The sequence below is a fragment of the Bacillus cereus group sp. MYBK216-1 genome, from assembly GCF_051916495.1.
In the GTDB taxonomy this organism is placed as follows: domain Bacteria; phylum Bacillota; class Bacilli; order Bacillales; family Bacillaceae_G; genus Bacillus_A; species Bacillus_A thuringiensis_K.
Genome location: NZ_JBQAGT010000001.1, coordinates 632956 through 690626, shown reverse-complemented (window position 1 = coordinate 690626; position 57671 = coordinate 632956). Strand labels below are relative to the sequence as shown.

Sequence of the window (57671 nt, the reverse complement as noted above, 5' to 3'; positions counted from 1 at the left end):
CGCCGTCATGCGATTAAGAACTTATTCTCTCGTGAAAAAGATCCGATTAAGATTATTCAATTTAAAGAGATTTACGAAGAGCTTGAAGAAGTAGCTGATAGCTGTCAAAGCGTTGCAAACGTATTAGAAACAATTATTATGAAGAACGCGTAAGGAGTTTGATCATGGATACACTCTTGATACTGACCGTTTTAGTAGTCATTTGCGCTTTAGCTTTTGACTTTATCAATGGATTTCACGATACAGCAAACGCTATTGCAACGGCTGTTTCAACGAAAGCTCTAAAGCCTAGACATGCCATTATTATGGCGGCTATTATGAACTTTTTAGGCGCAATGACATTTACAGGTGTAGCAAAAACGATTACAAAAGATATCGTTGATCCATTCGCCTTACAAAATGGTTCTCTTGTAATTTTAGCTGCTTTGCTTGCGGCAATAGCTTGGAACTTAATTACTTGGTACTACGGTATTCCAAGTAGTTCTTCGCATGCAATTATCGGCTCAATCGCAGGTGCAGCAATTGCGGCCGCTGGGATTAGCTCGCTAAATCTTAAAGGATTTATTAAAATTATTGAAGCTTTAATCATTTCACCGATTATCGCTTTCGTTATTGGTTATATCGTATACAGTATTTTTAAAGTAGTATTTAAAAACTTTAACTTAACGAAAACGAATAAGAACTTCCGTATATTCCAGATTTTCACTGCGGCATTACAAGCCTACACACACGGTACGAATGATGCACAAAAAGCAATGGGAATTATTACGATGGCTCTTATGGCTAATAACTATCATACTTCTAGCGATATCCCGTTCTGGGTACAATTATCTTGTGCTATCGCAATGGGGCTTGGTACTTCTGTCGGTGGATGGAAAATTATTAAAACTGTCGGTGGACAAATTATGAAAATCCGTCCTGTAAATGGTGTAGCTGCCGATTTATCATCATCACTTGTTATTTTCGGTGCAACATTCATTCACTTACCGGTTAGTACGACGCACGTTATCTCTTCTTCTATTTTAGGGGTTGGTGCTTCTCACCGTGTGAAAGGGGTAAAATGGGGAACTGCAAAACGTATGTTAATTACATGGGTTATTACACTTCCTATTTCAGCTTCTTTAGCTGCTCTGTTTTACTACCTATTACATTTTGTTTTCTAATCAAAAGTCGTCTTCCTTATTTTTCTAGGAAGACGACTTTTTTGTGAACAAGCCTATTTCTCATTAAAAAGCGTGTATAATAATTGGTGGATAAGTTATTTAGAGGAGTTGGCAATTTTGGAATACATCATGTTACTTTTCATCGGACTAATCGCCGGAACAGTCGGCAGCCTAGTTGGGCTTGGAGGCGGAATTATTATTGTTCCGTTATTAATTGGATTACACAGTTTATCACCACAACTTGCAGTAGGGACTTCTATGGTAACAGTCGTTTTCACAGGACTATCTTCCACCCTTACTTACATGAAGCATAAGCGAGTAGATTATAAAAGTGGACTTATTTTATTTATCGGAAGCGGCCCTGGTGGTATTATTGGATCATGGGCAAATAAATTTTTAAACCAAGACACATTTTCTTTATACTTTGGGATTTTCCTTATATTCGTCTCAATTCTACTTATGCTTCGAGACAAATTAAAACCTCTTTCCCTCTCAAATACGTCTGTAATTAAGCGTTCTTTTACAGATAATGATGGAAATACTGTACACTACCAATTCCCACCGTTTCTTGCTATCTTTATCGCCTTTATAGTTGGGTTTATATCTGGATTATTTGGAATTGGTGGCGGTGCCTTACTTGTTCCAGCAATGATGCTTCTTTTTGCATTCCCAGCACATATTGCAGTAGCAACTTCAATGTTCATCGTATTTCTATCAGCAATTGTAAGTTCTGCAACTCACATCTCACTTGGAAATGTCAGCTGGATTTATGCATTAATCCTGATTCCGGGTGCATGGATCGGCGGAAAAATCGGGGCTTACATTAATACAAAACTAAGTGGAAATGCCGTAATTAATTTATTACGTATTACGTTAATTATTCTTGGAACTAGATTAATCATTATTTCCCTTTTATAACGTATTCTTTTTAGAATGCGTTTTTCTTATACACATGAATATAAAAATCCTCCGAGGAGAACAAATAAAATTAAACAAACACATAATAACATATAATTTGAAATATGTACTTTCTTCAAGTTGACCACTCCTATAACTGCGACTGTTATCTTTATGATAGCGAAAAAATAGTTCACTTGCAGTTACAGAGCGCTAACAATGCAAAATCAATTATTACAAATTTTATCCTTATATTTCATTTCTTTGTATATTCTATCGATTTAATAAAAAAAGATGTCATATTGACATCTTTTTTAATGAAGAAGTGACCATCCCATGAAGTCTTCATGTACTTGGCACGCCCTCTTATCGTTTCGATCATATAATTCAGCATAACTATCTGTTTCTTCATCATAAGCCATCGTATAAATAATTTGGCCGTCTACTTCAACGGATAAAACGACTCCACCTTTCATCTCTTCTACATGAATGATAGCATTCGCCGGAATTCTCATATCCGTCATTCTCATCGCATCTAACAATATACTAAACCCCCTACAGCGTATTCATTGCTAGTACTATTACACACTAAATAGTATACTACTGTAATAGCATACATTTCGTCAATGAAATTGCTGTTGAAATAGCATATTGTCTATATACATATACGCTAAAATAGAAGAAATAGAAACATATTAATGGGGGGCTAACATTGATTCTACACAAAGGAGATGTACTATTCCGTCAAGGCGAGGACGGTCCTTTATACTTTATAAAAACAGGCTTATTAAAAGTAGTTCGGCTAGAAGAAGACGGAACACCATTTTTATTCAACATTATCGTTCCAGGTGAAACGATACCTCATCATTCTTTAATTTCGCCGAAAGAATATCACGGTACAGCTATCGCTTTAATAAAAACAGAAGTGGAACCGATCACTAGTAATGAATGGTACGAGAGACTTCAAGCAAATCCCGAATCGTATGCTAACATCGCTATGCAATTGCAATCTAAATTAAGAATGATGCAACAACGAATTGATCAATTGACAACCGTCTCTCCGAAAGAACGTCTTCATCGTTTACAAGAATGGTTCACCCTATATTTAGGTGACATTCCTATATATGAAATATTAACACAAACCGAAATTGGCCAACTGATAGGTATACGCCGTGAAACAGTAAACCGTTTATTACGAGAACAAATAAAAAACGAGGTAAAATAAATACCTCGTTTTTTTGCTTATTGTAAGCTTGTTGCTGGGCCGAAAAATTCATAATGAATATGCTCTTGTTTCACACCTAAATCAGTTAGTGCAGCATTTATATGCTTCATAAATGCTACTGGACCACAGAAATAAAATTCTGCTTCAGTTGTCGGAATAATAGTTTTTAACCACTCACTTTCAATGTAACCTTCTTTATCAAAGTTCTTCATTTCTAAATCTTTTTCAGTCGGTGCAGAATAACAAGTATATGCTTTAACTTGTTCATATTCATTTTCTACTGCCTTAACGTGTTCTTTCATTGCATGTGTATTACTATTTATTGCTGCATGAACAAAATATACATTACGTTTTGAATCTTGTTCAATTAACGTATTTAACATACTCATCATCGGTGTAACCCCTACTCCACCACTAATTAGTACAACTGGTAATGTTGAATCCATATTTAACACGAAATCTCCTGCTGGTGCACTTACTGGTAAAACATCTCCTTCTTTTACATGTTCATGTAAGTAATTAGACACTTTACCGTCTGGTGTATCTACACTTTTTTCTTTTTTTACACTAATACGATAATATTCTTTCCCAGGAGCGTCGGATAAACTGTATTGACGATTATGTGTATATGTCTCACCTTCAATATTGATTTGAACCGTTACATATTGACCTGGGATGAATGAAGAAACTTTCCCTCCATCTTCAGGTTTCAAATAAAATGACGTAATAACATCGCTTTCCTTCACTTTTTTAACAATCACAAATTTGCGGAAGTCTTTCCATCCACCTTCTTTATGTGCAGCTTCTTCATACATCTCTGCTTCAATGCTAATGAATGCATCAGCAATGACACCATATGCTTCTCCCCATGCATTTAAAACTTCATCAGGTGCACCTGCGACCTCTTTAATGGCACGTAGTAAACATGTACCTACAATCGGATAATGCTCAGCTTTAATCCCTAAACTTCTATGCTTATGACCAATTTGTTTTACAACTGGAATAATTGCTTCTAAATTATCAATGTACGTTGCAGCTGCATAAACAGCATTCGCTAACGCTTGTTGTTGTCTTCCCTTTTTCTGATTCGTATGGTTGAAAATATTCAACAACTCCGGATGTTCCGAAAATAAAATTTGATAGAATCTCGTTGTAATTTCAACACCTTTTTCTTGTAATAATGGTACTGTTGACTTTACGATTTCAATTGTTTTTGCACTTAACATTGTATCCCACTCCTCTATTTCCTTAACTGTTTTTAGTTTAACTGAATCTTATAATGCAGATTGTGATTTTAATCACTATTAACACGGTGTTTTTGTGAATAATATATGAACATTGCATTTACAAAACAAAATAAGCTAACTAGAATTCTAGCTAGCTTATTATTTTGTTTGTATAGCTTGTTCAATTACTTTTATATCTTTCCCATCGCCAAACTCCGTATACCCCCAGATATTCGTTTCACCTCTATATTTATTTACGATAATATCCAAGTCATGATATACACGGTGGGCATACACTACATACTCAATATTTTGAAATTCCACACCTTTTTTTACAATTTCATAGCTTCTATTTACATCGCGTTTTATTTTTTCATTCTTTATTTCCGTATGTATATTTTTTAAAGATTGTTCTTGTTGTTGAAACCATTGCTTAAATTGATTCCAATCCCCGTCTGTATAATTCTCTGCTTTACCGTAATTTAAGAAATTATTATAGCTTTCATGTGTCATTCGAATAAAATCTAGCACTTTTGTCTCTTCTTGCACATCTTCTATTTGAGCTATTGTATTTACCTCAGCAGGCTTATTCGCATAATGTAACAGCACTTTCATAAGACTATAACTAGCCATGATCATCACGATAATAATTCCAAATACATTTAACAATTTCTTCATATACAGAACTCCTTCTCTACTAAAAATATTACAACGTATGACTATACATGTAACATTCTCTCGTAGAAATATAATTCCTGTATTAATTCTTCCTATCATTTCGACAATGTTTTTCTATACATTTCTCGTTGGCAAATAATCTTGTAAAACAATATATCCTTCATAAGCTGTGTAACCGAGTATAGCCATTAATCCGATATAACAAGCAAATACTGTCCATTTCGTTTTCGCATCCACTTTATAATAGTTTTCTTGTTGTTCCTTTTCTGTTTTCCATTCATTTAATTTTCTTTCTGACGCTTCAAATGCTTCCCTTATGTGAATTGTATACTCATCTTTTTCATCTTCATATGGAACATAATCTAACGGTTCGAACTTCGGTAAAAGATACTCTAACACTTCCATTTTTTGAAGTTCACCTATTTGTAACTCTTTTTCCCGTTCTCTTTGTCTTAATGCATGCATCTCATGATGCATCACATATATAGTCCGATGTACAGCACCCGTTTCTTTTAATTCCTCTTCAAGCCTAGTAACATATTCTTTCATCCCATCAATTTTATGCCCTAATTCCTTAATCGGCTCATCTCTCTTTATTACTCTATATAACTCCATACAACCGATAATAACAATAAATCCTCCCAAAATACTTTTAAAGTAAATTGAATAGCCAAGTAATAAAATAAGGCCTGCTCCCCAAATTTTAGTACTGACAACTGAAATAATTCTCCCACCATCTAGCGGCGAAACGGGAATTAAATTAAAGAAATTAATCATACTTCCAAGCAAAATAACAAGCGCCCAAAATGGCTCTTTCGTCATTATATAAAGCGGTATCGCTGGTAAAAATGACAGAAGTCCGAAAAGCGGACCCATATAGGCAATGTAAGCTTCATCTTTCGCATTTTTCGGCATCTCTTTCATTCCAATAAGGGCCCCCATAAATGGAATAAAGATTGCTGGCGATGTTGGAATCCCCTTTCTTTTGGCAGCCCATAAATGGCCCATTTCATGAACAAACAACAAATAAATGAGCGCTACTCCAAATTTCCAACCATATAGAACTGCGTATGCGCCAAGCGATAGAAACATACTAAATACCGTTGAAAACTTTGCTAATTTAAAAAATACAAATACCCACTTTAACTTAGACAGTAAAAATAGACCTATCGCAACAATAATTCCCCATAATCCTTTTTTATTATTTTTCATATTCCTCTCCTTTATCTCTCATTAATGAATCATATTCATTCATCAAAGCTTGTTCTTTTCTCTATTATGACATATTTTTTTCTATTATTAGAAATAATGTTTATATAATCCATTTTAAGCCAAAAATATAAATAAAAGGAGGTGTACACAAATGAATTTACAATCTCTTATAATAGGTGCTCTATCGTTTTTAGCTTCAACTCTTATTTTTTATACCGTTAGTTACGTATTATTATTAGATTTGTTGCCCAATCACGTATTTATTGCCCTTGTCATCCTTTCCGCTCTTATGATTTCTTTTCTTATTACACGAAAATCAATGAATGAGCCATCTACAAAAGCAAAGTAATAGAGAGGGGTGTTTTCCCCTCTCTATTATCATTTCCTAGGAAAGGCCATATAGATTTGACGAGTTTACATTCATTCCAATCAGTAAGAGCTAATTAAAGTCTCACTTTATCTTTGAAAATTCATTTTTTCACCATAATCTTTAACAATCTGAATTATATTTTGAAACAAACCTATTTTTTCTTTTTCACTGTTTAATATTTTCAAATCATAATTTTCGTAATATGTTTCTAATGATTTTAATTGTGATTCTGAAGCGCTTTTTACCTGCACAGTAGCATGCAATTCATATTGCTTATACCCTTCCTTTACTTTTTCACCTAAAATCATTTCACTCTCTTTTGCGCCAATTAATTTTTGAACTTTTTCTGGAAAATTGAGTTGCAAATAATATTCTTTCTCCTTCACTAACTTATTGTATAGTGATTGTGAAATCGTATACCGTACCATATAATTCACGTTTTGATCGCCTGTTTTAATATGAAACGCGGTAATCTGCAAATCTTTTTTTGTTACTTCCGTTAAAGGGCTTACCTGCATCTCATCTTCTTTTTGTTCTGAGACATTTGGAAATATATCCAAAAGCTTTTCCGTATCTTTTTCATTCAACATATACATAGCTTTCTTATATTGCACCCATCCTCGTCTATCTTCTCCCCTTAACCATGCATAATAAGTTTCTTTTTTCCCATCTCTACTAATGTGTATTTCATATTCAGGTTCACCGAAGCTTCCTGTTATTTCTTGTTTTTCAGCTTTATCCAAAATGTCTATTACTAACTTCGCTTCTGATTCTTGCAACTTTTTCTCTTTATGTTTTCTTTGTATAACGGTTACCCCTATTGTTTCTTTCACTTCATTCACCGTCTCTTCTATTTTTTTTGTTTCTTTTTTTGGCTCAACTTGACCACAAGCTGCTAGTAACATAACAAACAACAACACCAATACATATTTCCCTTTCAAATTAATCCTCCTTTTACGATAAGAAATCCTTATAATCTTCATACATAAAACAAAAACGTGACATCCTATTAAATACGCTATACTAATCATTGAAAGGAGGTCTTTATCATGTCCATTAATTTTCATGATGAAAATAATAAGTACACATATGCAACAAGAAACGCTCATATTTCTTGGGCTGAAATGGTAAAAAACATTACAGAAATACAAAACAAGCAAATAATTGATATCGGCTGTGGTGGCGGAATTTATACGAAAGAACTCGCTCTTATGGGAGCAAAAAATGTTGTGGGACTTGATTTTTCAAAAGAAATATTACAAGCTGCAAAAGAAAATTGTAACAACTTTCCAAACATTTCATTCGTCCACAGTGATGCACATAATCTCCCATACCTTAATGAAACATTCGACATAGTTATTTCTCGCGCAGTTATTCATCATTTACAAGACATTCCTACATTTTTACGTGAAGCTTCTCGTATATTAAATAAAAACGGTGTACTTATTTTACAAGATCGAACAATTGAAGATTGTACAATTCCAGGAAGTCCCGAACACATTCGCGGATATTTTTTCTCTCTATTTCCAAAACTTATTGAAATAGAGTCAAAAAGACGTCCAAAAACCAACACTATACAGACAGAATTACAAAAACATTCTCTTCATGTACTTCCCACACAAACACAATGGGAAATACGCAAAATACATGATTCTGTAGAAGCATTATTGCAAGATTTATCTCCTCGAACAGGTCGATCCATTCTATATGAGTTAACAGATGATGAACTTTCTCAACTTCTACATCATATACAGACCGCATTACAAAACGTCTCTCCTATTATTGAAAGAGATCGATGGACAATTTGGAGCGCGATGAAGTTGTAAGGAAGGAAGCCTCACAAAATAATGTGAGGCTTCCTTTCTTTCATAATCTAATTTTGCAACACTCTTGATATCCTCCACTTCTAGCCTGTGCACTTCCACACTTCGGACATACTAAATATCTAGACTGATTTGTCAACAAACTACCTTTTTGAAAGAGTAAAACTTCTGCTTGTTTAAACGAACGCGAATAATATAACCACATAAAACCAATTATAGCAATAATGCCAAATAATACTCCCATCGCAAGCATTTCAGTCACCTCTTTTGGTTTGTTCTTTCCAGCAAGTGGATTGTTGTATTATTCTCTATAAATTCAAACAATCCCTTCTTCACTCCTATAAATATCAATTTTCTCTATAAATTTTACAATTCATCATTCCCTTTACAACAACGAATATCACTTTCGATATTTTCGTATATAAATATATCTTCCAAAAAACATATTGACTTTCTAAAAAAAACATGCAACAATACTGTCAGAATACTTGAATAAAAATTCATTGACGAGAACGAGTACGTTATAGAACTGTTCCCCAGAGAGTTGGCGATTTGCTGAAAGCCAACGTTCAGTGCGTAACCGAAAATCATCTCCGAGAAGTAGAACCGAATGTTACAGTAAGTTCTTACCGGCCGTCCCCCGTTACAAGGAACACGTATCATGTTGTACGTCGCAAAGCCGTATACATATAGATTTATTTCTACATGTGTAAATTAGGGTGGTATCGCGGGTAAATATAACTCGTCCCTTTCTTTAGGGACGAGTTTTTTTGTGTTCTTACAAATGAATGAATGAAAAAGGAGGAAAAACAATGAACACTGTATCAAAAAAACATATTTTTTTCACGGGTCTTATGCTATTTTCTTTATTTTTTGGGGCAGGTAATTTAATTTTCCCTCCCATGCTTGGACAAAACGCAGGTGAAAACTTTTGGCCAGCAATGATTGGATTTTTACTAACAGGAGTTGGCTTACCACTACTTACTGTTATCGCAATTTCTCTATCAGGAAATGGAATGCAGCAACTTGCAAGTCATGTTCATCCATTATTCGGAATTTTCTTTACGGTAGTTGTATATATTGCCATCGGTCCATCCATGGGCATCCCACGTGTTGCAAATGTCGCTTATGAAATGGGTGTTAGTTCTTTCTTACCAGAAACAATCCGCTCTAGCAGCCTAGTGCTATTTGTATATACAATCATCTTCTTTACTATCGTATTTTGGCTGAGTTTGAATCCATCTAAACTTGTTGATCGTATTGGAAATATATTAACACCTATTTTATTACTCTCAATTTTCTTATTGTTTGTTAAAAGTGTATTCACACCACTTGGGCAATCAGGACCAGCAATGCAAGAGTATCAAACTTCTCCAATCTTCAAAGGATTTATGGAAGGCTACTTAACAATGGACACCATTTCAGCACTTGCATTCGGAATTATCGTTGTAAATGCAATTCGCTCTAAAGGTGTGAATAATCGTAAGTCCATTGCCATCGCCACAGCAAAAGCAGGGCTTATTGCCGCTACAGGGCTCGTACTTGTATATGGTGCACTCGGCTGGCTCGGGGCAACTAGCGTCTCTCTCGGATATGCAAAAAATGGTGGACAGTTACTTACTGTTATCGTACAACAATTATTCGGTCCGTACGGTTTGCTTCTATTATCTCTTATCGTTACACTCGCTTGCCTAACGACATGTGTTGGACTCGTATCTGCATGCAGCCAATATTTTTCAACGTTATTAACTACATTTTCATACAAAATGTTCGCAAGTATCATTTGTGCTTTAGGGTTACTAGTTGCCAACTTAGGTTTAACAAAAATCATTGCCATCTCTGTTCCAATTCTACTTGTTGTGTATCCAATTGCGATTGTACTCGTACTACTATCATTACTTCATAAATACTTCGGTGGATATCGCTCCGTTTATGTAGGCGCTTTGATTGGAGCAGCAATCGTAAGCGTATTTGATGGATTAAAACAAGGTGGTATTTCCGTTTCATTTATCACATCATATTTTGAATTTATCCCTTTATATAATGAAGGAATAGGCTGGCTAGTACCTGCATTAGCTGGATCTCTTATCGGCCTTACAATCGCTAAGCTAAGTGGTGCGAAAAAAGTCCCCTTGCTAACCGAATCTCATGAAGTAAAAGCATCCTAAAAAAACTCCCAAAAGGGAGTTTTTTACATTTGAGAAGCAGTATGATTAAAACTACTTATTTTATACGCTCTCGTATAATAATCGATATTTGTATCCACTGTTTCTACTTTGACAACATCGTAGCAATCTTCTTGCTTTATTAAAAATAAATAGTACTCTTCTGTCGCCTCAATAATTGCAATTTTATCTGTTTCAACATTATATTGTTCACAAAGCGCTTGTAATACGTTCACATAATCCCCTAATTTTTTAGACTTATCCATGCCAAATATAGTTTGAACTAACATATACATTCTCCCCTTTGTATGTACTGTTAACAACCTAATGATAACGCTTACATATATTGACGTCAATAATAAGATTCGGTGCAAATTAATAATCAGTGAGGATAGCTCCCCACTGATTAAAGTTTCACTGTATCATTTCGTCAATTGATGTCTAAACGCATAAATAACCGCCTGTGTCCGATCACTTACATTTAGCTTATTCAATATATTACTCACATGTGTCTTTACTGTTTTGAGCGCAATAAACAACTCATCTGCAATCTCTTGATTACTTTTCCCCTCTGCAATTAATAACAAAATTTCTGACTCTCTTTCTGTTAACTCCTCATGCAAAGGTTGCTCTTTCTTTTGACGCATACGGGACATCATTTTCCCGGTAACTTTCGGCTCTAATACTGTTTCTCCATCATAAGTAGCTCGTACAGCATCTGCAATATCACTTGCTCTTGATGTTTTTAACAAGTAACTGGTCGCCCCAGCCTCAATAACAGGATACAATTTTTCGTCATCTAAAAAACTTGTTACAACTACAATTTTTGCTTCTGGCCATTCTTGAATAATAGCACGTGTTGCTTCGACACCATCCATCTCGTCCATGACAAGGTCCATCAAAATAATATCCGGTCTTAATTGCAAAGCTAACTCTGAACCTTTTCTTCCATTTTCAGCTTCTCCAACTACTTCAATATCTGGCTGCGTTGATAAATATGCAGATACACCCATTCGAACCATTTCATGATCATCCACTAGTAATACTTTTATCATGATTCTCCCCCTCTCTCAATCATAATGGGTACTTTCACTTCTATCTGTGTACCTTTATTTGGAAAACTAAGCACTTTTAATGTACCACCAATTTCATGAACACGCTCTTGCATCGATCTTAGACCATATGAACCAGCCTTATTAACCCCTACTTTAAACCCAACGCCGTCATCAATGATTTTTAAAATCGCATATTGATCAATTTTTCGAAGGCGCACTTCCGTTTTCTTTGCCTTCGCATGCCGTAAAGTATTAGACAGCGCCTCTTGCACAATACGGAATAAGTGATCTTCTACACCTTTTTTTAATTGAATCGGTTCAATTAACCATTCAATTTTCATATGTTGCTTTCTAGACAGTTCTGTTAATAATTCTTCTATACCCTCTGTTAGTTTTTTACCTTCTAACTGTACTGGGCGTAAATGAAGAAGCAATGCTCTCATTTCTGATTGTGCATTTACGACCATATTTTCAACGAGTTGCAACTGCTTTTTCGTCGTTTCTGGAAATTCAGCTACTTGTTCATTAATAGCCGACATCATCATCGACATTGCAAAAAGCTGCTGACTGACAGAATCATGCAGCTCCCTCGCCAATCGATGCCTTTCTTGAGAAATTGCTTCTTGTCTCATCTCTTCATTCCAATGAGCTCGTTCATTCGTTACTTTTTGAAAGAGTCCAGCTTGCTCCTCTAATCGGCGAGCCAGAACGATTACTTTTCGTTCCACTTCATGAAATTCATCATCTGCAGTAAACGAAACATCACTCGGAAAATTCCCTCGCTCTACTTCAAATAGAAACGTATTTAATCCTTGTATACGCTGCTCTATATAGTAACCGATTGCATATCCTACAATTCCTCCGATAAGTAAACTTGTAGTCATAATAAACAAGCCAATTGGAACAGAAGCGATGGATTCCTTCCATAATAAATCATATACTTGTTGCTCGCTTTTCCATACATATACAATTGTACAAATGAGTGCGATACTAACTGAGGACAACATAGAATAACGAATATACATCCACGAAATATTTTTTTGTTTCTTCATTATACTTTCCTCACTTCCGTATCGCCTACGACAAGCGAAGAAATAATTTTTATACGACGAGGAGCCTCTTTATACTGCTCTGTTCTAAATGTAACATTGCGGTTAAACCCTGTCTCCTCATGACCTGGCAAGAGCACACGTCCGACAATAACAGAATGATTTAGAGACAATTCAATATCATACGGCACATATAAACGAATATTACCAACGACACCCCGAATAACAATTACCGTTTCCCCTTCTGGAATCATAGCAGTTGTTAAATCTATTTCCACATCACAAGCACCATATTGAACATTAATATCCTCAAGTTCATAAATATGATCCATCATTCTTACATTGCCTACAAACATATTTTTCAAATATGGTTCTGTACGATATATTTGCTTCTCTTCGTCTATAATCCCTTTTTCTTTAATTTCAACCTTCATTGCTTTTTGCTGATGTCCTTGTTGAATCAATTGATAACCAATTAAAGCTAAACAAGCAAATACGACAAGAACAAATGCTGCTGATGAAAATAAGAAAAATAAAAATACGATACCACCAACAAATAAAAATACATTTCCCCGTACATAACGATTCTTTTTACGATAATGCCTTCCAAACATAAGCATAATAAATGCAAAAATGAGACCACCTGGTTCAAAATGTCCAAGTATCATATCAAGAAAAAGACCGAATCCAAATATGATGAGGAGCATTCCCATTAATTGTGTCTTTGAAAAATGTTTCTTCATTTCAGCTCCCCCCTTCTTGTCACATATACATAGAAGAAAAGGCATTGCTTTCCAACACCTTTTCTCCTATCACTATATCATAAGCCTGTTTTATAATATACTACTATTATTTTGTTAACTCTTTCGTTAACGATATATCATTCTTTTCTTTCATTTCACGCTCAAGTTTTGCAATTTTCATATCAAATGTGTCACGCTCATGCTCTTCATTCATACGAGTTTCTAAGTCACGAATGTGATCTTCAATTTCTTCAAATCGTAAGAACGGATTATTTTCATCCATTTTATGCATCGCAGTATTCATACGACGATTTGCATGTGCCATATTTTCACGTGCCATTAGTTCCATACGCTTTGCGTGCATTTCTTTTAACTTATTTTTCATTTCAGAAAGACGACGCTCTAACTCATCAATTTGCTCTACAACACCTGCATACATTTCTTCTAATCGAGTTACTTGCCCTTCATAATAAGCTACCTCTTCTAAAGCACGTTCATGCAATTGTAATTCGCCTGCTTCTTGAGCAATGATAGCTTGCTTTGATCTTTTATTAACGAAATAACGCGCTTGCTCAAGCTCACGAGCAAAGTTAGATTTTAATGTTTTATGACGCTCAATTAACTTCTCAATTTTTGTTATTTCGCGCTCACTATCACGTAAATATTGGTTTAACATCGCAATTGGATTTTTTCTTTCCTTCTCATCTAACACGTTATGAAAATCAGCTAAAATTGCATCGCGTACACGTCCGAATAAAGATTGTTTCATTATAAATCTTCCTCTCTTCTACTTTATTTATAATTTGATTTATTGTTTTAATTTTTCATTAATTTGTTCCACTCATCTTCAAAGTTGCTATATGGTTTAGAACTTTCTGGAGCAGATTCAACAACTACATCTTTTTCTTTTTTCCACTCACGGTATCCGTAATATAAAACCACTAAAGCAGCGATACCGATTAATGCTGGCGAATGAGAAAGTGCAATGGATAAACCGATTAAACCAACAATACCCCAAGCTAACTTTCCAAAAAATGATTTAGCTCGCACAAATGATTTATAGCTCCAATATACAACTCCTGCTCCGATTGCGAACCCTACAATACCAGCAAGACTACCAAGAGCAATTAAAGCCAAAATACCGGCTGCGATAAACGCTAGAAATTGTTTCATCTTGTGCTTGCCTCCCTTCGATTTGATACTCTTATCTTAACTATTTTTTCATCTTTCCATAACGAGCTTAAGAACCGTTTTTAACTCAGACTTAAGACCGAGTCATATTCAGCCCTTTACGCAAAAAAACGTGCAGAGTCTATTCTCTGCACGTTTTTTTAATTACTAACATTCATATTAAATTAAGCTGTTTTATGATACTTTTTTTTCTCAGCTACTTTCGAAAACCTTGGAAACCCAATTAAAATAGAAACAATCCCACATACTCCAACTAAGATTGGATAAAATGCATATGGTAACAATTCAACCGGAGATAACGCTGCAAATCCTGCTGCCGTTAACATTTGGGCACCGTACGGAATTAATCCTTGCACACAACATGAGAAAAGATCTAATACACTCGCTGATTTACGAGGGTCTATTTCATATTGATCTGCAATATTTTTTGCAAGCGGGCCTGTAAAGATAATTGAAATCGTATTATTCGCTGTACACATATTTGTCATACTCACTAAACCAGCAATACCAAATTCCGCTCCTTTTTTCGAACGAATATTACGTGTTAATACATTCATTAAATATTGAATACCACCATTATATTGGATTAATTCAACCATACCGCCAATTAATATAGCAAGTAATACTAACTCCATCATACCGCCCATTCCAGTCGTTACACTTTTAAAGAAACTTTCTAACGTGTAACTTCCATCTATAAGACCGATAACACCAGATAGTACAGTTCCACCAGTTAATACAATAAGTACATTCCAGCCAAGTAGCGCTGTAATAAGTACTCCTGCATACGGTAAAATCTTTATCCAATCAAAGCTATGCGCTTTAACCTGCGTATCACTTCCTGAAGTAACTATTACTAATAGTACAATTGTGATAATAGCTGCTGGTAATACAATTAAAAAGTTCGTTTTAAACTTATCTTTCATTTCTGTTCCTTGTGAACGAACAGCTGCGATTGTTGTATCTGAAATAAATGATAAATTATCACCAAACATCGCTCCGCCAACAACAGTAGCCATCGCAAGCGCAATTGAGATATCAGTTTGACCACTAATACCTACAGCAATCGGTGCTAATGCTGCAATTGTTCCCATTGAAGTTCCCATCGCTAATGAAATAAACGCAGCAATAACAAAGATTCCAGCTATGATAAATCCTGGCGGTAAAATAGTTAACGCTAAATTAACAGTTGAGTCTACTCCGCCCATTCCTTTAGCAGTTTCAGAAAATGCACCTGCAAGCACAAAAATTAATACCATAATCATAATATCCGGATTTCCTGCACCTTTAGCGAACCGCTCGACTTTCACATTAAAACTTTCTTTACGATTCATCACTAAAGCGACTCCTACAGCAATTGAAATCGCTACAAGTATCGGCAATTTATAGAAATCACCTGTAATAATTCCAGAACCAATAAATAGCGCCAAAAATATCCCAAGTGGTAATAAAGCTAAACCATTTCCTCTCGTTTCTTTCAAAGTACCATCTCTCCCTAGTTTCAACCTTTTTCTAATGAATAACAAAAGACCTCTTCCAATGAGAAGAGGTCTTATACATCTATAAGAAACGCTCTTCTCATCTTTCAAGCACACGCTTGCTGGATTTGGCACAGCACTCTGAAATCGAGTCCGCTGCCGAGGCATCGTAGGGCCAGTCCCTCCGCCTCTCTTTATAAGAAGGTTTCATATTTATTTTTTAATAATAATTTCTTTCCTAACTTTACTCGCTTACAAAACAAAAGTCAATTGTTTTTTGTATAGATTTTTTTGGTAATTATACAAAAATGTGAATACAACAATCATTTTAACTTTTCGATTTCTTCTTCTAATATTGAAATCCAATAAAATTCACTATTTTTTATTGCAGCTAATATCCATTTCGTAGTGTACCAAGCTAACTCATACTCTTCCTTCGTGACATCGCCACTTTTATAAGCATCCTCTAGCTCCTCTTCATCTAATACATACACCTTACCGCTAGATAATAATACTACATCTAAATATAAATCATCAAAATAAGGTAAACCACGATCGTCTATTTTATATTCTTTCGCCACATCGATATAATATTGCACTAATTTTTTCTGATCATCTAACATAGCGGTAATCGCAAAGTTTTTCCCGTCTATGAAATATTGAATCCACATATACTGATCCGCTGCAATACAAAGTTCTTCACCATCATATTCTTTACAACTAGGCTTCCTCACCTTTTTTATATCCAGTATTCCGAGCATCCCCTCTTCCACGAAGAACCGTCACCATATTTACGTTTCATTATGTCTGCTCCTCTTCTATATACAGAAAAGCTCCCACATATTATGTGAGAGCTTGTTCATATTATAATTAAGCCGCTTGACCCTTTTCAGAAATCTCTTTTAAATAAGCTTGTCCTTTTTCAGCGTCATATTGACCTTCCCACTTAGACATAACTACAGCTGCTAAAGAGTTTCCTACAACGTTAACTGCTGTACGAGCCATATCTAAAATACGGTCAATACCAGCAATGAACGCTAAGCCTTCAGGTGGAATACCTACTGTACCAAGTGTCGCTAATAATACAACGAATGATACGCCCGGTACACCTGCGATACCTTTTGATGTAACCATTAATACAAGCAATAATGTAATTTGTTGTGTAATAGATAAATCAATACCGTACATTTGCGCTAAGAAAATAGCCGCAATTGCTTGATATAAAGTTGATCCATCTAAGTTAAATGAATAACCTGTCGGAATAACGAAAGATGTAATTGCTTTCGGACAACCGAATTTCTCCATTTTCTCCATGATTTTTGGTAAAACTGTTTCTGAGCTTGCTGTAGAATACGCTAAAATCAGCTCGTCTTTTAAAATCTTAAAGAATTGGAAAATATTAATTCCAAATATTTTCGCTGTAAGTCCTAAGACAACTACTACGAAGAAAATCATTGCTCCATATACGACAATTAGTAATTTCCCTAATGGAATTAATGAAGCAAGACCAAATGTAGAAACTGTAACACCAATTAGTGCAAACACACCAAATGGTGCAAATTTCATAACTTGGTTTGTTACGTAAAACATTGCGTCAGCTACACCTTGGAAAAATTGAAGAACTGGTCTTCCTCTTTCACCAATTGCCGCTACACCTAAACCAAATAGTACAGAGAAGAAGATAATAGCAAGCATATCTCCGTCAGCTAATGACTTCATAATGTTCGTTGGAACAATATTTACAAATGTATCTGCAAATGAATGACTTTGTACTTGCTCTGTCGTATGTGTATATTTCGAAATATCTGTCTTTGTTAACTGCTCCATATTTACGCCTTTTCCTGGTTGGAAAATATTCGCTATTAATAGACCAACAATAATTGCAATTGTTGTAATAATTTCAAAGTAAATAATTGTTTTTCCGCCTAGTCGACCTAGTTTTTTAACATCGCCAACACCAGCAACCCCAACAACAATGCTTGCTACAACAATCGGTACAACGATCATTTTAATTAATCGGATAAAAATATCACCAATTGGTTGTAAGTACTTCACAACAGCTGGATTATCAAAGAAAATCGCCCCAACCGCAATACCAAGTGCAAGTCCTATTAATATTTGCCATGCAAGTCCTATTCTTTTCATATTTGTTGTAACCCCCTCTTCGATGTGTCACTCTATCTCTCATTCTATCTCTATAAAACTTGAAATTAAGAGTATTACATATTATTCGACAATTCACTACATTTTGTCCCTGTTAAAAATCATAAATCAAAAATTTAAATCTGACAACAAAATAACTTTGCCCGAACACAAATAATTTTCTTGACAAAAAGCAGACCCATGTCAGAAAACCTAACATGAGAACGATTCCTCACTAGTGTTTTATTAGCTTTCCAAGCAATATCTCATCTCATAAAAACGATTACTTTCCTCCTTTATTTTACAGATAAATCCCAAAATATACCTTTGTTACACATATGAATAAAATGTAAGCACTATGACAATTACAGTTGAAAAATGATAAATTCCGACAAAACTTAGCAATTTTATAAATTTTTCTTTACATTATGATTACAACGATAGACACCCTTCTTCTTATGATATATAACATTCATAGGGAAAGGAGTCAGACAACAATGAAAAAGAAATTTGCAGCGTTTAGTGTTTTAGCAGCAGGAACGATTTTTGCTTCCCCGTTACTTTCACCCGTATACGCTGAAACGAATCAAGATAAATTATCTAATATTCAATCTGAATTAGAAGGCAAACAAAGTGACTTACAAAATAAATCAGTCGAGAAAGAACAAATAGAAAAAGAAATTCAAGAATTACAGAAGAAAATCGATGAATTAACTACTTCTATTAATAAAAATGAGGCTGAATTAAACGATACAAAAAAGGAAATTAGCAAAACGCAACAAGTAATTACTGATAAAAAGAAACATATAGAACAATTACAAACAAACATAGATACACGTCAGGAAGTTATTAAACAACGATTACAATCTATGCAAGAAAAACCGCGTACAAATATCATTACAGAAGTATTAACAAACTCTACAAACATTGCTGATCTTGTTGATAATATGTACTCCGTAAGTTTAATATTAAACAACGATACAGATATTGTAAAAAAACAAACATCTGATCAAAATGCTGTAACAACAGAAAAAGAAGCTGTTGAGAAAAAAGAACAACAACTGAAAGAATCTGAACAAAAACTAGAACAAAAACAGCAAGAATTACAAAATAACCAACAACAGCAACAAACCCTTATTAACGATCTACATACGAAAGTAGCAAAAGTAGATTCAGAGATTGAAGGATTAGAAGAATCCAAAGGCATTTTAGAAAATCAACGTCAAGCTGTTCAAAGAGCAATTGAAGAAGAAAAACGTGCCGAAGAAGCTCGTAAAGCGGAAGAAGCTCGCCAGGCAGAAGAGGCTCGCAAGCAACAAGCTACTAAATCTGCTCAAAAAGCTCAAGCAGCCCCAACACCACATGATACAAATATCGGTGGCTTTATCAAACCAGCAGCCGGATCAAAAACTTCCGGATTTGGTGTACGTTCTTTAGATAACCATAAAGGAATTGACATCGCTGCTTCGGGAACGGTTCCAATTATCGCTGCTGCAGATGGCGTTGTTATTCGCTCAGAATTATCATCTAGTTACGGAAACGTAGTGTATTTATCTCACCGTATAAACGGAAAAACATATACGACAGTATATGCTCATATGAATAGCCGTTCTGTATCGAATGGACAAACTGTAAAACAAGGCGATCAGCTTGGATTTATGGGGAATACGGGCCAATCATACGGACAACATTTACACTTCGAACTCCATCTTGGAGAATGGAATGTCGGCAAGACAAACGCAGTTGACCCATCTCCTTATATCGGATTATAAAAAACCTCGGTGCCTACCGAGGTTTTTTTATTTATACTTCACACAATATAGGCATTCTACATAGACCATAACTAAATGCCTCTAGTTTACGAGGTGATTCATATGAATACGCAATTACAACAAAAAATAGAAGAAGCTAGAGCGACATATATCAGCCGGATATTTACATTTGGCGGCTCAGTTTTATTTTTAATCGGTTCATTCCTCGCAGTCACCACAGCCTATAAAGCATATAATCCTCTATTACATTCAACAACATAAAAAAGACGGGAGCTCCCCGCCTTTTTTTATGCAAACATTTTAAATACACCTATCGCATTTAAAAATACAATTATTACAGTTATCGGAATAACATAACGAAGTAAGAAGAACCAAATGTTAAATAACGTTTCCCCTTTCGTTTCCGTCACTTCTAATTCTTTCATCAACAATTCTTTACTCATTTTATTTGGTACAAATAATGAAATAGCTAGTACCCCTAACGGTAGCAATACGTTACTTACTGAAAAGTCGACTAAATCAAAGAATGTTTTCCCAAATATTTTCACGTCACTCATAATCCCAAATGATAACGCTGATGGAATACCGACTGCAAAAATAAGAATACCAATTAATAATGATGCTGATGGACGCTTCTTCTCATTACCTTTCGCAACAGATGCTACTACTATTTCAAGCATTGAAATTGCTGATGTTAAAGTCGCAAAGAAGAATAAAATTAAAAACATAATAAAGAAAAATTGACCAAATGGTATTTTTGCAAATACTGCTGGAAGGACGATAAACAGTAATCCTGGTCCTTCAGTCGGTTTAACTCCTAATGCGAAAATCGCCGGGAAAATCGCTAATCCTGCAAGTACTGTAACAAAAACAGTTAAACTTACAATAGATGTTGCTGATTTCGCTAAATGTTCCTCTTTCTTTAAATACGAACTATACGTTACCATTACTGAGGCACCTACTGTTAGCGAGAAGAAAGATTGTCCCATCGCATATAAAATCGTATCTGCTGTAAGCTTTGAAAAATCTGGCTTTAAGAAGAACTCTACTCCAGCAAAAGCACCATCGAGTGTTAACGCACGAACAATAATCGCAATAAATAAAATAAATAATAGCGGCATCATGTACTTACTTGCCTTTTCTATACCTTTCTCTACACCTTTACTTACAACAAAAATCGTACAAAGCATAAAGATAAATTGCGCTCCAATCGCACTTAATGGATTGGAAATCGTTTCACCGAACAATTGTCCATAATCAGCTACTCCATTCCAGAAACTTCCTGTCACACTATAATATAAATAAAGTAAAATCCATCCACCTACAACACTATAAAAAGATAGTACACTAAAACAAGTAACAACTCCCATACGACCAATCCAAGGATATAATTTGCTATTTGGCACTAGTACTTTATAAGCTGTAACCGCCTCTTTTTGCGTGCTACGTCCAATAACAAACTCCGCTATTAGAAGAGGCATACCTATAAATAAAGTTAATAGTAAAAATACAAGGAAGAATGCGCCTCCCCCGCCATTACCTGCAACATATGGAAATTTCCATATCGCACCAAGACCTACTGCGGCTCCGGCTGCTGCGAGTACAAAGCCGATTTTCGACGTCCATTGCTGTGTTTCTTTCATCATAAATTCTCCTTTTCTGAATATTTAAACTTTTGTTAATTATACACTTTCATTTCATACTCGCACACCTCCTTTAGAAAATAAAAAAGTCCCCTACACGCAAATATGCATGTAGAGGACGATATATGTAATGTAAATACCGTGGTACCACCTCAATTGGATTGATAAATCCCACTTGTTCAAGTACAGGAATAATTCCGATACTCTATCCTTTTAACGGCAGAACCCGGGTTGCCTACTACAATGTTCAACATACCTCTCGCAAGCCCATTCTGTATATTTTATCGTACCGGGCTCCCACCTAACCCCAGCTCTCTGAACGCATCAAATATACGTACTCTTCTTGCTCATCGATTTCATCTATTGAAGTTACTTGTGATTATAAATTATATTTTTATATTTGTAAAGCGCACTTTATCTTTTATTATTTTAAAATCTTTTCCTCTAATTCTCGTAAAAAACTTTCTCTTTTCCCCTCGTTTTGCACATATACTGATTTCAACACTTCTTGGAGCAATATATTTCGTTCCCTCTTTTCTAACTGTAAATCTTTTAACTTCAACCTTACTTCATATAAAAAATCTAAATATGATTCATATGTCTCATCATATTTATTTGCAATATCATCTCGAATTTTTTTTGCGAGCTTCGGGCTCGCTCCCCCAGTAGAAACTGCTATATTAAGTAAACCACGATGAATCGCTGCCGGAAAATGAACATTACCACTTTCCGGATTTGTAATAACATTTACTAATTGATTCTCAGCGGCATCTTCAGCAACTTGTTCATTTAATATTGAATCACTACTTGCTGCAACAACTAAAAAAGCACTTTTAATATCACTTTTTTCATATTCTCTTTGATACCAACGAATTTTCTTTTCTTCCACAAGTTTTACTAAATTCGCATCTAATTCTGGACTTATCACAACTATATCCGCACCCTGTTTGAGTAAAGGAATAATTTTAAATCCTGCAACTTTTCCCCCGCCAATAACAACAACGCGTTTCTCATTAACTCGCACTGTAAGTGGATACATACTGATCTCCTTTCAATAACTCCGTCGTTTTCTGAATTAACATATCTTGAAACGCTTCATTCTTCCCTAAATATGGACTGATTTTTATCTCTTCCAATTCATATTGGCGCACTTCTTTCTCAATATGTTTCATAAGTAAACCTGTAAATAACAAGTAAGGCAGTACAACGATGTTCTTTTCTTTTCGTTCTACAACTTCCTTTAACTTCTCCTCAAATTTTGGCTCTGCAGCCGCTAAATAACAAACTTCTACTTTTTTAACCTTCTCTTTTGTTTGAAATAAAGAAGCAATCCAGTTTATATCTCTTAATACTTCAGGATCACTACTCCCTCTTGCAACGAGAAGTAACGTCACTTCATTTTTATCTTCCTGTTCGATGCCACTTCCGCTATACACCGATTTAACAAGTGTTTCTGATACACCAAACGGATTACCATAAGTCACTTTAACATTTGGATATTGATTCTTGAGCTTTACCAATTCAAACGGAATATCTTTCTTCACATGACCTGCCGCTAATAAAAAAACAGGGATAGCAATAATCTCTGTGGCCCCACGCTTCACACATGTACGAAAACCATCTTCAATAGAAGGATTCGCTAACTCTAAAAAACAAACTTCTTGAATAGTCGCTTCTATACGGCTCATACACGATGTAATAAATTGAATCGCCTCTTCTTTCGCTGTCTTCAAACGACTTCCATGACATATATATAAAACGGCTTTCATTTTACAACACTCCACTTACTTGATAAGCATTTTCTGTCTGCTTCTCAAACCAATGAATTTTTTCTCTAAAACGGACAACTTCTCCAATTACAATCATGCTCGGATTTTGAATTTGCTCTTTTTTCGCAACATCTACAATTGTCCCTAACGTTCCAACAACTGTGCGCTGCATAGACGTCGTCCCCTGCTCAATAATAGCAGCTGGCGTACTTTTATCTTTTCCATGCTTCATAAGTTGCTCACATATGTAGAGCAAATTACTAACCCCCATATATACCGCTAAAGTCTCTACACCTTTCGCTAAACTTTCCCATTTCACTTCTTCTTCAGCACCTTCTTTCCTATGCCCAGTCACAATAGCAAAACTTGCACTTGCATCACGGTGCGTCACTGGAATACCAGCATAAGCAGGTGCGGCTATTCCAGACGAAATACCTGGGACGATTTCAAATGGTACACCTTGCTTTGCTAATGCTTCGGCTTCTTCTCCCCCTCTACCAAACACAAATGGATCGCCGCCCTTAAGCCTTGTTACAACTTTTCCTTTTTTCGCATACTTAATAAGAAATATATTAATTGTTTCTTGCTTCATCGTGTGATAATTCGGGAGTTTCCCGCAATAAATCAAATCCGCTTCAGGCTTTGCGTGTGAAAGCAGCTCTTTATTCACAAGACGGTCGTATAAAATAACATCTGCCTTCTCAATACATTTCAATCCTTTAACAGTAATTAAATCTGGATCACCAGGACCCGCTCCAACAATATAAACCTTCCCCATCATCTCTCCTCATTTCTACTATTAAAGTGAAACTTCCATCCTTATATATGAATGGAAGTTTTCATTTCTTCATATTTCAATGTTCCTTACTCATGAATAACAAAGGCCGCGCTTTTTCGAATCTTCTTTTTTTCAAATAAAGCAATCTCCTTTACCTCTGGTAACGGTAAAAAATGTTTTTCAAGCTCCATCTCCGCCATCTTAAATGCCTGTTCTTCACTTTCAGCAACAACAACAATTGGAACAATGCTACTCACTAATACCGCTTCAAATCGATATAAATCCATATTGCCCCTCCTAAGACGCTATTACTTCTTCTAACACGTTATTTAACGCTATTTGTAATGTCTCTATACCAACACGACCTACAAAATCATAAAATGTTTCGGCTGGTAATTTGTTCTCTTTGAAATAACTTATAAATGATGCGAGTACATCAGGTAGATCCTCGCCATCTATTTTTCCTTTTAACTTTTGATTGTAGGCACCGCCATCTAACAATGTTCCACCTACGTATATTTCAAACGCTTCAACAATGCCTTTTTCCTTCGTTTTCATTTTCACCCCTTGTAACCCAATGTCAGCAATTTGACGTTGACCACATGAATTCGGGCAGCCTACCATATGAATTCGAACTGGAACATCGAGTGCAATTTGTGTATCTAAGTATTCTGCAATTTTTCTTAATCTTTCTTTCGTTTCTACTAGTGCAAGATTACAATATTCAATACCGGTACATGAAACCGCATAACCAATAAATGATTTCGGGCTAGCAGATATCGCTTCAAACAGCGGTTCACTAAGTAATCCTTTTACATTTTCCGGAGGAACGTTCGGAATAATGAAGTTTTGCGAGTTACATGTACGAATTTGTCCATTTCCATATCGCTTTGCAATTCTTGCAATCTCAAACATTTCTTCTGCATGTAAACGACCTACCGGTACATTAAAACCTACATATTTTAATCCCTTTTGTTTTTGGTCTTGAACACCATAAAAATAGCCTGCATTCCATCCTTTGAGTGCACTTTCCCCTTTACTTTGTAAAGGCCCTGTATACTCTATTAGTTTCTCTTTAAATTTCTCTGCTCCCCAGTCCGCAACAAGAAATTTCAACCGAGCTAAATGACGTTTTTCACGATATCCAAAATCACGGAATATAGTAGCAATTGCAATCGCCACCGCCTTCACTTCTTCTGGTAAAACGAATACATCTAATTCATCAGCTAAATACGGTCGAGCTGATAATCCTCCACCTACTTTTATATGAAAACCAACTTTTTTCTCACCATCTATTTCTTTCGTTGCAGGCGTAAATGCAACACAGTTAATTTCTGCGTTTGCTGAATTATAAATATTAGAACTAATAGACATTTTAAATTTGCGTGGCAAGTTAGAAAACTCTTCATTATGTTGGAAGTAATCATATACTTCTTTTACAATATGCGTTGTATCGAATAGTTCATTTGCATCAATGCCAGCAAGCGGATTACCTGTAATATTCCGCGTTATATCACCACAAGCCCCCGCTGAAGATAACCCAACTCTTGCTAATTTTTTAAAAATATCTGGAATTTGCTGAATTTCTAACCAGTGAAACTGAATCGCCTGTCTCGTCGTAATATCTATTACATCACGTCCATAATCTTCAGCGATAGAAGCAAGTACTTCTGCCTGTGCATTTGTAATAATCCCCGACGGAATATTTACCCGCATCATAAAATAACCAGCTTCTTTCGGTCTTTGTAAATACAAGCCTGCCCATTTAAAGGCATCCCACTCTTCTTTCGGAATAGATTTGAAACCATTTTCCGCATAGTAAGGAATATCATTGAAAATTTCTAAGCCATCTTTTTCTAATTTATTTTTCTCGGTCTGATTTAATTTTTCATTGTTAGCCCATACTTTTTCATAACTCATTGTTTATCCCCCTATATAAAACTACGCTCTTGTAAGTACTTCACGATTTGTTCTGCACATTCTTCAATAGAATATTTGTGCGTTTCTACAATTAATTCCGCTTGCTCTGGCTCTTCATAAGGCGAATCAATACCTGTGAAATCCTTAATATCACCTTTCCTTGCCTTTTTATAAAGTCCTTTCGGATCACGTTTCTCACACTGTTCAATCGGACACTTCACAAAAATTTCAATAAATTCATCTGCCTCTAATAAATCTCTTACTTGTTTGCGGTCTACTCGAAATGGTGAAATAAATGCTGTAAGGACAACTGCTCCTTGATCTACAAATAACTTTGCCACTTCGCCAATACGTCTTATATTTTCCATGCGATCACTTTCAGAAAATCCTAAGTCTTTATTTAAACCGTGGCGAATGTTATCCCCATCCAGCACATAATTTCCAATATTCTTTTCAAAAAGTTTACGAGCGACCGCATTCGCTACTGTAGATTTACCCGAAGCTGATAAACCAGTAAACCAAATTACAAAACTATGATGTCCATTCTTCACTCTTCTCTCATCTTTTGAAACCGAAGCTGTGTGCCAAGTAATATTCGTATCCATCTCGTTCTCTCCCTATTCTGTTACTACTTCTTTTTTCAAACCTTTAATTAGCACTTCCACTACTTCTTTACGACTAAATGTACTTGGCGGAATCTCACCGTTTCTTAATAATTCTCTTACTTTCGTACCCGATAAAATAACATGATCTTCTTTTCCGTGCGGACATGTTTTCGTTGAAGCCATCGCTTCACATTTCGTGCAGTAAAAACTATGTTCAAAGAATAGTGGTGTAATTCCTAACTCTTCTATCGTAAAATTTGTGAAGATTTCTTGCGCTTCATACGTTCCGTAATAATCTCCTACTCCAGCATGATCACGCCCTACTATAAAGTGGGTACATCCAAAATTCTTTCTTACTAACGCATGAAATATCGCTTCCCTTGGTCCTGCGTAACGCATGGCAGCAGGAAATACACTTAAAAAGACACGATTTTTCGGATAATAGTTTTGAAGAAGTACTTCATAGCTTTCCATTCTTACATCAGCAGGAATATCATCCGATTTCGTTTCTCCGACGAGCGGATTTAAAAAGAGACCATCTACAATTTCAAGAGCAGATTTTTGAATATACTCATGGGCACGATGTACCGGGTTTCTCGTTTGAAATCCGACCACTGTTTTCCACCCACGTTTTTTAAATGCTTCCCTCGTTTCAATTGGGTCTAAATGATAAGAAGGAAATTGATTATTTTCAAAGCGTTTTGTTAGAATAATAGTTCCTCCAACGTAAACGTTTGGTCGTTCATATAATTTTTTCACTCCTGGATGAGCCTCATCCGTTGTTTTATATACAAGTAACGCTTCTTTTTCTTTATCTGGTACAAAAATATCTTCTATTTGAATGACACCGTATATATTTCCGTTGTTGACAAGCTTTACTTCCTCTCCAGTCTTCAGGCTTTCTGCGACTTTTTCTGTTACCGGTAATGTAATCGGTATACTCCACACACTACCATTTGCTAAACGAAGCGTTTCTACAACTGAATCATAATCTTCCTTCCCTAAAAAACCAGTAAGGGGGCTATATCCACCTATCGCCAATAGTTCTAAATCACTTAACGCAATATTGTCTAATTTAATTTCTTTTTCAATTTGTGATACGTCATATGTCTCATCTATACGGTTTACTAATTCGTTTACTATGCTCATTTTTCTATATCCTCTCTTAGCTTTATTTCAAGATTCATCTTATTGGTAATGAAGACCACATTCAGTTTTCACTTTTCCAGCCCATCTACCATCTCTTGAATCGCCACCATCCCCTACAGGTAACGTACATTTCTCACACCCAATACTTGGATAGCCAACATCATGCAACGGGTTATACGGCAAGCTATGTTTGTATACATATCGCCAAACTTCTTTCCACGTCCAATGAATGAGTGGACAAACTTTAATAGATTGAAAACGATGATCTTGATTTATAAACTTTGTATGCTTACGTGTTTCTGATTGTTCCCTTCTTAAGCCCGATATCCATGCTTTTTCCACGACTAATGATTTTTCTAAAGGTAAAATTTTTCTAATCTTACAACAAAGATTCGGATTGCTCTCCCACAGTTTTTCACCATGCAACTTCGCCTGTTCATCAAGTGTAAGTTCTGGCTGTTTTTCTATAATATTCAATGAAGGAAATCGTTCCCGCACTTTTTGAATTAATTCATACGTTTCTTGAAAATGAACATTTGTATCCAAAAATACAACTTTAGCAGATGGATTTACTTGGTTTATAATGTGCAGCAATACCATACCTTCCACCCCAAAGCTACATGCGTAGACAACCTCATCTTTATATTCTTTATAAGCCCAATTTAATACTGATAACGCGCCTTTTGTTTCATCTTCTTCCGAAAACGAAACAACATTTTCTTCCCACGTTTCATACGTCAACATGTTTTTTCCCCCTGTAAAAGCAAAAAGACGGTTTTAACCTAATGAAAATAGGTTAAAACCGCCTCTAGTTTTTCTAGTCAGCGCTTTTCACTTTAAACGTACTTTTTCACTTTTCTCTAACTGAATTACTTTTCCATCTTGCACAACAATTGTAATTGAACCATATTTCATATCAGCAAGCATCGCTTCAATCTTCTCGGATACTTCATCAAAATGTTCCCGTAAACTCACGCGAACAGCCCCCCCTTTTTATTCATAAAAAAAATCTTTCCCATTTCGAAAAGACTGTTCGGTAATATATTTTACCTTATCTTTCAAAATGGATCCCATTTTGCTGGATTTAGCACCTTGCTTTCTATAAGCAGGTTGCCGAGCTTCTTCGGGCCAGTTCCCTCCGCTTCTCTTGATAAGCTTTGTATTTGTATTTTATCACAATTCTGATTTTTTTCAATCCTAGTTTTCCGATATATTTTAATTATTTTATTTTATAAAAAAGGAATTGCCCATTCGAACAACTCCTTTTCCTATTTAGACAAGCTCTTTAATACGTATGCGATCGTTCCCAATAATATTTTCATATGTTTCGCGTTCCACAACTACTTGCGATGTTCCGCCTTTTGCAAAGACAACGGCTGGTCTTCGAATCCGATTGTAATTATTCGCCATCGAATACCCGTAGGCTCCTGTACAGGAAACTGCTAGTAAATCAGCAGAAGCGACTTTTGGTAAATGAATATCCCAAATCAACATATCTCCACTCTCACAGCATTTCCCAGCAATCGAAACGAGTTCCTCATTCTCATCATTCCCTCGATTCGCTAACATTGCTTCATAACGCGCACTATATAAAGCAGGTCTTAAATTATCTGTCATTCCACCATCCACTGATACATATTTCCGAATACCAGGAATATCTTTCACAGATCCAACTGTATAAATTGTTGTCCCAGCATCACCTACAATGCTACGGCCTGGTTCAATCCATATTTCTGGCAATGGATATTCACATACAGTAAATTGTTCTCTCACTGCACTTGTTACAGCTCGCACATATGTCTCAAGAGTTAATGGTGTATCCGACTCTGTGTAGCGTATTCCAAATCCCCCGCCTACATTTAGCACTTTTACTACATAGTTTGTTTGCTCTCTCACTTCTTCTAAAAATTGGCGAAGAACTTCAATTGCTCGAACAAAACCAGCTGTTTCAAATATTTGCGATCCGATATGTGAATGAATCCCTAGCACATTATAATTTGATTTTTGTAAAGCAAATCCAATTGCCTGCATCGCTTGACCGTTTGAAACGCCAAATCCAAATTTCGAATCATCTTGGCCTGTTGTAATATATTCATGTGTGTGCGCCTCTACTCCAGGCGTTACACGAATTAATATGTTCACAAATTTTCCATGTTGCATCGCTAAATCGTGTAAAACTTCTAATTCAAAGAAATTATCTACGACAAAACAACCAATATTCGCCTGAAGAGCCATCACTATCTCTTCTTCTGTTTTATTATTTCCATGAAAATGAATACGTGATGCTGGAAATCCTGCTTGGAGCGCAGTATATAATTCTCCCCCAGAAACAACGTCTAATGACATATTCTCTTCACGAGCTACTCGGCACATCTCCATGCACAAGAACGCCTTGCTTGCATATGCTACTTGATAAGAGAAACCACTTTCTTTAAAAGCACGATGAAACGCTCGGCATTTTCCTCGAATAGACTCTTCATCGTATACATAAAGTGGTGTTCCGTATTGCTTTGCTAGCTGCGTCGTATCGCACCCTCCAATTTCTAAGTGTCCTTGCCCATTAATTCGGCTTGTGCCGTGTAAATACATTTAAATTCCTCCCTTATTTCCTCTAAAACTCATAACCCCAATCTTCTATTCATTGCAGCACGCTTTTAGATAGACAAAAAACGCGCGGAACAATGTTCACACGCGTTTCTTATTAGGAAAAATATATATTGAAAAAATAAACGAGTTGTTATCTCCTCAAAATAAGAAACCGCATCAACATCTCCAAATAGCTCTCCATAAAATAAATCTTATGACAGTACTACATTTATTCAATGCAGTCCCAATATATGAATAAGATGGTTATTCTTATATTTCGGCAATAGTCCCTTTCAACCTATAATCACAGATTCCATTAAATCTCCCATAGCTTACTCTTTCCTATCGCGGCCTCTACCTTTGAGAGTAGATGAGGTAAGTCTATTTAATTTTCAAACATCTAATTGTTGCTATTAACAATACCAAAGGACCATTTTATTTGTCAAACAATTTTTTATATTGTTTTTTTACAGTTTAGTTTGGTATCGTTTGGTAAGCGCTTTACTGAAATCTTTGTCACTTCCCATTCGCCTTCTTCGTTATTAAATGTAATCGTTACCTTCTCAAATGGTGGAGCAATTTTCCCAGCAACACGTTCATACTTTGTAACTTCAATACTTGCTTGAAATAAATATGTACCGCTATACACTTTTTTTAAACTAATAATTTTAGGACATTGATAAGGTTTCAAACTTCCATATTGTTTTTCAATTGCTTTATTTATTTTTGGAAATAAAACAGAATAAAGTGCATCTTCCATAAGAGGTGGATCATATTGGGCTACCGACACACTCGGTGAAGTAAAAAGTACAACACTACTGCATGCTATAAAACATAATAATTTTCGCATTATAACCTCCGTATTATCACGCGATTCTTTCTGCGTACGATAATTATCATACATAGAAATTCTGTTTTATTGTCTCCCACCACTCTTTTTCTACTCGATTATTATAAAAAAGCCCACAACCTTCTTTTATTTTCGTATAATGATACTCATAGTATAATAATCATAATAACAAAGGACTGTTCGTATATATAAAATGAGTCGTTAAGCAAACTGACTCTCAAGAACTGTCATGCTTTTTAGGAGAGGAGTATATTATGCTACAACATCTGTTTCCAAAACTGCGATTTGCACTCGTTGCAGTCGTTTTACTATGGATTAAAACATATATTGTGTACAAGCTAGCATTTGATATTAAAATTGATAATTTCTTTGAAGAATTCATGCTTTTTATCAATCCACTAGCTGCGTTACTTTTATTTTTCGGCTTAGCTTTACTTGCATCTAAGCACCGAAACCGAATTATAATTGGAATCAGTTTTATACTGTCATTTATTTTATTTGGAAACGCAATGTTTTATGGGTTCTATAACGATTTCGTTACTTTCCCGGTTTTATTCCAAACAAACAATATGGCTGATTTAGGGACAAGTATAAAAGAACTCTTTACGTACAAAACATTACTTTTATTTGCAGATGCAATTATTTTAATGTTTATTTCGCGTAAATCCCCATCATTTGGCGACAAAACACCACTTTCCCGCTCAGAGAAGCGAACTTTCTTTAGCGGTGTAACAGCTTTATTAGCACTACAAATTGTTGTATCAGTTATTTATAAACCACAAATGTTCTCACGCTCATTTGACCGTCAAACTGTCGTGAAGAATTTAGGTTTATACACATATCATCTATTTGATATTACGCTTCAATCCAAGTCTTCAGCTGAGCGTGTATTTGCAAGTGGGGATGGGTTTTCTGAAATTAAAAACTATACAGACTCAAAAGACAAACAAGTTGATAAAAACTTATTTGGAGCTGCAAAAGGTAAAAATGTAATTTTAATTTCAATGGAATCTACACAAAGCTTTGTTATTAATAAAAAAATAAATGGAAAAGAAATTACACCATTTTTAAATGAATTTATTAAGGATAGTTTCTATTTCGATAACTTCTATCATCAAACTGGACAAGGTAAAACTTCTGATGCTGAATTTATCGTTGAAAACTCACTTTATCCGCTAGATCGTGGTTCTGTATTCTTTACTCATGCAACAAATGAATACACAGCGACACCAGAACAATTAAAGAAATACGGATATTCTTCTGCTGTCTTCCATTCAAATGATAAAACGTTTTGGAATCGGGATGTAATGTATCCTGCGCTTGGATATGATCGTTACTTTAATTTAAATGATTACGCAGGAACGGAGCAAATGTCTGTCGGTTGGGGATTAAAAGATAAAGAGTTCTTTGAACAATCTATTCCAAAGTTAAAATCTTTACCGCAACCGTTCTATACAAAATTTATTACATTAACAAATCATTTTCCGTTTCTTCTAAATCCGGAAGATCAATATGTTGATGAATTCAACTCGGAAAGTGGTGTTGTAAACCGCTACTTCCCAACTGTTCGTTACACAGATGAAGCTCTTAAATTATTTATTAAACAATTAAAAGAAGAAGGATTGTATGATAATTCCGTTATTGTCATCTATGGTGATCATTACGGTATTTCCGAAAACCATAACGCAGCTATTGCACAGTTCCTAGGAAAAGATACTATTACACCATTTGATTCTATGCAATTACAACGAGTCCCTCTTATTATTCATGTGCCTGGCCAAGAAGGAAAAGTTGTTTCTAAAGTATCCGGTCAAATTGATATTAAGCCAACGCTCTTTCATTTACTTGGTATTAAAACAAATAAATCCGTTGAATTTGGAACTGACTTATTTATTAAAGAGAAAGATCCGCTTATGGTAATGCGTGATGGTAGCTTTGTTTCTGAAGAGTATGTTTATACAAAAAATATGTGCTACAAAAGAAGTACAGGTGAAGAAGCTGACATGGCGCTATGTCAGCCGTATATTGAAAAAGCAAAAACAGAATTAAAACTCTCCGATAAATTAATTTATGGAGATTTGTTACGCTTCGATCCTAATAATCGATATAAAACCGGAACGATGACAACGAAATTTGAATAGTAAAGGAAGCAACTTTATACAAGTTGCTTCCTCTTTTTATTTTCACTTAATTTTCAAACCATCCTTCTATGAAATCTTTCACAAATTGGTAATTTTTTTCGTATGAGGAATAAATTTATGGTATGATAAAATAAGTAAACTTTCATACACTAATTAAGAATTTATTACAGAAAGCAAGGGATCAGATTTTGTATAGAGCAGCTATTCCAAACTTATTTACGCTCGGAAATTTATATAGCGGATTTTTATCAATCGGCTATGCATCTTTAGGATATTATAAATCAGCTGCTATTTTAGTACTTATCGGGATGATGTTAGATAGTCTTGATGGTCGTGTTGCTCGTTTATTACGTGTTGATTCACAAATGGGAAAAGAGCTCGACTCGCTTGCAGATGTCGTAACATTTGGTGCAGCACCAGCTGTTTTAATGTATTACACATCTTTCTCAAACTACGGAATCATCGGATTATACATAGCGGGATTATTCCCTCTTTTCGGAGCATATCGTTTAGCACGATTTAATGTAACACCATCTTCTACTTCAATGAAATATTTCACTGGAGTACCGATTACAGCAGCGGGAGGGCTTGTTGCTTTCTTAACATTATTTTCACATACCATTCCAAAAATCGTTCTTATTACCGTATTTGTAACGTTCGCATTTTTAATGGTGAGCCGCATTCGTATCCCAAGTTTAAAAGATGTACCAATTCCACGATATAGCATCATTATTACACTATTTTTAGTTGGAATCATTATTACAATGTATCAAACAGGATTTGGAAATTTTTCTGTTTTCTTATTCATTGCCATTCCACTATATATTTTGTACATGTTATCTCAATTCATTAGACAAAGACCGTCTAAAAAAGCGAATAAAGAAAAATAAGAAAACCTTCCGAGTCCGGAAGGTTTCTTTTTATTTTGTAACTAATACCTTTTGATTTACAGGTGTTACTGGCTCTTCGCCGTTTAATATAGCTAAAATATTTCTGACAGCCATTTCAGCCATCGCATCACGAGTTTCAAATGTTGCATTCCCTACGTGTGGAGCAAGTACTACATTCTTTAATTCTTTTAGCTCTTCTGTAATTTTCGGTTCAAATTCAAACACGTCAAGAGCTGCTCCTTCAATTTCATTCGTTTTTAATGCATGAGCAAGTGCTGCTTCATTCATAATTGGTCCACGTGAAGCATTTACAATATACGCTGTTTTCTTCATCATTTTAAACTGTTCTTCATCAATCATATGATGTAATTTTGGATTATAAGCACAGTTAATTGTAATAAAGTCTGCTGTTTGTAATAATTCTTCCAACGTCACATACGTTGCTCCCAGTTCACTTTCAGCTTCAAACTTACGATTTGGCCCTGTATATAAAACATCCATTCCAAATGCTTTCGCACGTTTTGCAACAGCCTTCCCGATTTCTCCAAGACCTATAATTCCGATTGTCTTACCATGGACTTCTCGTCCTAAGAAAAATAACGGTGCCCATCCGTTAAATCCAGTCGTACGACATAACGTATCCCCTTCAGGAATTCTACGCGCCGCTGCTAAAAGAAGTGCAAATGTTAATTCTGCAGTCGCTTCCGTTGATACTTTCGGTGTATTCGTAACTGCAATTCCTTTTTCACCCGCATACGTGTAATCAATATTGTCGTAACCAGCACCATAGTTTGCAACAATCTTTAAATGAGGCGCTGCATCAATAACTTCTTTTGGCACCTTTGTCGAAAGTAAACTTAACAATGCATCTTTATCTTTTACACGCTCTGTTAATTCATCTATAGAAATTAACTCCTCTTTATCGTACATTTCTACATCATGATCTTTTAATAGTTCTAATCCAATTTCCGGAATTTTTCCTGCTACTAATATTTTTGCCACTACTAACACCTCTTCTATAGAAAATAAGATATCTCTTATATTTCATTGTAAGAAATCCACATATAAAAACCAAGGAATTTGATTATAGTTTTAAAAATCGACACTTTTCCATGAAAAAAGAGGAGATGCAACTCTCCCCTTTTCTTACACTTTTTCCTGCGATTCTTTTCCAAGCTTCACATCAATAGTTCCTTCTGCAACCGTATCGCTAATTTGCTCCTCAATAACCGATTGAGATGCAGCATTCGTTTCAGAAGTATAAGCTTGTTGCTGTGTACCTTGTACATTTTTTTTATTTTGTTGTTTCGCCATTTCTTACCCTCCTTTTCATTCTTTCTTATTTTGAACAAAAAGGACGGTTTTCATCAAAAAATTGCGTTTCATTTTGAATTTGTTACTTCTTCTTCAAGCGACCTCATTACTCTTGCTCGCTTCGTAAATGTTGCAACCTGAGTAACACCGTGAGCTAGTAATGTTTGTACATTTTCTTGTACATAATTCCCTAAATCATTTGGATAATGGGCATCCGAAGAAATCGTAATTGGAACACCATACTTAGCTAATACTTGTAAATATAGTGGACTTGGGCACATTTCACGAACAGGATAACGATAGTATAATCCTGCATTTATTTCTGTTGCCGTATTCGTTTCTACTAACGCACAGGCAATTTCCTCATAATAAGAAAGCTGTTCATTCTCATCCAATCGATAATTAAATACCTTTATATTATCAAGATGAGCGATAATATCAAATAACTCAGTACGAATCGCACTCTCAACTGTTTTAAAAAACATATCATATAATGCGCGTAGGTCATGCTTCTCAAAATATTCTTTCGTATCTGGATTATCGAATCCCCAGCCATTTAGAAAATGAACGGAACCAATTATATAATCAAAGTCTCCTAGCGCTAATAATTCTTTTAACTCTCCTTCACAACCAATAAAATAATCCGCTTCAATTCCAAGTTTAAGTGTGACACCTCTTTTACTCCATCGTTCTTTCGCCTCTTCAATGACCTTTGTAAAATCATACAGTGAAACTACCCTTACTTGATCTAACCATTCCTTCTGTATACGACCGAGCTTAGAATCACTAATATCTACATATTTTTCATAATATCCTTTCGCTTCATGAAAACGATATAAATGATCAACAATCCCAACTTCTGTTATACCTTTTCGCACAGCTTCTTCTAAATAGAGGTCCATCCATTCTGTTGTAAATGGCCCTTCCTTCACACGCTTTTGCAAACGCTCTTGTGTTTTCATAAGCCAATCAATAGAATGCCTTTCTTGAAGCGGTTCATAACATTCCAGCGCTTCATTTATTTTAGCAAGCCATCCTATTGAATACGGTCCTTCTTCTAAGTGAAGATGATAATCTACTTTCATATACATTCCCCCTTATAATGTATCTATTTCCCTTCTATCCCCAACTCTCGAAAGCTTTCCATTTCGTTCTTTCACCTCTCGCATGACATCTTCCAATGTAATATTTTTTTCAGCTAATAAAACGAAACAGTGATAAAATACATCAACCATTTCTTTCACTACTTCTTCTTTATCATTATTTTTACATGCGATAATTACTTCAGCACACTCTTCACCAATTTTCTTTAAAATTTTATCTTCTCCTTTTGAAAATAAATAATTTGTATACGATTCAGGAAGTGGGCTTTCCTTTCGTTCTTCAATTGTTTTATACAGCAACTTAAAGGCATTTTCCATATGTATCCCCCTATAGAATTTGATAGTGAAAACATGTCTTCTCTCCCGTATGACAAGCAGGTCCTACTTGTTTCACATTCACAACAATTGAATCTTGATCACAATCTAAATATAAAGATTGCACATATTGAACATTCCCTGATGTTTCCCCCTTATTCCATAACGACTGCCTCGAACGAGAATAAAACCATGTTCTTTTCGTCTCTAACGTTTTTTCATATGCTTCTTCATTCATATAAGCTAGCATTAAAACTTCTTTCGTACCTTCTTCGATGACAATTGCTGGTATTAATCCTTTTGAAAAATTAGGTTTCATAACCGCACCTCAACATTTGCATCTCTTAATTTTCGCTTTACACTCTGCACTGTCGCCTCACCATAATGAAAGATGGATGCCGCTAACGCTGCATCAACTGTTGTCTTTTGAAAAACTTCTATAATGTGATCCGTATGACCACAGCCCCCTGATGCGATGACTGGAATGGAAACACTTTTTGAAATTTCTTCTGTTAAACGAAGGTCATATCCGCTTTTCGTTCCATCTGCATCCATACTCGTTAACAAAATTTCACCTGCTCCAAGTTTAACAACACGCTTCGCCCATTCTATGGCATCCATTCCTGTGTCAACTCTTCCGCCGTTGACATATACGTTCCATTTACCTTCTGCTACTTTTCTAGCATCAATTGCCACGACAATACATTGTGATCCAAAGTGTTCTGCCCCTTCTTCTATTAACTTCGGGTTTCGCACTGCCGCTGAGTTTATTGAAACTTTGTCTGCTCCAGCTCTTAGTAAATTGTACATATCTTTCACACTTGAAATCCCCCCGCCAACCGTAAGAGGAATAAATACTTTAGCTGCTGTTTTTTCTACAACATCTATAATCGTTTTTCTTCCTTCATGAGTCGCCGTAATATCTAAAAATACGATTTCATCTGCCCCTGCCTCGTTATATGCTTCAGCTATTTCAACCGGATCACCGACATCTTGTAATCCTATAAAATTTACACCCTTTACGACTCTCCCTTCTTTCACATCTAGACATGGAATAATTCGTTTCGCTAACATAACTTCGTTACCTGTAACACTTCTTCTAAATCAATCGTTTTTTCGTAAAGCGCCTTTCCAATTATGACACCATATATATTCATATCATTTAACTTTTTCACATCTTGAATAGATGCCACTCCTCCAGAGGCGATGAGACGAATGCCCACACTTTTTTGAAGTATCGCTAATTGTTCAAAATTTGGACCTGCAAGCGTTCCGTCTTTCGAAATGTCTGTAAACACAATCGTTTGAACACCTAAACTTTCCATTTGTTTCGCTAAACTAACGTAAGAAATTTCAGACAGATCAAGCCAACCTCTCGTTGCTACGAAACCATTTTTCGCATCAATTCCAACAATGATTTTCTCTTTATATAGACGAACTGCTTCCTCTAAAAATGACTTATTATAAAGAGCTGCTGTTCCTAAAATCACTTTTTCTACACCTGCTGACAATAACTTCTCCACCGCTTTAAGTGAACGAATTCCTCCTCCCACTTGCACAGGAATACGTACCGCCTTGCAGATTTTTTCAATGACGGGCAAATTTAACGACTCGCCAGCAATTGCACCATCTAAATCAACAATGTGTAGTATTTCCGCTCCAAGCTTTTCAAATATGATCGCCTGCGCTACCGGATCTTCATTCATCACCGTTTCTTTACTAAACTCTCCTTGATAAAGTCTAACGCATCGCCCTTCTTTTAAATCGATAGCTGGGAAGATTTCCATGCTTCTACCACTCCTTGAAAATTTTTTAATATTTGCATGCCAATTTCGCCACTTTTTTCTGGATGAAACTGTGCACCAAATACATTTCCTTTCGCGACAAACCCTGGTACTTGCATTCCATAATCACTTACTCCGCATACAATTTCATCTGGACAATCCGCGTAATATGAGTGAACATAATACACGAAAGAACCATCCACTAATCCATTCCAAAGCGAAAATTCTCTTTCCTTCCTTAATTCATTCCATCCCATATGAGGAATTTTATACGAAACTTTTAACTTACGAATTTCACCTGGTAGTAAACCTAACCCGCTACAATCTTTTAGTTCCTCACTTCGTTCAAATAAAAGTTGCATGCCCAAACATATACCGAGGAGTGGTTTTCCTATGTCACAAACTTCTTTTAGTACACACACTAAATCTCTTTCTTCTAATACATCCATCGCTTTCGGAAATGCACCTACTCCCGGTAGAATCACGCCATCGCTTCTCAATATCTCTTCTTTATCACTCGTTACAATGTACTCTGCCCCAATATATTTTAATGCTTGCTCTACACTGCGAATATTCCCCATTCCATAATCTATAATGGCAATCAATTACAACATCCCTTTCGTTGAATTTACACCAGTAATGTTGGCATTTTTTTCGACCGCTTCTCTAAGCGCTCTACCAAAAGCTTTAAATAATGCTTCAATTTTGTGATGTGTATTACTTCCGTATAGAACGCGTGCATGTAATGTAATATTGGCAGCATGTGCGACTGCTCTAAAAAATTCTTCCGTCAATTCTGTATCAAAATCCCCGAGCTTCGGATTTGTTAATTCCCCTTGAAATACACAATATGAGCGTCCACTTATATCAATTGCGACAAATCCTAAAGATTCATCCATCGGTACATACGCAGAACCGTAACGATTAATTCCCTCTTTGTTTTGCAATGCTCCTTTCAAGCAATTTCCGAGTACAATTCCAACATCTTCAACGGTGTGATGTGCATCGACAAATACATCACCTTCTGCTTCAACTTGCAATCCAAATCTTCCATGTCTAGCAAATAAAGTCAGCATATGATCGAAAAAACCAACCCCCGTTTGAATAGATACACTCGTACTTTCATCAAGCTGCAAATTTAATTTAATTTTTGTTTCTGTCGTCTCACGTACTTGACTGGACTGACGCATTATTTTTCCTCCTCAAACCTTATTTGGATTGCTCTCGCATGTGCATGTAACCCTTCTTTATTTGCAAGCTCTACAATATGATGCTGTACATTTTTTAATGCTTCCTCTGTATAAGAAATAAAACTTGATTTTTTCACGAAATCATCGACTGATAACGGAGAAAAAAATCTTGCCGTTCCGCTCGTTGGTAATACATGATTCGGTCCCGCCAAATAATCCCCGAGCGGTTCAGGTGCATATGGCCCAAGGAAAATAGAGCCTGCATGTTTCACATAATCTAGAGCATTCATTGGTTCTTTTATATGTAACTCTAAATGTTCTGGAGCAATTTCATTTGATAACTTTAGTGCCTCCTTTAAAGAAGGAACGATAAAGATGGCTCCATTTCTATTTATCGATTCACGTGCAATTTCACTTCTTGGCAACGTTTCTAACTGTCTTTCTACCTCTTTTTCTACTTCTTTAGCTAGTTCCATATTCGTTGTAATACAAATCGCCGTTGCTCTCTCATCATGCTCCGCTTGCGATAATAAATCCGCTGCGATATATTTTGCATTACCTGTTTCATCCGCGACAACTACAATTTCTGATGGACCAGCAATCATATCGATATTTACTATTCCGTATACTTCTCGTTTCGCTAGAGCGACGTACAAATTTCCCGGTCCAACTATTTTATCCACTTTCGGAATCGATTCCGTCCCGTATGCTAAAGCAGCAATTGCTTGCGCGCCACCTATCGTATAAATTTCATCTACCCCCGCAAGATTTGCAGCAGCTAATATGTGAGGATTAATTCCTCCTTTACTCGGCGGTGTTACCATTACAATCTTTTTCACACCTGCGAGTTTCGCCGGCAATACATTCATTAATACTGAAGAAGGATATGAGGCTGTCCCACCCGGTACATATACACCTACATTTTCTAACTGCCGAATGAGCTGCCCTCTAATTATGCCTTTACTTTCACAATCGAATATTGAGTACTTCTTTTGCTTTTCGTGATACGAAACAATGTTTTTCTTCGCCTCTTTTAAAGCTTCTAAAAATGAATTCTCTACAAACATACTCGCTTGCTGTATTTCTTCTTCACTTACACGAAAATCTTTCATCTCTACACCATCAAACTTTTTTGTATAGAAAGATAAAGCCTCATCTTTCCCTTCCCTTACATTTCTAATGATTTTTCTTACACTTCTTTGAACAGTTTCTTCTATTATATTAGCGTTTTCTCTTAGCACTTTTATTTTAGATAATGCCTCCTTAAAATCTTCATAAATGATTTCCATTTTAAGTCCTCCTATTTCCCTGATAAGATTTCTTGCTCCATCATATTTATAATACTGAATATTTCGTCTTTTTTAGTTTTTAAGGCTGCCTTATTTACGATCATCCGAGCCGATATAAAGTGCATTTCCTCAAATACAATAAGTCCATTCTCTTGTAATGTTTTTCCTGTTTCAACAATATCTACAATCGCATCTGCCAATCCAAGAAGAGGAGCAATTTCTACAGAACCTTCTATTTTAATAATTTCTACATCCTCTCCCTTATCATGAAAATAAGTAGAAGTAATATGTGGGTATTTCGTAGCGATTCTTTTCTTCCGGTAACTCTTCGGATTATACGTAGGAATAGAAGCAACACAAAACTTACAAATCCCCACTCCTAAATCCAGCATTTCATAAATATCTTTCTCGTTTTCCATTAAAATATCTTTTCCAACGATGCCAATATCAGCTACCCCATGTTCTACATAAGTAGCAACATCAACCGCTTTTACTAAAATAAATGAAACATTTGTATTTTTACTTTGAAATACAAGCTTCCGACCTTTATTTTTGAGCTCGGAACAATCAATTCCAATCTGCTCAAAAAGTGGAATGACATGTTTTTCTAATCTTCCTTTCGTTAACGCAATTTGAATGTTACGCATGAAGCCTCTCCCTCTTTCTGGACTACCCATTTCTCATTCCATACATATTCCACTAAGTATTCATTCTTTGCCTCAACGACCGTTCCTATTTTATTTTTTCTTGCAAATTGAAAGGTATCGCTTAAATTAGAGAATAGAGATAACCAAGCATTTTTCCCATCCTTTCGAAGTAAATTTCGTAGCCTTTCTGCTTCCGCTAATCTATTTAACTCATAATGAATCACAATATCAATTTGATTTCGTTCATATGCTTCTTGCTGCTCTTGCAGCGCCTTCACAATTTGATTTACTTGTACCGCGAGTCCAACAGCTGGCAGCATTTCTCCAAAATTCCCAATTAGCTCATCGTATCTTCCGCCACTAACGATTTCTTCTCCAATTTCATATATATATCCTTTGAAAATAACACCCGTATAGTAATCTAAGTGTTGAATCATGCCCAAATCAATTGATATGTAAGAACCATATCCTAACATTTCAATTGTTTCATACATTTCTTTTACTCTTGCAATTGCCATTTTCATTTCATTACTTGAAGCAAGCTTTTCTGCTTCCTCAATAACTTCTAAATTTCCAAATAGCCTTGGTAATTTCTCAAGTAATCTTACTGTCTCATCGCATCGATCTAATTTCTTTTCTCTGATAAAATTTGAGAGGGCAGCATAATTTTTACTTTCTATATACGTTCTAAGTACCCTTTCTTCTTCATCCTGGATGGAGAGTTTTTTTACAATACATTTATATAACTGGACTTGCCCAATCTCAATTGTAAAAGATTGCACCTTCAACTTTTGAAGTGCTTGAATGACACTTATTACACATTCAATTTCAGCTCTTACATTATCAATCCCAATAACTTCAATACCACTTTGTACGATTTCATTATATTTTCCAGAATGGGATTCATTCGCTCGAAATACATTCCCGCTATACGTCACTTTAAGTGGCGTATCCCATCTCTGTGTTCCAATAACTCTCGCTAAAGGAATTGTCATATCTGGACGTAAAACGATAATCCTTCCCTTTTCATCAAAAAATTTATACATCTTCTCTTCATCTATCGGTCTATTTTGAAATGCAAAAACATCATAAAATTCAATTGTAGGTGTTCTTATTTCCTCATAACCTCTCTCTAAAAAAGTAAGCCTTAATTTTTGCTCCACTTCTTCAATTAACGTACATTCTTCGAATAAATAATCTCTCGTTCCATTCGGGTTTGCCCGTTTCCATTTTGTCATTTGAATTTTCACACCTTTCCCCTTCTAATGTATGCCTATTTCATTCACCTAAGCCGAAAATAAAAAGAGCCTTGTAGACAAAATACCTACAAGGCTCTTCAGTAGAGTGTAGGTACAACGGGAATAACCCTTGTACCTACACGTTTTCACGCTAGGTTCAAGGGTTTCATGTATGATGATGTAGTTGTGTAAGCATTGTAATAGATTGCACGATATTCATAATACTTACTCCCTTTCTCCTCTGATTTTCACATAGTATATAACAGTTCATTTTGAATGTAAATATATTTTTAATATTCCGTCACTTTTTTTAATGTAAAGCCACTTTTCTTTCATACTCTTTTATTTCTTTTTCATATTGCATTGTAATACTAATTTCATCTAAACCATTTAATAACTTCTCTTTCCACATTTTCTCGATTGTAAAATGGAATCTATGCGTATTCGTTGTCATTATTTCATTTTCTAAATCAACTATGATTTGTTCCCTCGCATCTGTTTTAGCAAGTTGTTCACGCATATCTTTATCCATTACAATCGGTAACATGCCATTCTTCATACAATTCATATAAAAGATATCGGCAAATCCTCCAGCGATAATAACGCGGAAACCATAATCAGCAAGCGCCCACGGAGCATGTTCTCTAGACGAGCCACATCCAAAATTATCACCTGTGATTAATATGCTGGCTCCTTTTCTTTCTTGTGCATTCAGCGGGAAATTAGGGTTTTCTTGGCGATTATTATCATATCGCCACTCATCAAATAAAAACTTTCCAAACCCAGTTCTTTCAATTCTCTTTAAATATTGCTTCGGAATAATTTGATCTGTATCAATGTTATCATTCATCAGTACTGCGGCAGTACCTTTATGAATACGAAATGGCTCCATCATAACTCTCCTTTCTAATATCAACAAAATGACCATATAACGCAGCCGCTGCCGCCATTGCCGGGCTAACTAAATGCGTTCGTGCTCCCTTTCCTTGTCTTCCTTCAAAATTGCGATTTGACGTAGAGGCACAATGTTCTCCTTCAGGCACTTGATCTGGATTCATACCTAGACACATTGAGCATCCAGGCTCTCTCCATTCAAATCCAGCTTCTTCAAATATGCGATGTAATCCTTTATGCATCGCCGCTTCTCTTACCCTTTGAGATCCAGGTACAACAAGTGCTCGCACACCTTCTTTTACTTTTTTACCTTTCACGACAGATGCAGCAATTTCTAAGTCAGAAAGCCTGGAATTTGTACAAGATCCAATGAAAACATGTTGAACTGGAATGTCATACGTACTTTGTCCGGGACTCAATCCCATATAAGAAAACGCTCTTTCGTCATTTGCATCATGCTTTTCTGGCAATTCCTCATCGATCCGAACACCCATACTAGGATTTGTTCCCCACGTAACGTACGGCGCTAAATCCGCAACATCTACTAGAATATGTAAATCATAAACTGCATCTAAATCTGTATAAAGTTCTGACCATTTTTTCTTAATAGATTCATAGTCTTTCGGTGCATATTTACGCCCTTTTACGTAAGCAACTGTTTTTTCATCTGGTGCAATAATGCCAGCCTTTGCTCCCCCTTCAATTGCCATATTGCAAAGCGTCATCCTCTCTTCCATATCCATAGCATGAATGGCCTCTCCGTAAAATTCCATTACGTAACCTGTTCCAACTGCTACTCCGTACTTTGAAAGAAGGTGTAAAATAATATCTTTCGCATAAACACCTTGCGGTAACTTTCCTTTTAACTCAATGCCCATCGCTTTCGGCTTTCGTTGCCATAACGTTTGCGTTGCCAATACATGTTCCACTTCACTCGTACCAATACCAAACGCTAGTGCGCCAAAAGCACCGTGTGTTGCTGTATGACTATCACCACAAACAATCGTTTTTCCTGGCTGTGTGAGTCCAAGTTCTGGTCCTATAACATGAACAATCCCTTGCTCTTCATCTCCGATATCCGCTAATGGCACCTGAAATTGTTTACAGTTTTCCCGAAGTGTATCTAGTTGCTGCTTCGCAATGCGGTCGGTAATATTCCAAACATCTTTCGTTGGAATATTATGATCCATCGTTGCAAATGTTAAATCTGGTCTGCGGACTGTTCGATTTGTAAGCCGCAAGCCTTCAAAGGCTTGCGGTGACGTTACTTCATGAACAAGATGTAGATCGATATATAATAAATCCAATCCATTTTCATTAGTCGCAACTACATGTCTTTCCCAAAGCTTATCTAGTAACCTTTTCGCCATTATCTTCCTCTCCCTACTAACGCTTGCTCTTCCATTTCTTGAATAACTGCCTTTGTAAATGAAGTTGTCGTTTCAGTCCCCCCGATATCTGCTGTACATTTTCCTGATTTAAGGACTGCAGAAACTGCTTCTTCAATTGCATAGCCTTCTCTCGTTAATCCGAACGATTGCCCAAGCAGCATTGCAACAGAACGCATCATCGCAATTGGATTTGCCTTATTTTTCCCCGCAATATCCGGTGCTGATCCGTGAATAGGCTCGTATAATGAAGGCCCCTTTTCAGCGTGACTTGCTGATGGAAGCATTCCTAATGATCCAGCTAATACTGAAGCCTCATCACTTAAAATATCACCAAATAAATTTTCCGTTACAATAACGTCAAATCTTCCTGGATTCCGAATTAATTCCATAGCTGCTGCATCTACTAAAATGTGTTCTACTTCCACATTCGGGTAGCGAAGTGCTACTTCTTCTGTCACAGTTCTCCATAATTTACTAGACTCTAAAACATTCGCTTTATCAATAGATGTTACTTTTTTCTTCCGCTTATTCGCTAATTGAAAAGCATACGAAACGATACGTTCAATTTCATGGCGATGATACGTAAGTGTATCTGTCGCCACTTCTTCCGTTCGCTCTTTCGGATAAGAAAAATAAATTCCGCCTGTTAATTCACGAACGACAACGAAATCAATTTCATCAGCGTTTTTTAATGGTGATAAATGTGCAGTTGCACTTTCTACCGTTACAGGGCGAACATTCGCAAATACACCGAGTCCTTTTCTTAATGCTAATAATCCTTTCTCAGGCCTTTCTTTCGCACTATCCCACCTTGGTCCACCTACTGCTCCAAGCAAAACCGCATCACTCGCTAAACAGGCGGCAAGTGTTCGCTGTGGTAATGGTTGCCCAGTTAAATCGATAGCGACACCACCAAAATACTCATCTTGCAAATGAAAATGATGTCCATATAGCCTTTCTACCATATGCAATACTTCCTTCGCACTTTCCATTACTTCTGGACCAACACCATCACCAGCTAAACAAACGATACGTTTTTCCATTTTTAACACTCCTTTTAACAGAATTTTCAGAACTTTAATTTGATAGGTGAGGAAAGCTTCTCTCACCTATCAAATATTTATTTCACAAGCGCTATAAGAGATTTTAATTTCCCTGCTGCATGGACATAAGCTCTCGCCGACGCTTCCAATACGTCTTGCGCAACTCCGAAACCTGATATTTGGTGACTACCTTCTTTTAATTCAACATGAACATGAGCAAGTGCATCTTGACCTTGTGTAATAGATTGTATGCGATAATCCGCCAATTCACATTCTAATCCTAAAATTCTTTGGATTGCATTATAAATCGCTTCAATACTACCAGAGCCAGTAGCTGCATCTTCATATACATTTCCTTCCTCATCTTTTAGTACAACTGTCGCGCATTGTGTACTATTTGATACGAAATGTACTTGTAATTGCGTAATGTTATATTGCTGGGCTGCAAATGCTGCTTCACCAAGCATAAGTGCGCGTAAATCTTCTTCAGTAATTTCCTTTTTACGATCAGCTAATTTTTTAAATGCTTCAAATACTGTATCCCGCTCTTCGTTTGTAAATTCATAGCCAAGTTCTTTCATTTTTTCTGTAAACGCATGACGCCCAGAATGTTTTCCAAGTACAAATAGGTTTTGAGATTCGCCTACTAGTGCTGGTTCAATAATTTCATATGTTGTCACTTCTTTTAATACACCATCTTGATGAATTCCTGATTCATGAGCGAATGCATTCGCTCCAACAATCGCTTTATTTTTCGGCACCACCATACCTGTTAATCTGCTTACTAATGTACTCGTCGCCTTAATTTCTTTTAAAGTCATCGAAGGCTCTGCTTTATAGAAATCTTTTCTAATATGAAGAGCAACTGCGACTTCTTCTAACGCCGCATTCCCTGCTCTTTCTCCAATGCCATTAATCGTTCCTTCTACTTGCAGTGCTCCCCCTTCAACTGCGGCTAGCGAATTTGCTACTGCCATCCCAAGATCATCGTGACAATGACAAGAAAAAATTGCTTTTTCATATGAAGGAACGGATTCTTGTAAGTATTTAAAAAGAGAATAATACTCTTCCGGATTCGTATATCCAACTGTATCCGGAATATTAATTACATTCGCTCCTGCGCGAATCGCAATTTCTACTGCTTCAGCTAAAAATGCTCTCGATGTTCTTGTCGCATCTTCTGCAGAAAATTGTACTGTCGGAAATAATGATTTCCCGAGCGTAACCGAGCGATGAATACTATTTAACACATCTTCTTTTGACATACAAAGTTTATATTTCATATGAATATCACTCGTAGCTAGAAATACGTGTAGACGAGGAGACACAGCACCTTTCACAGCTTCATATGCTCTTCGAATGTCACTTTCTTTCGCTCTAGCTAAACTCATAACCGTAGCATTTTGAATTGTATTCGCAATGCGCTTTACCGATTGGAAGTCTCCTTCGGAAGCTGCCGCGAATCCAGCTTCCATTACATGAATACCAAGCCTCTCTAATTGTCTAGCAATTTGTAATTTCTCTTGTTCATTTAAATTCACTCCTGGTGATTGTTCGCCATCACGTAGCGTCGTATCCATGAACAAAATCTTCTTCATATTATTTAATCCCTACCTTTACTCGCGGCTGTACGAAAGGCATCATTTCACGTAATTTACGTCCAACTACTTCGATTTCATGTTCATTCTCTTTCTCATTTGTCGCATGGAAATTCGGTCTTCCTGCTTTATGCTCTGCAATCCAACCTCTTGCAAATGTACCATCTTGAATTTCTGCTAGCACTGTACCCATCGCTTTCTTCGTATCTTCAGTAACAACGCGTGGTCCTGATACGAAGTCTCCCCACTGCGCTGTATCTGAAACTGAATATCTCATATTTTCAAGTCCACCTTCGTACATAAGGTCAACGATTAGCTTCAGTTCATGTAAACATTCAAAATATGCAAGTTCAGGCTGATACCCCGCATCAACTAACGTTTCAAACCCTGCTTTTACAAGTGCAGTCACTCCGCCGCAAAGCACAGCTTGCTCTCCAAATAAATCTGTTTCTGTTTCTTCTTTAAACGTCGTTTCTAGTACACCAGCTCTCGTTGCTCCAATTCCGTCAGCATAAGAAAGTGCTTTTTCAGTCGCAACTCCTGTTGCATCTTGATATACTGCAAATAATGCAGGAACAGCCCCTCCCTCGGCGAACGTACGGCGTACGAGATGCCCCGGTCCTTTTGGCGCTACTAGAAATACATCTACATTAGCTGGTGGTTTTACTTGATCAAAGTGAACATTAAATCCATGTGCGAACACTAGAGAGTTTCCAGCCTGTAAATTTGGTGCAATTTCAGCTTCATATACTTCTGGTTGTAATTCATCAGGCAGTAGAATCATTACTACATCAGCTTTTTCCGCTGCTTCTGCTACTGTATATACAGAAAACCCATCTTCATTCGCTTTATCCCAAGACTTACCCTTTCTTAAACCTACTACTACATCAAATCCGTTATCACGTAAATTTTGCGCATGCGCATGACCTTGCGAGCCATATCCGATGATTGCTACTTTCTTTTCTTTTAATACATTTACTGTTACATCTTTCTCATAATAAACTTTTGCCATTTTCATTTCCCCCTATATTTAAATGATTATTGGATTAACATAACTTGCTTATCTTGTTTTTTCATACTACGCGTAAAGGCTGTTACACCTGTTCTTGCAATTTCTTTCAAACCGTATGGACGAAGTAATTCAATTAACGCTTCTACTTTTTCCTGAGTACCTGTTACTTGCACAACTATGGAATCCTTCCCAACATCTATTACAGCGGCTCGAAACGGTTCAATTAAACTGTATAATTCAGCTCTTGCTACTGAAGTCGCTACTTTAATAAGTGCAAGTTCTCTTGCAATCATCGCTTCTTCTGTAATATCTGATACTTTCAAAACATCAATTTGCTTATGAAGTTGTTTAATTAACTGCTCGACTTGCTGTTCACTTTCAACGTGTACAACAATCGTCATCCGCGATATGTCAGATGATTCCGTATGACCTACTGAAATACTTTCAATATTAAAATGTCTTCGTGTCATAACCCCTGTAATTCGGTTTAACACACCACTTTGATTTCGAACTGTCGCTGTAACAATTCTCTTCACCCTTTTTCCACTCCCTCCATTTGGTGAACACCTTTTCCTGGTGCAACCATCGGCATAACCTTCTCTGATTGAAGTACACGACAATCAATTACGACTGGCTCTTGTAATTCAATTGCATGCTGGATTTGCTTCTTTGCAAGAAGTGGATTGTCAATACGAACACCTTTTATGCCATATGCATTCGCAAGAGCGACGAAATCTGGTTGGCATGGCAATAAAGAGTGCGAATATCTTTGGTTGTAAAATTCATCTTGCCATTGTCTTACCATTCCTAAAGCTTCATTATTTAAAATAAATACTTTAACAGGTAAAGCGTGTTCTTTTAATACACTTAATTCTTGCAGAGTCATTTGAAACCCAGCATCACCAACAATTGCAATAACTAATTCTTCAGGCTTTGCAATTTGCGCACCGATTGCTGCTGGAAATCCGAACCCCATCGTTCCTAATCCGCCAGAAGTTACCCATTTATCTGGATTTTTCAGCGGATAATATTGTGCTGCCCACATTTGGTGTTGCCCAACGTCTGTTGTTACAATCGCTTCTCCCTTCGTAATTTCATATAGCATATCAATCGCATATTGAGGTTTAATACGTTGAGAATTTCGTTTATAAGAGAATGGATATTTTTCTTTTCTACTCTTTAATAAAAAGAGCCATTCATGATGATTTTCTTTCTTTCCTTCTGATTGAAGCAATACTTCTAACGCCTGCTTAGCACTTGCAACAATAGGAATCTCTGTTGGCACATTTTTCCCGATTTCTGCTGGATCAATATCGATATGTGCAACAGTCGCCCCTTTAGCAAAAAAAGCTAAATTTCCAGTAAGACGATCATCAAATCTCGCGCCTATATTAATGAGTAAGTCGCATTCATATAATGCCATATTGGCTGTATAAGAACCGTGCATTCCCCCCATCCCTAGAAATAGTTCATCATCTGGCGGAAAACCACCAAGTCCAAGTAATGTATGCACAACAGGGATTTCATATTTACGAGCAAAACTTGTCAATTCTTTCGACGCTTTCGCGTGCAATATACCCGCTCCAGCTAAAATTAACGGTTTTTTTGCGGTTTCAATTACTTGTAGTAATTTGTTTATTTGAAGTAGATTCGGTTCATAATTAGGGTTATATCCTGGTAAATCCATTTGTACATTGCTACATCGCTCACCTTTCTCGACTACCATATCTTTCGGAAGGTCAATAACGACTGGTCCTGGTCTTCCTGTTTTAGCAATATGAAATGCTTCTTTAATAATCCGAGGTAAATCTGAGGCCTTTCGCACTTGATAGTTATGTTTTGTCACTGGCATCGTAAGTCCCATAATATCTGCCTCTTGAAAAGCATCGCTCCCAATTAACGTTGTTGCTACTTGGCCTGTAAATACTACAAGTGGCAATGAATCAATCATCGCATCAGCTAGACCCGTAATTACATTTGTAGCACCTGGTCCACTCGTTGCAATTACAACCCCTGGATTCCCTGTAATTCTGGCATACCCTTCAGCAGCGTGAATCGCCCCTTGCTCATGCCTTGTTAAAATATGTGGAATTTCACAATCATACAATGCATCATAGAGAGGTAAAACGGCACCACCCGGATAACCGAAAATCACTTCTACGCCTTCCTTTTCTAGCGCTTCTAACAATAGCTGTGCACCAGTTGCCAGTTTCTCTTCCGTTTTTGAAGACATTGTTCTTATAAGCCCCCTTTTTCAAACTTTTATACAATAAAAAAACCCTACGTCCACACTCCAGCTATGTGCTGAAGGGACGAAAGATTTCGCGGTACCACCCTTCTTTGCAAGAATACTCTTGCCTCAGTGATCCATAAATGGATCTAGCTAATAACGGAGCTACCGTCTAAGCCTAGACAAATGCTTTAGCTTAGCACTCAAGGGCGATGTTCGTCGACGTGAACCATCGGTTTTCAGCAACCACCGACTCTCTGTGAGGCTTCACAATCAACTACTCCTCCCTATCAACGCTTTCTTATGTTAAAAAAGTTGTTATCCAACTTTGTTTTCTTCGTAAATTTTCTCTCCATCTTCTACAACTAACTTACGAAACTCTTCTAATAAACGGTTCGTATGTGGACCTGTTTGCCCTAAGCCAATCGTTCTACCATCTACTGTCGTAACAGCAATAACTTCAGCAGCTGTTCCTGTTAAAAACACCTCATCAGCTACATATACATCATGTCTTGTAAATAACTCTTCTCTTACGTCATATCCAAGTTTTTCACCAATTTCTAAAATGGCGTTTCGTGTAATACCTTCTAACGCTCCAGCAGAACTTGGTGGTGTAATTAATTTATTTCCTTTAACAATAAACACGTTATCTCCTGATCCTTCAGCTACATATCCCTGATCATTTAACATAAGTGCTTCTTGTACTCCAGCTAATTTCGCTTCAATACGAACTAAAATATTGTTTAAGTAATTTAAAGATTTTACTTGAGGGGATAAAACATCGGGACGATTTCGGCGCGTTGCAACTGTTACAACTGGAATCCCTTTCTCATAATATTCTTGTGGGAATAAAGATAATTGTTCTGCAATTACTACTACATTCGGCTTCTTACATGAATCGGGATCCAATCCAAGATTTCCTGCTCCTCTTGATACAACAAGTCGAATGTATCCATTAGATAATTTATTTTGTTGAATTGTCTCAACAACAATATTTGTTACTTCATCTAATGAATATGGAATTTCTAAAAGGATTGATTTTGCTGATTCATACAACCGGACAAGATGCTCTCTCAAACGGAAAACATTACCGCTATAAACTCTAATTCCTTCAAATACTCCATCGCCATATAAATAGCCATGATCATATACTGAAACTTTTGCTTCATCTTTTGGAACAAATTCTCCATTTAAGAAAATCCATTGCTCATTCACTAGAAGCGCCTCCTATGTTCTATGAATTTTTTATTGTTTCCTAGTTTACTCTCCTTTCTAAATAAATCAAGTGAATTTTTAGAAAATTTATAATTTTTAATCGTACATACTTCTTTAATTATATTGATTTAACAACATTGTTAACGTTTACAAAAAGTCAAAAAATTTTTTTCGCCAATTTCCACTAAAAAAATATTTGTTTAAAAGAAGGATTTTCATCAATTGATACGAATCTATTGTATTCAATAAACGGACATCCGATTTTATAAATCCGGGAATATATAACGACTTTTGGTGAAAAAGGGGGAAAATAACAAAAATAGCGCTGTCTAAAAATAACATTCATATTTTTCATTTCGTAATCATAATCCTATTTTTAAAAAACAATTTGTCAAAATAAAGGAGGAAATAAATATGGCGTGTGTACAAATTAAAGGAACGAGACAAGAGGTAGTAGAAATGCTGCAATTATTTGATCTAATGGATACGAAAGGTTTTTGTAAATTCGATAATTACGTAGAGGTAGAACCAAATACGAAAGAACATAATCATTTTATTGCTTCAATTGACATCCATTCAAATACTTCTTCAGCACAAGATACATTAAACGACCAATTCGTTAGTCAAATGCTTACTGGCGTATATAACGACTAAACAAAGATTTACTTCCTACCGTCTTTTCATAAATATATGCAGTGAACTTGAGCATACTAGCAATTAGATGGTAGGAGGTGAGAATTATGGCTAGAATTGGCGTTGAAAACTCATTAACAGACGTTCAACAAGCTCTTCAGCAACAAGGTCATGAAGTTGTTACACTTAACTCAGAACAGGATGCACAAGGGTGCGATTGTTGTGTGGTAACTGGGCAAGATTCCAATATGATGGGCATTGCAGATGCATCAATTAAAGGATCAGTCATTACAGCTCACGGTTTAACAACGGATGAAATTTGTCAACAAGTTGAAAGTCGCACTTAAAAAATGAAAGAGGACTCCTTTTAAAAGGAGTCCTCTTTTTTATATTCACCTAACGGGAAAGTAACATATACTGGATGAAAGCCCTACCTCTCTCTCATCATTACGGTTCCACTGACCGCTCCTTGATTCACTAGTATACATATATAGCTTATAAATACAATTTATAGGGTTTGTTCACAAAAGTTGTTGATAAAATTACCCGATCTTTCGCAAACTTTTCGTATTGCATTCATAAGAAATATTTACTCTACACTAGCTGTAACCGAGACACGAATTAAAATTTTAACACCAATACAATAACTTGTCAACATTTTTCTGCCAATTAAAAACAGACAGTAACGGTTTGTCTGTTTTAGAATGGAGCTTTTTCTTTTATTACATATACAACAAAGCCGCTTACTAACATAAATAAGCCAACTACTAAGTTTTTAATATTAATCATAAAGTCCTCTCCCTTATTCCATACATCATATATATTTACATTTCAATTATTCCGATCATCCTAAAGCGCACTTTTTCTAATATATCATAATTCCTAAAAAATGCAAGTTCACTTTTGACGACCATTTACAAATTTATCTACAGTGCTTGGTACAGTATTTAAAGCCTTTTCAATTAAATGTGTACTACTGTTGAGATGTAATACTTGCACCCCATTAGAACCAACTACTAAAAAAGCCACTGGACTAATGGAAACCCCAGCCCCGCTTCCTCCTCCAAATGGATGCCCTTGCTTGTTCTCTTTATGCTGATTTTGCCCACCGTTATGTTTTTCAGTAATGAAATCCCCTTTAAAATCACTTCCACCAGCTCCAAAACCAAAAGCCACTTGAGATACTGTTAATACTACATTTCCGTCAGCTGTTGAAACCGGACTCCCAACAATCGTATTTACATCTACCATCTCTTTTAAATTTGTCATTGCCGTTTTCATTAAATTTTCAATTGGATGTTCCATTATGTATTGCACCCTTTCCTCATTATTCCTTTTTATACTTTCCAAAATAGAGGAAGTCATACTAACTTTTCCTATTTCAAGAAAACATTTTCCTCCTTTTAAAAGATACTACTCCCTGTACATGCTCCGGTATAGTGAAACTTTAATCAGTGGGGGGGTGTTTATCCCCCACTGATTATTAGCCCTAACCAATCGGGCTTTTACGGGCAGCCCAATCCCCACCTAACTTTTTTTGCTTTCGCTGAATTTTGAGATGGGGTCTTACTACCCGTTAATGCGGGATAAAAAAGAAAAAGAGATACATACTACTATTGAACCTTGTTATGAAAGGAGTCATGACTTTGACTGAGAAATTTGATGATTATAAAAGAAAAGATAGAATAGATAGTGATTATAAGGAAGAGTACGCCGCTGAAGTTGCACCACAACGCATTGATTATAATTACGATGATAAAGACGATAAAGATGCTGTAAAATCTTCCGCTGCTGGATCAACTGCTGGTTTTATTGCTCTTGCGCTATCTATCTTATCACTATTTACATTCCCAACACTATTTGGTCTTGTTTCTGTTTTACTCGGTATTTACGCTTATAACCGCGGAGCTACTGTAACTGGGGGTATCGCTGCAGTTGTTGGTGGGATTGCTGCACTTATTGCAATTTTATTCCGAGTAGCACTAATTGGTTTACTGTTCTCTCTGTTCTAAAAAAGAAAAAGGTATCTCGCTTAACGTGGGATACCTTATCCTGTAAACACATCTTCCGATGGATATTTTATTTTTTGTTTTGCTGGTCGCGCTAAAGAGAACACAAGTGTTAATGGTCCAATCAATCCGCAAAACATAACAAACATAATAATACATTTTCCGAATGCCGATAGCTTTGCAGTAATTCCCATCGTTAATCCGACTGTGCCAAACGCTGATATCGTCTCAAATAATAATTGAATAAAGCTGAAGTTTTCTGTCAGCATTAATATAAATACCGCTGCAAAAATAAGTATTTGACTGGCAACAGCAATGGCTAATGCTCTCGTTACTGTTGACATTTTTATCGTACGCTGAAATAATACGATTTCCTCTTTTTTTCTAAAGAAAGAAAGGACAGATGTAATTAAGATAACAAACGTCGTTAATTTAATTCCTCCACCTGTCGATACACTTCCTGCACCAATAAACATCAAAATCATCGTAAATAATATAGATGATTCTTCCATTCCCCCGTAGTCAACTGTATTAAATCCAGCAGTACGAGGAGTTATACCTTGGAAGAAAGAAGCCCATAACTTTTCATTTAAAGGTAAATTCCCTAACGTCTTCACATTATTATATTCCAATACAAAAATAACAATCATCGCTATAACATTTAGCACTACTGTTCCAATAATCATGATTTTCGAATGAAGCGATAATTTTCGAAAACTACGGCTATACCACATATCAATTAATACGGTAAAACCGAGTCCCCCTATTACAATTAAAGAGCAAATCCCAATATTAATAATGGGATCCCCTACATATCTTGTTAAATTATCTGGCCATAAAGCAAAGCCTGCATTATTATAAGATGCAATTACATGAAAAATACTATAGTATAAACCTTTTCCAAAACCAAACTCTGGAATAAAGCGAAACGATAAAAAGATGACCCCAATAAGTTCAATACAAATCGAAAATATAAAGACACGCTTTACTAATTTTACAAGACCACCTATATTTGTTTGATTAAATGCTTCTCCAATTAACAAACGATGACGTAATCCGATTTTTTTACCTAGTACCCAAACAATTAAAATGGCAATTGTCATAAGACCTAGACCACCTGTTTGAATTAAAAACATAATAACAATTTCGCCAAACATCGTAAATGTACTTGCTGTATCCACTACTCCTAAACCAGTTACGGTCGCTGCTGACGTTGCTGTAAAGAAAGCATCTACCCAACTAATATGTACTTTCGTTGCGAATGGTAATTTTAATAACAAACCGCCAACCACAATTAAGCAGAAAAAACCTAATGCTAATATTTGTGGTGGGTTTAATCGTATAAGACGATTATAAAGTCCTTGTTTTTTTGTTATGTCCATATCACTAACTCCCTTATTAAAGTGAAGCTTTCCCCTCATAAATAAAAAGCTTTTTAAAAGCCCTTAAATAACTGGGACAAACCTTATATTCTCATAATATAGTTGAGCATAATCCTTTTTTTTATAGATTACAACTTTTATTTATATTCAGATTCCTTTTTCGTTTTATGCTGGAAAACTATATCCTAGCTCAATATTGCTAGCAATAACAATTTCATATGTACTATTTTTCAAATCCCCATATCTTTCACTCTATGTTCACGCAGAGATCACATCCACCTTTTATAGTATATGTATCGAAGCTGTTCCTCCCTAATTTATAAGACATTCCCCAGTGTCTTTGAATAGCTTCCATCCCTAATTAAATTAACATAAATTGTCCCCTTCCTTGACCATCTTATATGTGATGGTCTTATTTTTTGTTTGCTCTATCTTTTATTCCGCTATTTGTGGGCAATAAACGCCCGATTGGTTAAGGCTAATAATTAACAGGGGATGAACAAAAAACACTCATTAAATTTTCATTTTATTTAAAACTCCCTCTCTCTTTCACCCTATGTTCACACAGAGGTCACATCTACCTTTTATAGTATATGTATCGAAGTTGTTCCTCCCTAATTTATAAGACATTCCCCAGTGTCTTTGAACAGCTTCCATCCCTAATTAAATTGACATAAATTGTCCCCTTCCTTGACCATCTTATAAATGATGGTCTTATTTTTTTGTCTTTCTATCTTTTATTTAAAACTCCCTCTCTCTTTCACCCTATGTTCACATGAGAGTCACACCTATCTTTTATAGTATATGTATCGAAGTTGTTCCTCCCTAATTTATAAGACATTCCCCAGTGTCTTAAAGCAACTT

63 protein-coding genes, 1 pseudogene, 3 riboswitches and 3 other annotated features (1 of these 70 running past the window's edge) are annotated in these 57671 nt (G+C 36.0%); of the genes and pseudogenes, 14 read left to right on the top strand and 50 right to left on the bottom strand.

The window, feature by feature from the left end; translation table 11 throughout:
* The 3 genes from ACTFRH_RS03710 to ACTFRH_RS03700 form a co-directional block, all read left to right on the top strand.
* Window positions 1-153, top strand: partial view of a DUF47 domain-containing protein gene (locus ACTFRH_RS03710; protein ID WP_000231449.1) — the final stretch only. The gene continues 468 nt to the left of window position 1, outside the view; the window shows 153 of its 621 coding nt (coding positions 469-621); the start codon falls outside the window, past its left edge; the stop codon is at window positions 151-153.
* An 11-nt stretch (window positions 154-164) separates the two neighbouring features.
* Window positions 165-1163 (top strand): inorganic phosphate transporter, encoded by a 999-nt coding sequence (locus ACTFRH_RS03705; protein WP_000380272.1) that lies wholly within the window; start codon window positions 165-167, stop codon window positions 1161-1163.
* A gap of 117 nt (window positions 1164-1280) precedes the next feature.
* Window positions 1281-2081: a sulfite exporter TauE/SafE family protein gene (locus tag ACTFRH_RS03700; protein WP_000455762.1), complete on the top strand. Its 801-nt coding sequence runs from the start codon at window positions 1281-1283 to the stop codon at window positions 2079-2081.
* A gap of 293 nt (window positions 2082-2374) precedes the next feature.
* Here ACTFRH_RS03700 and ACTFRH_RS03695 read toward each other — a convergent pair whose 3' ends face one another.
* Window positions 2375-2602 (bottom strand): hypothetical protein, encoded by a 228-nt coding sequence (locus tag ACTFRH_RS03695; protein WP_000883009.1) that lies wholly within the window; start codon window positions 2600-2602, stop codon window positions 2375-2377.
* Window positions 2603-2772: 170 nt separating this feature from the next.
* Here ACTFRH_RS03695 and ACTFRH_RS03690 point away from each other — a divergent pair, with 170 nt between their 5' ends.
* Window positions 2773-3285: a Crp/Fnr family transcriptional regulator gene (locus ACTFRH_RS03690; protein ID WP_000600582.1), complete on the top strand. Its 513-nt coding sequence runs from the start codon at window positions 2773-2775 to the stop codon at window positions 3283-3285.
* Window positions 3286-3302: 17 nt separating this feature from the next.
* On the opposite strand, the gene hmpA is transcribed toward ACTFRH_RS03690, so the two are convergent.
* The 3 genes from hmpA to ACTFRH_RS03675 form a co-directional block, all read right to left on the bottom strand.
* Window positions 3303-4511 carry an NO-inducible flavohemoprotein gene (gene hmpA / locus ACTFRH_RS03685; RefSeq protein WP_000947332.1) on the bottom strand — a complete coding sequence of 403 codons (1209 nt, stop codon included), beginning with the start codon at window positions 4509-4511 and terminating at the stop codon, window positions 3303-3305.
* A 159-nt stretch (window positions 4512-4670) separates the two neighbouring features.
* The gene (locus ACTFRH_RS03680; RefSeq protein ID WP_000735212.1) at window positions 4671-5189 is read right to left on the bottom strand and encodes a hypothetical protein; all 519 of its coding nucleotides are present in this window, start codon (window positions 5187-5189) and stop codon (window positions 4671-4673) included.
* Window positions 5190-5303: 114 nt separating this feature from the next.
* On the bottom strand, window positions 5304-6401 hold the full coding sequence (locus ACTFRH_RS03675) for a site-2 protease family protein (RefSeq protein ID WP_000794500.1): 1098 nt from the start codon (window positions 6399-6401) through the stop codon (window positions 5304-5306).
* 151 nt (window positions 6402-6552) lie between these two features.
* Here ACTFRH_RS03675 and ACTFRH_RS03670 point away from each other — a divergent pair, with 151 nt between their 5' ends.
* Window positions 6553-6750, top strand: coding sequence for a hypothetical protein (locus ACTFRH_RS03670; protein ID WP_001053357.1), 198 nt, complete (start codon window positions 6553-6555; stop codon window positions 6748-6750).
* A gap of 107 nt (window positions 6751-6857) precedes the next feature.
* On the opposite strand, the gene ACTFRH_RS03665 is transcribed toward ACTFRH_RS03670, so the two are convergent.
* A complete protein-coding gene (locus tag ACTFRH_RS03665) occupies window positions 6858-7712 on the bottom strand; it encodes a hypothetical protein (RefSeq protein WP_000677058.1) in 855 nt (284 codons plus the stop codon).
* Between the two features lie 108 nt (window positions 7713-7820).
* Here ACTFRH_RS03665 and ACTFRH_RS03660 point away from each other — a divergent pair, with 108 nt between their 5' ends.
* Window positions 7821-8597, top strand: a complete 777-nt coding sequence (locus ACTFRH_RS03660) for a class I SAM-dependent methyltransferase (RefSeq protein ID WP_000026277.1) — start codon at window positions 7821-7823, stop codon at window positions 8595-8597.
* Between the two features lie 40 nt (window positions 8598-8637).
* Here ACTFRH_RS03660 and ACTFRH_RS03655 read toward each other — a convergent pair whose 3' ends face one another.
* Entirely contained in the window at window positions 8638-8847 is a 210-nt protein-coding gene (locus ACTFRH_RS03655) for a hypothetical protein (protein WP_000880630.1), read from the bottom strand.
* Window positions 8848-9088: 241 nt separating this feature from the next.
* Window positions 9089-9347: a binding site (T-box leader), on the top strand.
* 59 nt (window positions 9348-9406) lie between these two features.
* On the opposite strand from ACTFRH_RS03655, the gene brnQ3 reads away from it, so the two are divergent.
* On the top strand, window positions 9407-10762 hold the full coding sequence (gene brnQ3 / locus ACTFRH_RS03650) for a branched-chain amino acid transport system II carrier protein BrnQ3 (RefSeq protein WP_001099173.1): 1356 nt from the start codon (window positions 9407-9409) through the stop codon (window positions 10760-10762).
* Between the two features lie 23 nt (window positions 10763-10785).
* Here the strand turns inward: brnQ3 and ACTFRH_RS03645 are convergent, their stop codons facing one another.
* The 9 genes and pseudogenes from ACTFRH_RS03645 to gltP form a co-directional block, all read right to left on the bottom strand.
* The gene (locus tag ACTFRH_RS03645) at window positions 10786-11124 is read right to left on the bottom strand and encodes a DUF3922 domain-containing protein (protein ID WP_116777483.1); all 339 of its coding nucleotides are present in this window, start codon (window positions 11122-11124) and stop codon (window positions 10786-10788) included.
* A gap of 57 nt (window positions 11125-11181) precedes the next feature.
* A complete protein-coding gene (locus ACTFRH_RS03640; protein ID WP_000598709.1) occupies window positions 11182-11814 on the bottom strand; it encodes a response regulator in 633 nt (210 codons plus the stop codon).
* Entirely contained in the window at window positions 11811-12866 is a 1056-nt protein-coding gene (locus ACTFRH_RS03635) for a sensor histidine kinase (RefSeq protein WP_000744331.1), read from the bottom strand. The genes ACTFRH_RS03640 and ACTFRH_RS03635 overlap by 4 nt, the downstream gene beginning before the upstream one ends.
* Window positions 12866-13606, bottom strand: a complete 741-nt coding sequence (liaF, locus tag ACTFRH_RS03630; RefSeq protein WP_000716094.1) for a cell wall-active antibiotics response protein LiaF — start codon at window positions 13604-13606, stop codon at window positions 12866-12868. The genes ACTFRH_RS03635 and liaF overlap by 1 nt, the downstream gene beginning before the upstream one ends.
* Window positions 13607-13712: 106 nt before the next feature.
* On the bottom strand, window positions 13713-14375 hold the full coding sequence (locus ACTFRH_RS03625) for a PspA/IM30 family protein (protein WP_000814126.1): 663 nt from the start codon (window positions 14373-14375) through the stop codon (window positions 13713-13715).
* Between the two features lie 47 nt (window positions 14376-14422).
* A complete protein-coding gene (locus ACTFRH_RS03620; protein WP_000808640.1) occupies window positions 14423-14779 on the bottom strand; it encodes a lmo0954 family membrane protein in 357 nt (118 codons plus the stop codon).
* Window positions 14780-14961: 182 nt separating this feature from the next.
* A complete protein-coding gene (locus tag ACTFRH_RS03615) occupies window positions 14962-16278 on the bottom strand; it encodes a Na+/H+ antiporter NhaC family protein (protein ID WP_000665488.1) in 1317 nt (438 codons plus the stop codon).
* Between the two features lie 94 nt (window positions 16279-16372).
* A riboswitch (SAM riboswitch) is annotated at window positions 16373-16478 on the bottom strand.
* Between the two features lie 120 nt (window positions 16479-16598).
* A pseudogene (locus ACTFRH_RS03610) lies at window positions 16599-17077 on the bottom strand (DUF402 domain-containing protein).
* A gap of 68 nt (window positions 17078-17145) precedes the next feature.
* Window positions 17146-18420, bottom strand: a complete 1275-nt coding sequence (gene gltP, locus ACTFRH_RS03605; protein WP_000821126.1) for a glutamate/aspartate:proton symporter GltP — start codon at window positions 18418-18420, stop codon at window positions 17146-17148.
* A gap of 494 nt (window positions 18421-18914) precedes the next feature.
* Here gltP and ACTFRH_RS03600 point away from each other — a divergent pair, with 494 nt between their 5' ends.
* Both ACTFRH_RS03600 and ACTFRH_RS03595 read left to right on the top strand, forming a co-directional pair.
* Window positions 18915-20189, top strand: coding sequence for a murein hydrolase activator EnvC family protein (locus tag ACTFRH_RS03600; RefSeq protein WP_000726084.1), 1275 nt, complete (start codon window positions 18915-18917; stop codon window positions 20187-20189).
* Between the two features lie 102 nt (window positions 20190-20291).
* Window positions 20292-20450 carry a hypothetical protein gene (locus tag ACTFRH_RS03595; protein ID WP_001096000.1) on the top strand — a complete coding sequence of 53 codons (159 nt, stop codon included), beginning with the start codon at window positions 20292-20294 and terminating at the stop codon, window positions 20448-20450.
* A 26-nt stretch (window positions 20451-20476) separates the two neighbouring features.
* Here the strand turns inward: ACTFRH_RS03595 and ACTFRH_RS03590 are convergent, their stop codons facing one another.
* From ACTFRH_RS03590 to ACTFRH_RS03535, 12 genes are all read right to left on the bottom strand, one after another.
* Entirely contained in the window at window positions 20477-21832 is a 1356-nt protein-coding gene (locus ACTFRH_RS03590) for a sodium-dependent transporter (protein ID WP_000665432.1), read from the bottom strand.
* A 111-nt stretch (window positions 21833-21943) separates the two neighbouring features.
* Window positions 21944-22192, bottom strand: a binding site (T-box leader).
* A gap of 64 nt (window positions 22193-22256) precedes the next feature.
* Window positions 22257-22871 (bottom strand): NAD(P)-binding protein, encoded by a 615-nt coding sequence (locus ACTFRH_RS03585; protein WP_000283355.1) that lies wholly within the window; start codon window positions 22869-22871, stop codon window positions 22257-22259.
* Window positions 22846-23601 carry a sirohydrochlorin chelatase gene (locus ACTFRH_RS03580; protein WP_000648889.1) on the bottom strand — a complete coding sequence of 252 codons (756 nt, stop codon included), beginning with the start codon at window positions 23599-23601 and terminating at the stop codon, window positions 22846-22848. Before ACTFRH_RS03580 ends, ACTFRH_RS03585 begins: the two co-directional genes overlap by 26 nt.
* Window position 23602: 1 nt before the next feature.
* Entirely contained in the window at window positions 23603-24379 is a 777-nt protein-coding gene (gene cobA / locus ACTFRH_RS03575; protein ID WP_000521258.1) for a uroporphyrinogen-III C-methyltransferase, read from the bottom strand.
* A gap of 86 nt (window positions 24380-24465) precedes the next feature.
* Window positions 24466-24666: a DUF3906 family protein gene (locus ACTFRH_RS03570; protein ID WP_000366922.1), complete on the bottom strand. Its 201-nt coding sequence runs from the start codon at window positions 24664-24666 to the stop codon at window positions 24466-24468.
* 10 nt (window positions 24667-24676) lie between these two features.
* Window positions 24677-26299 (bottom strand): nitrite/sulfite reductase, encoded by a 1623-nt coding sequence (locus ACTFRH_RS03565; protein WP_000119625.1) that lies wholly within the window; start codon window positions 26297-26299, stop codon window positions 24677-24679.
* A gap of 11 nt (window positions 26300-26310) precedes the next feature.
* Window positions 26311-26904 carry an adenylyl-sulfate kinase gene (cysC, locus tag ACTFRH_RS03560; protein WP_000380505.1) on the bottom strand — a complete coding sequence of 198 codons (594 nt, stop codon included), beginning with the start codon at window positions 26902-26904 and terminating at the stop codon, window positions 26311-26313.
* A gap of 12 nt (window positions 26905-26916) precedes the next feature.
* Window positions 26917-28053: a sulfate adenylyltransferase gene (sat, locus tag ACTFRH_RS03555; RefSeq protein ID WP_000029487.1), complete on the bottom strand. Its 1137-nt coding sequence runs from the start codon at window positions 28051-28053 to the stop codon at window positions 26917-26919.
* A gap of 39 nt (window positions 28054-28092) precedes the next feature.
* Window positions 28093-28797 carry a phosphoadenylyl-sulfate reductase gene (locus tag ACTFRH_RS03550; RefSeq protein ID WP_000959020.1) on the bottom strand — a complete coding sequence of 235 codons (705 nt, stop codon included), beginning with the start codon at window positions 28795-28797 and terminating at the stop codon, window positions 28093-28095.
* Window positions 28798-28884: 87 nt separating this feature from the next.
* Window positions 28885-29028, bottom strand: a complete 144-nt coding sequence (locus ACTFRH_RS03545) for a YezD family protein (protein WP_000058410.1) — start codon at window positions 29026-29028, stop codon at window positions 28885-28887.
* Window positions 29029-29101: 73 nt separating this feature from the next.
* Window positions 29102-29210, bottom strand: a riboswitch (SAM riboswitch).
* A gap of 115 nt (window positions 29211-29325) precedes the next feature.
* Window positions 29326-30642, bottom strand: a complete 1317-nt coding sequence (lysA, locus tag ACTFRH_RS03540) for a diaminopimelate decarboxylase (RefSeq protein ID WP_000280643.1) — start codon at window positions 30640-30642, stop codon at window positions 29326-29328.
* Window positions 30643-30822: 180 nt separating this feature from the next.
* Window positions 30823-31004, bottom strand: a riboswitch (Lysine riboswitch).
* Window positions 31005-31093: 89 nt separating this feature from the next.
* On the bottom strand, window positions 31094-31489 hold the full coding sequence (locus tag ACTFRH_RS03535) for a DUF3888 domain-containing protein (protein WP_001228752.1): 396 nt from the start codon (window positions 31487-31489) through the stop codon (window positions 31094-31096).
* A gap of 254 nt (window positions 31490-31743) precedes the next feature.
* Here ACTFRH_RS03535 and ACTFRH_RS03530 point away from each other — a divergent pair, with 254 nt between their 5' ends.
* Together ACTFRH_RS03530 and pssA are read left to right on the top strand one after the other, a co-directional pair.
* Window positions 31744-33630, top strand: coding sequence for an LTA synthase family protein (locus tag ACTFRH_RS03530; protein ID WP_000939087.1), 1887 nt, complete (start codon window positions 31744-31746; stop codon window positions 33628-33630).
* A gap of 188 nt (window positions 33631-33818) precedes the next feature.
* Window positions 33819-34520, top strand: coding sequence for a CDP-diacylglycerol--serine O-phosphatidyltransferase (gene pssA, locus ACTFRH_RS03525; protein WP_000285417.1), 702 nt, complete (start codon window positions 33819-33821; stop codon window positions 34518-34520).
* Window positions 34521-34550: 30 nt separating this feature from the next.
* Here pssA and ACTFRH_RS03520 read toward each other — a convergent pair whose 3' ends face one another.
* The 20 genes from ACTFRH_RS03520 to ilvE form a co-directional block, all read right to left on the bottom strand.
* Window positions 34551-35522, bottom strand: coding sequence for an NAD(P)-dependent oxidoreductase (locus ACTFRH_RS03520; RefSeq protein ID WP_001062832.1), 972 nt, complete (start codon window positions 35520-35522; stop codon window positions 34551-34553).
* A gap of 144 nt (window positions 35523-35666) precedes the next feature.
* Window positions 35667-35834 carry a YozQ family protein gene (locus ACTFRH_RS03515; RefSeq protein WP_440048768.1) on the bottom strand — a complete coding sequence of 56 codons (168 nt, stop codon included), beginning with the start codon at window positions 35832-35834 and terminating at the stop codon, window positions 35667-35669.
* Between the two features lie 68 nt (window positions 35835-35902).
* Complete coding sequence (locus ACTFRH_RS03510; protein ID WP_000861842.1) at window positions 35903-36919, bottom strand: histidinol phosphate phosphatase domain-containing protein; 1017 nt, start codon at window positions 36917-36919, stop codon at window positions 35903-35905.
* Between the two features lie 12 nt (window positions 36920-36931).
* Window positions 36932-37255, bottom strand: a complete 324-nt coding sequence (gene hisE, locus ACTFRH_RS03505; protein WP_000426357.1) for a phosphoribosyl-ATP diphosphatase — start codon at window positions 37253-37255, stop codon at window positions 36932-36934.
* A gap of 10 nt (window positions 37256-37265) precedes the next feature.
* Window positions 37266-37571 (bottom strand): phosphoribosyl-AMP cyclohydrolase, encoded by a 306-nt coding sequence (hisI, locus tag ACTFRH_RS03500; protein ID WP_000803965.1) that lies wholly within the window; start codon window positions 37569-37571, stop codon window positions 37266-37268.
* Complete coding sequence (gene hisF, locus ACTFRH_RS03495; RefSeq protein ID WP_000880109.1) at window positions 37568-38326, bottom strand: imidazoleglycerol phosphate synthase cyclase subunit; 759 nt, start codon at window positions 38324-38326, stop codon at window positions 37568-37570. Before hisF ends, hisI begins: the two co-directional genes overlap by 4 nt.
* On the bottom strand, window positions 38320-39039 hold the full coding sequence (gene hisA / locus ACTFRH_RS03490) for a 1-(5-phosphoribosyl)-5-[(5-phosphoribosylamino)methylideneamino]imidazole-4-carboxamide isomerase (RefSeq protein WP_000402292.1): 720 nt from the start codon (window positions 39037-39039) through the stop codon (window positions 38320-38322). Before hisA ends, hisF begins: the two co-directional genes overlap by 7 nt.
* A complete protein-coding gene (hisH, locus tag ACTFRH_RS03485; protein WP_000560354.1) occupies window positions 39012-39641 on the bottom strand; it encodes an imidazole glycerol phosphate synthase subunit HisH in 630 nt (209 codons plus the stop codon). The genes hisA and hisH overlap by 28 nt, the downstream gene beginning before the upstream one ends.
* Window positions 39642-40226 carry an imidazoleglycerol-phosphate dehydratase HisB gene (gene hisB, locus ACTFRH_RS03480; RefSeq protein ID WP_001249955.1) on the bottom strand — a complete coding sequence of 195 codons (585 nt, stop codon included), beginning with the start codon at window positions 40224-40226 and terminating at the stop codon, window positions 39642-39644. It abuts the gene before it with no gap.
* Window positions 40226-41515: a histidinol dehydrogenase gene (hisD, locus tag ACTFRH_RS03475; RefSeq protein ID WP_000402928.1), complete on the bottom strand. Its 1290-nt coding sequence runs from the start codon at window positions 41513-41515 to the stop codon at window positions 40226-40228. The genes hisB and hisD overlap by 1 nt, the downstream gene beginning before the upstream one ends.
* Window positions 41516-41526: 11 nt before the next feature.
* Complete coding sequence (gene hisG / locus ACTFRH_RS03470) at window positions 41527-42162, bottom strand: ATP phosphoribosyltransferase (RefSeq protein ID WP_001244491.1); 636 nt, start codon at window positions 42160-42162, stop codon at window positions 41527-41529.
* Window positions 42138-43400, bottom strand: coding sequence for an ATP phosphoribosyltransferase regulatory subunit (locus ACTFRH_RS03465; protein WP_003300544.1), 1263 nt, complete (start codon window positions 43398-43400; stop codon window positions 42138-42140). The genes hisG and ACTFRH_RS03465 overlap by 25 nt, the downstream gene beginning before the upstream one ends.
* Window positions 43401-43710: 310 nt before the next feature.
* Window positions 43711-44292 (bottom strand): 3-isopropylmalate dehydratase small subunit, encoded by a 582-nt coding sequence (gene leuD / locus ACTFRH_RS03460; RefSeq protein WP_000433184.1) that lies wholly within the window; start codon window positions 44290-44292, stop codon window positions 43711-43713.
* Window positions 44270-45664: a 3-isopropylmalate dehydratase large subunit gene (gene leuC, locus ACTFRH_RS03455; RefSeq protein WP_001129215.1), complete on the bottom strand. Its 1395-nt coding sequence runs from the start codon at window positions 45662-45664 to the stop codon at window positions 44270-44272. Before leuC ends, leuD begins: the two co-directional genes overlap by 23 nt.
* Complete coding sequence (gene leuB / locus ACTFRH_RS03450) at window positions 45664-46728, bottom strand: 3-isopropylmalate dehydrogenase (RefSeq protein WP_000415382.1); 1065 nt, start codon at window positions 46726-46728, stop codon at window positions 45664-45666. The genes leuC and leuB overlap by 1 nt, the downstream gene beginning before the upstream one ends.
* 77 nt (window positions 46729-46805) lie before the next feature.
* Window positions 46806-48326: a 2-isopropylmalate synthase gene (gene leuA / locus ACTFRH_RS03445; RefSeq protein ID WP_002181741.1), complete on the bottom strand. Its 1521-nt coding sequence runs from the start codon at window positions 48324-48326 to the stop codon at window positions 46806-46808.
* Between the two features lies 1 nt (window position 48327).
* Complete coding sequence (gene ilvC / locus ACTFRH_RS03440) at window positions 48328-49338, bottom strand: ketol-acid reductoisomerase (protein WP_001151743.1); 1011 nt, start codon at window positions 49336-49338, stop codon at window positions 48328-48330.
* Between the two features lie 26 nt (window positions 49339-49364).
* Window positions 49365-49874, bottom strand: a complete 510-nt coding sequence (gene ilvN / locus ACTFRH_RS03435; protein WP_000822953.1) for an acetolactate synthase small subunit — start codon at window positions 49872-49874, stop codon at window positions 49365-49367.
* Window positions 49871-51571 carry an acetolactate synthase large subunit gene (gene ilvB / locus ACTFRH_RS03430; RefSeq protein WP_000095836.1) on the bottom strand — a complete coding sequence of 567 codons (1701 nt, stop codon included), beginning with the start codon at window positions 51569-51571 and terminating at the stop codon, window positions 49871-49873. Before ilvB ends, ilvN begins: the two co-directional genes overlap by 4 nt.
* Window positions 51572-51643: 72 nt before the next feature.
* Window positions 51644-51871 (bottom strand) — a binding site (T-box leader).
* A gap of 15 nt (window positions 51872-51886) precedes the next feature.
* Window positions 51887-52783 carry a branched-chain-amino-acid transaminase gene (gene ilvE / locus ACTFRH_RS03425; protein ID WP_001005480.1) on the bottom strand — a complete coding sequence of 299 codons (897 nt, stop codon included), beginning with the start codon at window positions 52781-52783 and terminating at the stop codon, window positions 51887-51889.
* Window positions 52784-53197: 414 nt separating this feature from the next.
* Between ilvE and ACTFRH_RS03420 the strand changes: the two genes are divergently transcribed.
* Complete coding sequence (locus ACTFRH_RS03420; protein WP_000752512.1) at window positions 53198-53437, top strand: DUF3911 family protein; 240 nt, start codon at window positions 53198-53200, stop codon at window positions 53435-53437.
* Between the two features lie 86 nt (window positions 53438-53523).
* Window positions 53524-53763, top strand: coding sequence for a YkuS family protein (locus ACTFRH_RS03415; protein WP_000101018.1), 240 nt, complete (start codon window positions 53524-53526; stop codon window positions 53761-53763).
* Between the two features lie 352 nt (window positions 53764-54115).
* On the opposite strand, the gene ACTFRH_RS03410 is transcribed toward ACTFRH_RS03415, so the two are convergent.
* Window positions 54116-54205 carry a hypothetical protein gene (locus ACTFRH_RS03410; RefSeq protein ID WP_000608227.1) on the bottom strand — a complete coding sequence of 30 codons (90 nt, stop codon included), beginning with the start codon at window positions 54203-54205 and terminating at the stop codon, window positions 54116-54118.
* A gap of 108 nt (window positions 54206-54313) precedes the next feature.
* The gene (ytfJ, locus tag ACTFRH_RS03405) at window positions 54314-54781 is read right to left on the bottom strand and encodes a GerW family sporulation protein (RefSeq protein WP_000204241.1); all 468 of its coding nucleotides are present in this window, start codon (window positions 54779-54781) and stop codon (window positions 54314-54316) included.
* Between the two features lie 281 nt (window positions 54782-55062).
* On the opposite strand from ytfJ, the gene ACTFRH_RS03400 reads away from it, so the two are divergent.
* On the top strand, window positions 55063-55428 hold the full coding sequence (locus tag ACTFRH_RS03400) for a hypothetical protein (RefSeq protein ID WP_000136539.1): 366 nt from the start codon (window positions 55063-55065) through the stop codon (window positions 55426-55428).
* 35 nt (window positions 55429-55463) lie between these two features.
* Here the strand turns inward: ACTFRH_RS03400 and ACTFRH_RS03395 are convergent, their stop codons facing one another.
* Window positions 55464-56807 (bottom strand): TrkH family potassium uptake protein, encoded by a 1344-nt coding sequence (locus ACTFRH_RS03395; RefSeq protein WP_000355549.1) that lies wholly within the window; start codon window positions 56805-56807, stop codon window positions 55464-55466.
* Window positions 56808-57671: the final 864 nt, after the last annotated feature.

Bases quoted from the DNA above. Each gene is read 5' to 3' on its own strand.
- hisE (WP_000426357.1), bottom strand. From the start codon at position 37,255: ATGGAAAATGCCTTTAAGTTGCTGTATAAAACAATTGAAGAACGAAAG.
- ACTFRH_RS03705 (WP_000380272.1), top strand. From the start codon at position 165: ATGGATACACTCTTGATACTGACCGTTTTAGTAGTCATTTGCGCTTTA.
- ACTFRH_RS03420 (WP_000752512.1), top strand. From the start codon at position 53,198: ATGGCGTGTGTACAAATTAAAGGAACGAGACAAGAGGTAGTAGAAATG.
- hisD (WP_000402928.1), bottom strand. From the start codon at position 41,515: ATGGAAATCATTTATGAAGATTTTAAGGAGGCATTATCTAAAATAAAA.
- hisF (WP_000880109.1), bottom strand. From the start codon at position 38,326: ATGTTAGCGAAACGAATTATTCCATGTCTAGATGTGAAAGAAGGGAGA.
- ACTFRH_RS03655 (WP_000880630.1), bottom strand. From the start codon at position 8,847: ATGCTTGCGATGGGAGTATTATTTGGCATTATTGCTATAATTGGTTTT.
- lysA (WP_000280643.1), bottom strand. From the start codon at position 30,642: ATGTATTTACACGGCACAAGCCGAATTAATGGGCAAGGACACTTAGAA.
- ACTFRH_RS03465 (WP_003300544.1), bottom strand. From the start codon at position 43,400: ATGACAAAATGGAAACGGGCAAACCCGAATGGAACGAGAGATTATTTA.
- ACTFRH_RS03625 (WP_000814126.1), bottom strand. From the start codon at position 14,375: ATGAAACAATCTTTATTCGGACGTGTACGCGATGCAATTTTAGCTGAT.
- leuC (WP_001129215.1), bottom strand. From the start codon at position 45,664: ATGGCGAAAAGGTTACTAGATAAGCTTTGGGAAAGACATGTAGTTGCG.
- ACTFRH_RS03595 (WP_001096000.1), top strand. From the start codon at position 20,292: ATGAATACGCAATTACAACAAAAAATAGAAGAAGCTAGAGCGACATAT.
- ACTFRH_RS03515 (WP_440048768.1), bottom strand. From the start codon at position 35,834: ATGGCGAAACAACAAAATAAAAAAAATGTACAAGGTACACAGCAACAA.
- ACTFRH_RS03600 (WP_000726084.1), top strand. From the start codon at position 18,915: ATGAAAAAGAAATTTGCAGCGTTTAGTGTTTTAGCAGCAGGAACGATT.
- leuD (WP_000433184.1), bottom strand. From the start codon at position 44,292: ATGGAGCCATTTCGTATTCATAAAGGTACTGCCGCAGTACTGATGAAT.
- hisA (WP_000402292.1), bottom strand. From the start codon at position 39,039: ATGGAAATCTTCCCAGCTATCGATTTAAAAGAAGGGCGATGCGTTAGA.
- ilvB (WP_000095836.1), bottom strand. From the start codon at position 51,571: ATGTCTTCAAAAACGGAAGAGAAACTGGCAACTGGTGCACAGCTATTG.
- ACTFRH_RS03620 (WP_000808640.1), bottom strand. From the start codon at position 14,779: ATGAAACAATTTCTAGCGTTTATCGCAGCCGGTATTTTGGCTTTAATT.
- gltP (WP_000821126.1), bottom strand. From the start codon at position 18,420: ATGAAAAGAATAGGACTTGCATGGCAAATATTAATAGGACTTGCACTT.
- ACTFRH_RS03640 (WP_000598709.1), bottom strand. From the start codon at position 11,814: ATGATAAAAGTATTACTAGTGGATGATCATGAAATGGTTCGAATGGGT.
- ACTFRH_RS03415 (WP_000101018.1), top strand. From the start codon at position 53,524: ATGGCTAGAATTGGCGTTGAAAACTCATTAACAGACGTTCAACAAGCT.
- leuB (WP_000415382.1), bottom strand. From the start codon at position 46,728: ATGGAAAAACGTATCGTTTGTTTAGCTGGTGATGGTGTTGGTCCAGAA.
- hisG (WP_001244491.1), bottom strand. From the start codon at position 42,162: ATGCGTAACATTCAAATTGCGTTAACGAAAGGAAGATTAGAAAAACAT.
- ACTFRH_RS03580 (WP_000648889.1), bottom strand. From the start codon at position 23,601: ATGAAAGCCGTTTTATATATATGTCATGGAAGTCGTTTGAAGACAGCG.
- ACTFRH_RS03670 (WP_001053357.1), top strand. From the start codon at position 6,553: ATGAATTTACAATCTCTTATAATAGGTGCTCTATCGTTTTTAGCTTCA.
- ACTFRH_RS03395 (WP_000355549.1), bottom strand. From the start codon at position 56,807: ATGGACATAACAAAAAAACAAGGACTTTATAATCGTCTTATACGATTA.
- ACTFRH_RS03570 (WP_000366922.1), bottom strand. From the start codon at position 24,666: ATGGATTTATATCGATTTGAAGCGGTATTAGTGAGTAGCATTGTTCCA.
- cysC (WP_000380505.1), bottom strand. From the start codon at position 26,904: ATGGATACGAATATTACTTGGCACACAGCTTCGGTTTCAAAAGATGAG.
- ACTFRH_RS03535 (WP_001228752.1), bottom strand. From the start codon at position 31,489: ATGCGAAAATTATTATGTTTTATAGCATGCAGTAGTGTTGTACTTTTT.
- ACTFRH_RS03510 (WP_000861842.1), bottom strand. From the start codon at position 36,919: ATGAAAGTAGATTATCATCTTCACTTAGAAGAAGGACCGTATTCAATA.
- ACTFRH_RS03550 (WP_000959020.1), bottom strand. From the start codon at position 28,797: ATGTTGACGTATGAAACGTGGGAAGAAAATGTTGTTTCGTTTTCGGAA.
- hisB (WP_001249955.1), bottom strand. From the start codon at position 40,226: ATGCGTCAGTCCAGTCAAGTACGTGAGACGACAGAAACAAAAATTAAA.
- sat (WP_000029487.1), bottom strand. From the start codon at position 28,053: ATGAGCATAGTAAACGAATTAGTAAACCGTATAGATGAGACATATGAC.
- ytfJ (WP_000204241.1), bottom strand. From the start codon at position 54,781: ATGACTTCCTCTATTTTGGAAAGTATAAAAAGGAATAATGAGGAAAGG.
- brnQ3 (WP_001099173.1), top strand. From the start codon at position 9,407: ATGAACACTGTATCAAAAAAACATATTTTTTTCACGGGTCTTATGCTA.
- ACTFRH_RS03565 (WP_000119625.1), bottom strand. From the start codon at position 26,299: ATGAGTTATGAAAAAGTATGGGCTAACAATGAAAAATTAAATCAGACC.
- hmpA (WP_000947332.1), bottom strand. From the start codon at position 4,511: ATGTTAAGTGCAAAAACAATTGAAATCGTAAAGTCAACAGTACCATTA.
- liaF (WP_000716094.1), bottom strand. From the start codon at position 13,606: ATGAAGAAACATTTTTCAAAGACACAATTAATGGGAATGCTCCTCATC.
- ACTFRH_RS03675 (WP_000794500.1), bottom strand. From the start codon at position 6,401: ATGAAAAATAATAAAAAAGGATTATGGGGAATTATTGTTGCGATAGGT.
- ACTFRH_RS03410 (WP_000608227.1), bottom strand. From the start codon at position 54,205: ATGATTAATATTAAAAACTTAGTAGTTGGCTTATTTATGTTAGTAAGC.
- ilvC (WP_001151743.1), bottom strand. From the start codon at position 49,338: ATGGCAAAAGTTTATTATGAGAAAGATGTAACAGTAAATGTATTAAAA.
- cobA (WP_000521258.1), bottom strand. From the start codon at position 24,379: ATGGGGAAGGTTTATATTGTTGGAGCGGGTCCTGGTGATCCAGATTTA.
- ACTFRH_RS03585 (WP_000283355.1), bottom strand. From the start codon at position 22,871: ATGTATCCACTTACAGTGCGAGTTAATGAGAAACGCGTTGTTGTTATT.
- ACTFRH_RS03590 (WP_000665432.1), bottom strand. From the start codon at position 21,832: ATGAAAGAAACACAGCAATGGACGTCGAAAATCGGCTTTGTACTCGCA.
- ACTFRH_RS03680 (WP_000735212.1), bottom strand. From the start codon at position 5,189: ATGAAGAAATTGTTAAATGTATTTGGAATTATTATCGTGATGATCATG.
- leuA (WP_002181741.1), bottom strand. From the start codon at position 48,326: ATGAAGAAGATTTTGTTCATGGATACGACGCTACGTGATGGCGAACAA.
- hisI (WP_000803965.1), bottom strand. From the start codon at position 37,571: ATGAAACCTAATTTTTCAAAAGGATTAATACCAGCAATTGTCATCGAA.
- ACTFRH_RS03635 (WP_000744331.1), bottom strand. From the start codon at position 12,866: ATGAAGAAACAAAAAAATATTTCGTGGATGTATATTCGTTATTCTATG.
- ACTFRH_RS03660 (WP_000026277.1), top strand. From the start codon at position 7,821: ATGTCCATTAATTTTCATGATGAAAATAATAAGTACACATATGCAACA.
- ACTFRH_RS03530 (WP_000939087.1), top strand. From the start codon at position 31,744: ATGCTACAACATCTGTTTCCAAAACTGCGATTTGCACTCGTTGCAGTC.